Here is a 56,101-nt window from a genome sequence, read left to right on the forward strand (position 1 = left end):
GTCCTTGAGCCAGGTGATGCGGCCCATGAAGGTCAGGTCTTCACTGGGCTTGAGCACCAGCTCGTGCGAGCCCTTGAGGTAGGTGGTGAAGGGCTGGCCCTTCTTGTAGTTGAGGTCGCCCTGGTCGCCCAGGCCCGACACGGCGCTCAGGCCGCCGCCCGGCGAGCCGGTGTTGCCCGCCGCGATCAGGCCGGGGCTGGGGTCTTTGGCACGGATGCCCGTGCCCACCGACACGGTCGAGTCGAAGCTGCCGCGCAGGCCGTCTTCGGTCTCGAAGGTGAAGGCCTGGGCCGCGCCATGGGCCAGCAGAACGGCAGAAAAAATGAGGGAAAAGCGATGTCCGGACATGGTGTCACCTTGTCTTCAGAAGGGGGGCGGGTGAAGGCCCTGGGCCGGTGCCATGCACCCGGCCCAGGACATCAGGGGCGGGCTCAGCGTTCGCTGATGGCGCGCAGGTTGTCTGAGGTGTAGAAGCCGGCCTTGAGCTTGGCGTTGTTGCCGGCCTCGGTCAGCCAATGCACGTCGGTGCCGGTGCCCACGGCGTGTTCGTCAAACACATAGCGCCCCTCCAGCACGTTTTGCTGCACAAAGGCCGACACATCGCACGAGCCGGTCTCGTACACCGGAATCACAAAGCCTTCGCGCACTTTCCAGAGCTTGCCCTGGGCGTCGTAGTCGTCGGCCACCAACGGAGCCCAGCTGTCTTCGTCGAGGTAGAAGGTGCGCTTGGGGGCCAGATGCCGGGTACCTGGTTTGACCGTGGCCTCGACCACCCACACGCGGTGCATCTCGTAGCGGCGGTGGCCGGGCTCGATGAAATCACGCTGGGCCACGTCTTCGAACTTGGCCTTGAAGTCATAGGCCCCGAACACGTTGTAGGGCACCAGCATCTCTTTCTTGCCCACCAGCTTCCATTCAAAGCGGTCCATCAGGCCGTTGAACACATAGGGCTCGTCGAGGGTGTACTGGTTCTCGAAGCCGATCTGCGGGGCATCGTAGGCATAGGTGGGCATGCGGCGCACGCGGCGCTGGCCCGGAAAGTAGTAGAAGGTTTCGGTGGCGGCTTCGCTGTAGTTGGTGATGGCCAGGGCCTGGCCGGCCAGGGCGGCGGGGCTGTTGTAGCCAAAGTAGGTGTAGTACTCGACCTGTGGCATCTTGCTGAAGGGAGCAGACCCCTTGGCGCCCCAGGGCACAAACACCACCTGCTCGGAGCCGGCCTTGATCCACTCGTCACCGCCCTTGCGCGGCGAGGCGGCGGTGATCACCTTCTTGTAGTCCAGTGCCAGGCCGCGGTAACGCATCTTGGCGTTCCACATGGCCTCGGCGCCATTGCGTGGCATGGGGAAGGGGTAGCCCGGCAGCATGGCCTCCTGCAGCGTCCAGCCATTGTCCTTGAGCTTGCCGGCCTCGACGTTCTTGCGGGTGTTGTCGGCCACAAAGTCAGGCACGCCGCAGCTGCGATGGCTGGGGTACACATCCATGCGGTAGCCCTTGGTCTGCTTGATCAGCTCGACCTGGCCCGGCGAGAGCTTGTCGGCGTACTTGTCGACGTTGGAGGCGTCGATGGAGTACAGCGCTTTCTCGCCCTTGTGCTTCCAGAACTCGCCGCGCAGCTTGCCCCAGGCCCAGCCGGCCTCGGGCGGCTCGGCACCGGTGTAGGCCGGAATGCTGCCGTCCTTGTTGGCGGCCTGCTCGCCGCCAGCGGGCGTCAGGTCTTTGCCCAGGCGGGCAGCATCGCGTGATTGCGCCAGGCTGCTGCCCATGGCGGCCAGGGCCGCCAAGGCCAGCAGCAAATGGCGCCCGGTGTTTGTTGCATTCCCCATATTGACGACTCCTGATTAGCGGTCGGATAAGCACCACAGGTGGTGGATGGGCTGGAGTGTGTGGCGGCGTGCAAGATCACCGTTATCGGTTTTGCGCAAGTCTCATCTAGGGTAATTACCAAGCAAACATTTGGTGCGGCGTCACCAGGCTGGTGCGCTCTGGTTTCTACCGATGGCCGGCACGGCTGATGCTTAGGACACTCGGTCCCCACCCCACACGGGCGCACAGACGCCCCGCACCGAGCCATGAGCCCCTTGACCGGCCAACAGATGCCCCAATCCAGTGCCATGCCGCCGCCTTCTTGGCACGCCTGCGTGCGCTCCAGCGACGTCGACGTGCATGCCAGTGCCCAACCGCAATGGAGCCTGAACTACGACCAGCTCTCGGCCGGCCGCTTTGACGGGCAGATTGAGCTGGTGCAGTTGCCCGGGCTGCGCATCATCCGCGAAGGGGCCAACTGCAAGGTGCGCCAGCGCGGCCAGATCGGCCGCGGGCACTACGGCCTGGCCATGGCACTGGAGCAGGACAGCGAGGCCATCTTCAACGGCCAGCGCCTGAGCACCGAATCGATCATGATCGGCCGGGGCGAAGAGCTGGACCTGCTGACCCCCGCCCATTGCGAACTGATCGGTGTGGTGGTGGAGCAAGAACTGCTGGCCGCCCTGTGGCAAAGCATGTACCAGAAGCCCCTTTCGGCCTGGATCGAAGAACAGATCGTGGTGCAGGCCAGCACCGCCTCGGCCCGCCACCTCAACAAGATGCACCGCCGCATCCTGGACCTGCTGAGCAGCTCGCCCGAGCTGCTCAACGACCCGGTGGCCCTGCTCCAGTTGCGCGACGCCATCCTGATCGAATGGATTGAGGCCATCCCCTCGCAGGTGGACACTAGCGAGCTGCGCCGTGTGGAGGCGCGCAAAAAAGTGGTGGACCGCGCCTGCGAATGCATGCTGGCCCATTCAGACCAGCCACTGTCCACGCTGGACGTGTGCAGCCGCATCGGCACCAGCCCGCGCAAGCTGGACTACTGCTTCAACGACGTGCTGGGCATCAGCCCCAAACGCTACCTGCGCCTGGTGCGCCTGAACGGCGTGCGCCGCGACCTGAAAAACCGCGCCCACGAGGCCCGCATCAAGGTGCAGGACATCGCAGCCCGCTGGGGCTTCTGGCACCTGAGCGAGTTCTCGCGCGACTACTCGGCCCAGTTTGGCGAGTTGCCCTCGCAGACGCTGCGCAACGCGCAGGTCTGAAGGGCCGGCTGGCTGGCTCAGCGCATCCAGGCCTGGATGCGCCGGGTCAGGGCCTCGGTGCTGATGCCATAGCGCTCGTGCAGGGTGGGCAGCGCGCCCGCATCCAGGTAGGCATCGGGCAGGCCTGCCAGCCGGAAGCGTGCAGGCTGGGCCCCGTTCTGCAACAGGCACGAGGCCACGGCCTCTCCCAGCCCGCCGATGACCGAATGGTTCTCGGCCACCACCACCAGGCGCTGCTTGCGGCCCACTTCGGCCAGGATCGTGGCCTCGTCCAGGGGTTTGATGGTGGGGCAGTGCAGCACGGCGGCGCCGACGCCATCGGCCTTCAAGGCCTTGACCACCTCCAGTGCCCGCATGGTCATGAAGCCGCTGGAGATGATCAGCACGTCGTCGCCATCGACCAGGCTCTTGGCCTTGCCCAGCTCGAAGCGGTAGCCCTCAATCTCGTCGAGCACCAGCGGCACATTGCCGCGCAATAGGCGCATGTACACCGGGCCCGGGTGGTCGGCGATCTGCGGCACGGCCTGTTCGATGTCCAGGGCGTCGCAAGGGTCGACGATGGTCAGGCCGGGTATACCGCGCATCATGGCCAGGTCTTCGGTGGCCTGGTGGCTGGGGCCGTAGCCCGTGGTCAGGCCCGGTAGGGCACAGCACATCTTGACGTTGAGGTTCTCTTCCGCAATGACCTGGTGAATGAAGTCGTAGGCGCGGCGGGTACCGAACACCGCATAGGTGGTGGCAAACGGGATCAGGCCCTCCTTGGCCATGCCCCCGGCCGAGCCCATGAGCAATTGCTCGGCCATGCCCATCTGGTAGAAGCGGTCGGGGTAGGCCTGGGCAAACAGGTGCAGATCGGTGTACTTGGCCAGGTCGGCCGTCATGCCCACGATCTCGGGCCGGTTGGCGGCCAGCTCGACCAGGGCCTTGCCGAAGGGCGCAGCCTTGACACGCTGGCCCTCGGCCGCGATGGAGGCAATCATGGCCGAGGTGGTCAGACGGGGTTTCTTGTCGGTGGCGGTGTTCATGCTTGGGCTCCTGAGGTCTGGCTCTGGTCGAGCACCGCGAGGGCCTGCTGCCACTCGGGGGGATCGACCCGGATGAAATGGTTCTTGTCGCGCGTCTCCAGGAAGGGCACGCCCTTGCCCATCAGGGTGTCAAACAGGATCACCCGGGGTTTGGCCTCCTGAAGGGTGCGGGCGGTGTCGAAGGCCGCCAGCACCGCGGGCAGATCGTTGCCGTTCACCCGCTGGACATGCCATCCGAAGGCAGCCCATTTGTCGGCCAGGGGCTCAAAGCCCAGCACTTTGCTCGACGGGCCGTCGGCCTGCTGGTTGTTGATGTCGATCAGGCAGATCAGGTTGCCCAGACCGTGGTGGGCAGCAGACATGGCGGCCTCCCAGGTCGAACCTTCGTCCAGTTCTCCGTCGGACATCGAGTTGTAGACAAAGGCCTTGTTCTGCTTTTGGCGCAGCGCCAACGCCATGCCCACACCAATGATCAGCCCCTGCCCCAGGGATCCGCCCGAAATCTCCATGCCGGGGGTGTAAGTGGCCATGCCCGACATGGGCAGGCGGCTGTCATCACTGCCGTAGGTCTCCAGCTCGGACTCCGGAATGATCCCGGCTTCGATCAGGGCGGCGTAGTGCGCGATGGCATAGTGCCCATGAGACAGCAGGAAGCGGTCTCGCCCCTCCCACACCGGGTCGGTGGCTTGGTAGCTCATGGCATGGCCGTAGGCCACCGCCAGCACATCGGCCCAGCCCAGGGCCTGGCCGATGTAGCCCTGCCCCTGCACCTCGCCCATGCGCAGCGCGTAGCGGCGGATGCGGTAGGCGCACGCCTTCAACTTGGATACGGTATCCGTCATAACAATCCTCGGTAACAAAATAGGGGGTTGGCTCAACTCACAGCAGCCCAATGGAGAACCAGGGCACGAGCGCCACCAGGATCAGGCCCGCCAACAGGGCGCCCAGGTAGGGCCAGATTCGCCGCACGGCCGCATCCGGATGCACCCGGCCGATGGTGCAGGCCGCGTAATAGCCGAGGCCAAAGGGCGGTGCGAACAGACCGATGCCCATGGCCAAGATGATCACCATGGCGTAATGCACTTCATGCACGCCCATGGCCTTGGCCACCGGGAACAGCAAAGGGGCAAACAAGACCATGGCAGGAATGCCTTCCAGCACACTCCCGAGCACGACAAACGCGGCGATGGACACCATCAGAAAGCCATACTTGCCACCGGGCACGCTCGTCATCAAGTGGGCCAGGCTGTGCGAGAAGCCCGATTGGGTCAGTGCCCACGACATGCCGGTGGCGGTTCCGATGATGAAAAGGATGGCGCCAGACAAGGCCGCCGTGTCCACCAGCATCGGATACAGACGCCGCCAGTCGAAGCGGCGATAGACGAGCAAGCCCGCCGCCACCGCATAGGCGATCCCGATGGTCGACACCTCGGTGGCCGTGGCCACGCCTTCGACCACCGCTGTGCGAATCAGCACAGGCAGCGCCAGGGCCGGTGCCGCGATCAGCAGTGTCTTGCCCACCACGGCCAGCGGCGCCCTTTGCAACCCGTGGCTGATTTCAGCACTGCGGAATCGCGACAACAGGGCCAGGATCAGCGCCAGAACCACCCCCGGCAGGATGCCCCCGGTGAACAAGGCACTGATCGAGATCCCGGCGACCGAACCAATGGTGATCAAGACCAACGATGGCGGAATCGTCTCGGCCATGGCGCCCGATGCCGCCAGCAGGGCGATCAGTTCGCCTTCGGGGTTGCCCCGTTTTTTCATCTCGGGCAACAGAACTGGCGCAACGGCGGCCATGTCGGCCGTCTTGGCCCCCGAGATGCCGGACACCAACAGCATGGCCCCCAGCAGCACGTAGTTCAGCCCACCACGGACATGCCCCAACAAAGAGGCCAGGAAGTCGACCATGGCCTTCGCCATGCCCGTCATCTCCACCAGGTGGCCGAGCAGGATGAAGAGCGGCACCGCCAGGAGGATGAGCGAACTCATGCCTTCGTCGATGCGTCCACTGACCACAGACAGGGGGGTGGAGGTGGTCGTCAGCAGAAAGGACACCGTCGCCATGCCGAAGCAGAATGCGATGGGCACGCCCAGCAAGACCCCGGCCCCCAGCAAGCCCGCAAAGAAGATCAGCAGGTTCCAATTGCCGATGGCCTGCAGCCAGTCGGCCCCGGCATACAGGACGCCTGCCAGGATCGCGATCGAGAAAGCGACCTTGACGATCTCAAACCAGCCATGGCGCGCCACCTTGAACAGGCAGAGCAACAGCATCATGGTGCTGCCCACCGGAACCGCCGCCGCCCGCAGCGTGTTGGGCCAAGAAAGCGCCGGGGTCTGCACGACCCACTCATCCAGCGCGTATTCGGTCATCGGCCAGATCAGCATGCCGAGCCAGAGGATAGGCACCACCGTCGCCAACACCTCCGCCCATGACTGGGCCTTGGCACTCCAGCGCGATACCAGCGCGGTGGTCCGCATGTGCATGCCGCGGCGCAGGGCCACGGCCGCCCCGAGGTTCGCCAGCCACAGAAACAGGATCGAAGCCAACTCATCGGCCCAGGGGAGTGGGCTGTTCAGCAGAAAGCGCATCACGACGCCTGCCAGCAGAACCGCCACCTCGCCCACCACCAGCACAGCGGCCGGCACTTCAACCAGATGACCCAGCCACGCCTCGGCACGGACCGCCAGCCCGTTTGGGGCGGGCTGATCGTTCAAGGGTTCGCTCAGCATGGCGCTCATCCCAAACCACCCACGCTGTCGGAAAGCAGCTTCCAGGCGTCCTCGCCGAACTTGGCGCGCAGGTCCTTGTAGAAGCCATTTTTGGCCAGCGCGTCCTTGAACACCTTCTTGTCCGGCTCGGTCATCTGGATGCCTTTGGACGCCAGATCCGTGCGCAAGGAAGAGTTCAGGGCGGCAATGTCGGCACGCTCATCGGTGGCGGCTTTGTCCAGTTCGCGGTAGACGATCTCCTGGATGTCCTTGGGCAGGCGGTCCATGGCCTTGCGGTTGCCCAGAATCCAGTAGGCGTCCCAGACATGGTTGCTCAGGCTGCAGAACTTCTGCACCTCGTACAGGCGTGCTGTGCTGATGATGGCCAGGGGGTTCTCCTGGCCCTCCACCAATTTGGTCTGCAGCGCCGAATACAGCTCATTGAAGTTGATCGGCGTCGGGCTGGCCCCCAGGGCGGTGAAAAGGCTGGACAGCATCGGGGCCGCCGGCACGCGCATCTTCAAACCCTTGAGGTCGTCCGGTGTCTTCACGGGCTTGGTCGAGGTCGTGATGTTGCGGAATCCGTTGTCCCAGGGCTTGGACAGGGTCAACAGACCCACTTTTTCAATCTGAGCCCGCACGTACTTGCCCAACGGGCCGTCCATCGCTTTCCACACCTCGGTGTAATCGTGGAACGCAAAGCCGGTGTTCACGATGCCGGCGGCGGGCACCAGGGTCGACAGCACCACGCTGGCCTGGTTGAAGAACTCCACCCCGCCCGAGCGCACCTGGGACAGCAAGTCGGTGTCCGAACCAAGCTGGTTGGCCGGGAACAACTTGATGTCCAGACGGCCATTGGTGGCGTTGCGGATGCGATCGATGGCCTCTTGCGCCCGCTTGTTCACCGGGTGAGAGGGATCCTGGCCGGTGGCGAACTTGAAATTGAACTCGGCGGCAGAGGCCGGTCGCATGGCAATCGAGAACAGGGGCAGCGCTGCCGATGCACTCAGCAGGCTGCGACGCGAGATCGTCGTCTTGGAATCGTTCATGGTTGTCTCCTTGTTGATCTTGAAACAGCTGACGGTCAATGGATCAGCATGCCGCCATTGACGTCCAGGGTGATGCCGGTGCAGTAACTCGACAGCGGGCTGGCCAGGTAGACGCAGGCCCCGGCGATGTCGTCGGCCCGGCCCAGGCGGGCCAGTGGGATGGTCTCGGCAATCTCGGCCTTTTTCTCGTCGGTCAGCTTGCCCTTGATGATGTCGGTGCCGATCAGGCCGGGGGTGATGCAATTGACACGGATGTTCTGGGGCCCGAACTCGCGGGCCATGGCCTTGGCCAGGCCCAACACCCCGGCCTTGGCGGCCGAGTAGTGCGGCCCGCCCAGGATGCCGCCGCCGCGCTGGGCCGACACCGAGGAGATGCAGATGATCGAGCCGCCGCCCTGTTGCTGCATGGTCGGCAGCACGGCCTGCGACATGTACAGCGTGCCGCGCAGGCTGACATCGAGGATGCGGTCGTAATCGCTGCCGGTGATTTCGAGGGTCTTGACCGGCTGGGTGATGCCCGCGTTGTTGACCAGGGTGTCGATGCGGCCAAAGGCCTGCAGGGCGGCTTGCACAGCGGCTTCACACGAGACCTTGTCGGTCACATCGGCCACCAGGCCCAGGTGCCCCGCACCCAATTGGGCGGCGGCACCTGCAGGGTCGGCACGTTCGAGATCGCAGATCACGACGCGGGCGCCCTGGGCCGCCATGAGGCGGGCGGTGGCAAAGCCCAGTCCGTTGAGGCCGGCGCCGCCGGTGATGAGGGCCACTTGGTCTTTGAGCAACATGTTCGGTGTCTCCAGTGAGTTGATGCAGGCCAGGGGGACGGCCACTTCGGCCGGCTCCACCCCGTCGAGGCCGATTCTCAAAGTGGTCCAAGTTGAAGACAAGCGATTTAATATCAGCGTAAGATGACAATCGTTCATTCAAAGTCAGGGTTCTCCCGATGGCCGCACTGCCCCCGATCGCCAACCTGCAAGCCTTTGAAGCCGTGGCCCGGCGCCGCAGCTTTGCGCTGGCCGCCTCTGAGCTGCACCTCACGGCCTCGGCGATCAGCCACCAGATCTCGCGCCTGGAGGCGCACCTGGGCATCCGGCTGTTCGAGCGAAGTGCCCACACCGTGCGGCTAAGCCCGGCCGGCGAGCACTACCTGATGCACATCAGGGCAGCCCTCAATGCCATCTCGTCGGCCACCGACGACCTGCGCCAGGGCATACGCAACAGCCTCTATGTGCACTCGGCCCCCAGCATTGCCAGCCTGTGGCTGATGCCCCGGCTGCATCGCTTTGCCAAGGCCTACCCTGACATCTCGCTCAACCTGTCGGCCGCTCACACGCCCAGCGATTTCGCGCTGGGCCAGGCCGACATCGACCTTCGCTACGGCGTGCCGCAATGGGGCGACCTGGTGGTCGAGCCGCTGTTCGAGGAGCCCATCGTGCCGCTGGCCAGCCCGGCGTTCATCCGCCAGCACAAGCTGCGCGAGATCGCGCAGTTGCTGGAGCTGCCCCTGATCCAGAGCAATGTGAGCGTGGTGCAGTGGTCAGACTGGCTGAACCGCTTCGGCGGCCTGCGGGCACCTGACCGCTTTCCAGTGCGCTTCGACCGCGCCCAGATGTCACTGGACGCGGCCACCCAGGGCCTGGGTGTGGCGCTCGAAAGCGCGGTGATCGCCGCGGGCCATCTGGCCGAGGGCAAACTCAAGGCGGTGTTCGGGCTCGATCAGGCCGTTCCGGTGAAGGCCCACTTTGCGGTCTACCCCGAGCGCCACGCCAAGCGCCCCGCGGTGGAGGCTTTTCTCGCCTGGCTGCACCACGAGGCCTCGGTGCGCTGAAGGCGCATCGGCAGGACCGCTCAGGCCCCAACGCCACTCTGGTTGCCGCTCTGGTGGCCGCTGGCGCGCACCAGGGTGATCGCCTGCTCGGGGCAGGCACTGACACAAGATCCACAGGCCCGGCAGGCCTCGGCATGCGGCGTGAAAGCCGTCTGGCGGCCGTGGGCCCAAAGCTTGAACCGGACCAGCACGGGCATGGCCGCAAAGGCCTCGTCGGGCATGCGGTCGATCTTGAAGACAGCGACCGGGCAGACGACCGCGCAGTCGCCCTGCCCTTCACATCGGCGCGCATCGACGACGGGCCTGAACAAGCCGGGTTCCGCCTTGCACTTCGGGGGCTTGGCCGCCTGGGCCTCGAGCAGGCGGGCATGACGCTGCTGACGGCGGCGGCTGCCGGTCGTGACTCGGGATGGATCGATAGAAGGTTTGGGGTGAGAGACGGAGTTCATGGATTCACTCATTCTTCTGGCAAGGGCGCCAGGGCACCAAAGCCGCCGGACTCGAATCGGGCCATGGCGTCACTGATCTGCTGGCGGCTGTTCATGATGAAAGGACCGTTGATCACCAGGGTTTCACGCAGGCTGTCGCCCACCATGCAAAGGACATGGGCCGGGGTGAGCGCATCGAGCCGGACACTGCCCTCGCCCCGGAACTCCGCCGCCTGCCCCCCGGAGAGCACAACCCCCATGTCGCCCCCTGGCCCAGAAACCCGGACCTGGCCCGACACCACGTAAAGCAGCGCGCAGCGGCCAGGGCTGCAAGGCAGATCAAGGCCGTCGCGCAAGAGCACATCCAGCAGGGTGATGTCTTCGGCCGGGGCGAGGGTCGAGGAGATCACACCAAAACGCCCGGCCAACACCCGCACACGGTCGCCACCGGCACCGCACCACTGCGGTACCGCGGGCGCGTCCAGCCACAGGGTCTGCGGCGGCAGCAACTTGTGCGGCCCGCTCAGGTTGATGAAGATCTGGGCGCCATGCAGTTCATGGCCTGGGTTGGAAGCCATCTCCTGATGCAGGACACCCTGCCCCGCCTGCGTCCAGACCACCCCACCCGGCCCGACCTGCACGTCGTTGCCCAACGAGTCGCGCACGCGCAAGCCGCTGCCTGAATCTTCAAACACACAGGTGACCGCCGAGAAACCAGCGTGCGGGTGGGGCGGAAACGGTCGCCCCCAAACGCGAAAGTCGTCCAGCAGGAGGAAAGGCGACTCGCCGTCGCCCCGGCCGTGCAGGTCAAAGCTGTTGGCCGAGAAATGGGCATGGGCGCGGAGCTGCCCATGGATTGGTGCGGTGATCTGGAATGGCATGGTGGAACCGGTCTGGAGACGGGGCGTGGACCATCGGAAGCCAGCCTCAGGCGGCGGCCAGCTCGGCGATGCGGGCTTGTGCCAAAGCCAGGGCCTGCTCACGCACGGCCGGGCCCATGGCCAGGCCTTCGGCACGCACCACCGCCACCTCCTGGATGCCCAAAAAGCCGAAGAAGGCGCGCAGATGGGCCTCCTGGTGGTCCATGGCGGCCAGCGGGGTGCCCTCGCTGAACATGCCGCCACGCGACGAAGCCACGATCACCTTCTTGCCACCGCACAAGCCCTTCGGGCCTTGCTCGCCGTAACTGAAGGTCTTGCCTGCCACGGCCAGGCGATCGAGCCAGGCCTTGAGCTGGGTGGGCACGCCGAAGTTGTACATGGGCGCGCCCACCACCACCACGTCGGCCGCCAGAAAATCAGCCAAGGCCTGTTGGCCCGCGGCGATGTCGGCCGCCTGTTCGGCAGGCGCCGGCGCGCCCTGCTGGACCGCCAGATGGGCCTGCGTGAGGTGGCCCAAGGGGGTCAGCGCCAGGTCGAGGTGTCGGACCTGAAGGCCGGGGTGACGCCCGACCCAGGTGGCCACCACCCGGGCCGAAAGATCGCGGCTGACGGAATCCCCGTGCAGGATGCTGGAGTCGATGTGCAACAGTTTCATGGCGTTTTCCAGTTGTAGGAGGCTCACCGTTGAGCCCAGGCCTGGAAGTTAGCGATCGCCGTAAAATCTGAAAAGCCTATATTTTTAGATCAATACCATCGATTGGACAGATAGATGCTGGATGCCGTCACCCTGGATCAATTGCGTACCTTCATCGCTGCCGCCGATTGCGGCAGCTTTTCTGCAGCGGGGCGGCAACTGGGCCGGGCCCAGTCCGTCGTGAGCCAGACCTTGGCCAACCTGGAGAACCAGCTGGGCGTGCAGTTGTTCGACCGGTCCACACGGCGCCCCCAACTCACCACCATCGGCCGCGAGTTGCTGACCGACGCGAGACAGGTGGCCGACAACATGGACCGCTTCAAGGCCCGGGCCAAGGGCATGGGCGCCGGGCTTGAGCCCGAGCTGAAGGTGGTCGCCCACGTGTTTCTGCCCACCAGCGTCCTGACCACCGCCGTGGCCGGCTTCCACAAGCAGTTTCCGCGCACGCCACTGCGCATTTCGGTGGAGGGCATGGGCGCCGTGATGGAGCCGGTGCTGGAGGGCAGTTGCTCGTTCGGCGTGCGGGCCCCCTTGCTGACCGACCACCCCGAACTGAGCAGCGAGCACCTGATGAGCGTGCCCTACCTGATGGTGGCCGCACCCGAACATCCGCTGGCCCAGGCCGGCCGGGCGCTGTCGAGCCGCGAACTGCGCCAGCATGTGCAGCTGGTGCTGAGCGACCGCTCTCAACTGACCCAGAGCATGGACATGGGCGTGCTCTCGCCCAAGACCTGGCGCCTGTCCGATCTGGGCGCCAAGCACGCCTTTCTGAAGGCCGGCCTGGGTTGGGGTGGCATGCCCTTGCATGTGGTGCAGGCTGACATCGAGCAAGGCCGGCTGGTGTCGCTGGAGTTCGAGGAAAGCCGGGCCAACGTGAGCATGTCCCTGACCGCCATCCACCGTACCGACCTGCCACCGGGCCCGGCGGGGCGCTGGCTGCTTGACGAGCTCAAGCGAGCGGCGGCCGAGCAGGGCGTGCAGGGCGTGCAGGGCATGCAGTTGGCACACGCGCAGGGCTCAGGCCCTCAGGCCGCCGCGGCGGGCGCCGGCGGGTAGGTCAGCTCGGGGCCGGAGCGCTCCAGCATGGCGTGCTGCAACATGGCGGCCAGCACGTCGGGCGACACCTCCGGAATCTGGAACCCCGGCGGCAGCTGCATGGCAATGCGGCCCGACTGGATGCCCTCATGCCAGCCGCTGTGCTGGATCACGGCAGACAACGTCAGCATGCCCACATAGATGCCCTGCGAGGCCAACTCGCCATGCAGCGAGTACAGGTAGTTGCGAGCCCCCGCCAGCGCCGGCCCAGGGCCACTCATGAACGGCAGCCCCACCGCCGCCGAGCCCCCCAGCCCCACCAGGATGGCACCCTGCGGCAGTGCCCGCATGGTCGGCAGCACCGCACCCACAGCGGCCACCAGGCCGTACAGAAACAGCTCGACCTTGTCTTTGACATCGTCCACGCTGAGCAAGGAGGCCGGGACAAAGGCCTCAGGCGCATTGGGTCCGTAATACAGCACATCAATCCGGCCAAAACGGGACAGGATGTCTGCCACCACCGCACTCACCTGGGCCGGCTCGCGCAGATCGGCCTGAAAGCCCTGTGCTGTCACCCCTTCTGCGCCCAGTTGCCGGCTTTGAGCCTGCAGGACCTCGACACGCCGGCCGACCAGGGCCACGGCGTAGCCGTCTTTTCCGTACCGTCGGGCCAGAGCCAGCCCCAGTCCGGGGCCGGCGCCAAGAATGGCAATGCATTTCGTCGTCATGATGGGATCGATTCCTGAAGTTGATGGAGATCGCCAACACAGACGCCCGGTGGTTGGCAGAACAAAACGCACAGGGTCGGATGGCGACAGGGGCCCGATTCGAACACCCACGCCCCCTCATGGAAAGCCGATATTTCTGGATGGATTCCATCGGATAAAGCGATGGCAGGAAGGCTCCGGCGGCGAGGCTGGCCCCAACGGCGTTCACTGAAAATGATCTGATTTCAATAAAAATGGATAAGCATGATCGTCCATCGACAGCAGCTTGCCGAAGACATGGCCGAGCAACTGTTGCGCCCCAAGGGCTGAATGAAGAAGGCCTTCTCAGCGGCCACGCTGGACGAGCACGGCAATCTACGGCGTGAGCGACCCCTTTCTGGCCGAGGCCTGCACCAGTCGCGCCAGCATGCGGCGCACGCTTGATGAGCCACGCGGGCTGGCCTGACCCCCGAGGCACGTTCCCACCGCGACCCAAGCCCGAGCCAGGGCAGTATGGCCCCCCCTCAACCCATGCCTTGGCTCAGTTGCCTGGCAGCAGCCAGGACGTCTTTGACGTAGCGCTCGTCATACCGGTGATTAGGCATCGTCAGGGTGACGGCGGCCACCACCGCGCCTTGGGCGTTGTTCACGGGGGCGGAGATGCCGGCCACCTCCTTCAGACGATCGCCCACCGAGGCGAAATACCCCTGCTCGCGGATGCGCGCATAGAGCACCCGTTCTTCCTGACTGAGCACTTGCTGCTCATGACCGAGGCCGAACGCCGACAGCACGCGCCCACCAGTTCCCGAACTCAAGGGCAGCACGTCGCCGGCCCGGATGTGGTCCCGGATCGGATGCGGTGAATCGACTCGATACAGGCACAGACGAGTCTGGTTGGGCGGGTGCCCTTGCCGAACGTGATAGGCCGCGCTTTCGCCGGTCTTGAGGACCAGGTCTTCGAGCACCGGGATCACCAAGCGATCCAGGGAGAAGGTGTCTGCATAGATGGTGTACAAGCGCGCCACCTCCAGGCCCAGCGCATAGCGCCCGTCGGGCAGGCGCTCGATCAGGCGCCCGTGCTCGAGCGAGGCGAGCAACCTCAGCACGGTGCTCTTGTAGAGCCGGGTGCGCTCTGCCAGCTCCGCCAGCGACAAGGCGGCATCTCCGTGACGGAACGCGGCCAGCAGCGTGATGGCACGGTCAACCGCAGCAGCCCCGCCGGGCGCGCTGGACTCATCGGCCAGGGATTGAGTTTGGGCTTTTCTGGGCATGGGCTGACCTTTTCCGGGGACGAATGCGCGCCTTGACGCCATGGGCGTTCTTGCTCTAAATTCTATTAAACAGATTTGTGTTCTATCTTACAGAATTTTCAGGAGACGTCAAGAGAATGCCCAGTTCCCATCCACATCGATCGGCCACCTCGGTGCTGATCAGCGAAGTCGGGCCCCGCGACGGCCTGCAATCCGTGAAGGCGACCATGCCGACCGAGCACAAGAAGGCCTGGATCGACGCCCTGGTGACCGCCGGCGTGCAAGAGATCGAGGTCGCCTCGTTCGTGCCGGCACGCCTGCTGCCGCAGATGGCCGACGCGGCCGAGGTGGTGCGGCATGCGCTGACCCATGCCGGTGTCTGCGTGATGGCCCTGGTGCCCAACCAGAGGGGTGCAGAAGCGGCCCTGCGCGCCGGCGTGCACAAGCTGACGATGCCGGTCTCGGCCAGCGAGGCGCACTCGCTGGCCAATGTGCGCAAGACGCGAGAGCAGATGGTGGAAGAGGTGCGTGCGATCGCCCGGATGCGCGATGAGCTGGCGCCCCACGTCAAGCTGGAGGCCGGGATCTCGACGGCCTTCGGCTGCACGCTCCAGGGCCAGGTGCCAGAAGACGATGTGATCTGGCTGGCCGAGCAGTGCGTGCAGGCCGGTGCCGATGAATCGGGCTTGTCGGACACCACCGGCATGGCCAACCCCGCCCAGGTCAAGCGGCTGTTCACCCGCCTGCGTGCCGCCCTGGGCGAGCGCGCCGGGGCGGCCCACATGCACAACACCCGGGGGCTGGGCCTGGCGAACTGCCTGGCGGCCTACGACGCCGGGGTGCGGACCTTTGACGCTTCGCTTGGCGGCCTGGGCGGCTGCCCTTACGCACCGGGGGCCAGTGGCAATGTGGTGACAGAAGACCTGGTGTTCATGTTCGAGGCCATGGGCATCGCCACCGGCATCGATCTGCCACGCCTGTTCGAGGCCCGCCAGCCCTTGAGTGCCGGTCTGCCCGGCGAACCCTTGTACGGCATGACCCCCGAAGCGGGGCTGCCCAAAGGCTGGGCCGTTGCCTGCCCCACCCAAGCCAAGGAGCCGGCATGAGCGCCACAGACCCATCGTCCGATCAGACCGCAGCCCAGCCCCTGCCCTACGCCGGCGTGCGGGTGGTCGAGTTCACCCACATGGTCATGGGCCCCTCCTGCGGCATGGTGCTGGCCGACCTCGGCGCCGAGGTGATCAAGGTCGAACCCATCGCCGGTGACAGCAGCCGCAACCTGCTGGGCTCCGGCGCAGGCTTCTTCCCGATGTTCAACCGCAACAAGAAAAGCATCGCGCTGGATCTCAAATCGCCGCAAGGCATGGAGGTCGCGCTCAAGCTGATCGCGACTGCCGACGTCGTGAGCGAGAACTTCCGCCCCGGCACGATGGACCGGCTCGGCCTGGGTTACGAAACCTTGTCCCGGCTGGATCCGCGTCTCATCTACGTCAGCCACAAAGGCTTTTTGCCCGGCCCCTATGAGAAGCGCACCGCGCTGGATGAGGTGGTGCAGATGATGGGAGGCCTGGCTTACATGACCGGGCGTGAGGGCGATCCCTTGCGGGCGGGCACCAGCGTGAACGACATCATGGGTGGGATGTTCGGGGCCATGGGGACCATGGCCGCGCTCGCCCAGCGCGAAAAGACCGGCCGCGGCCAGCTCGTCCAATCAGCGCTGTTCGAGAACAATGTGTTTCTGGTGGCGCAGCACATGATGCAGTTTGCCGTCACGGGCAAGCCCCCCGCGCCCATGCCCAACCGCATCTCGGCCTGGGCCATCTATGACGTGTTCACGGTCAAGAACGGTGAGCAGATCTTCCTGGCGGTGGTCAGCGACAGTGCCTGGGCCGCTTTCTGCGAGGCGTTCGATCTGGGCCCACTGAAGGCCGATCTCCGCCTGCGAAGCAACAACGACCGCGTGCTAGCCCGCGACTGGCTGCTGCCCGTGTTGCGCGCCCACCTCGAGAACCGCACGGCCCAGGACATTGCCCGGATCTTCGAAGAACGCGGGCTGCCCTTTGCCCCGATCGCCAAGCCCCAAGACCTGCTGGACGACCCCCATCTGAACAGAACGGGCACGCTAGCGCCCATCACGCTGCCCGATGGTCGCGCTTGCAAGACCGTGCTGCTGCCCCTGATGCTGGGCGACAGCCGGCCGGGCATCCGCATGAACCCGCCCCGGCTGGGCGAACACAGCGTGGCCCTGCTCGAGGAGCTGGGCTACACCGCACGTGAGATTGAAACCATGCAGGCCCAAGGCCTGGTTCAGGGAGAGGCCCATGTCTGAGTTGCAACGCCGAGACCTCATCAAGCTGGCGCTGGCCGCCACACTGCCGGTGTTGACGGACCGCGTGCAGGCCCAACCCGCCTGGCCGACCAAGCCTGTGCGCCTGGTCGTTCCGTACGCGGCGGGCGGCGGCACGGATGCCGTGGCCCGGCTGATCGCCGAACGCATCACCCAGGACACGAAGTGGCCGATCATCGTGGACAACAAGCCCGGCGGTGCGGGCAACATAGGCCTCGACATCGTGGCCAAATCGCCTGCAGATGGCTACACCCTGGGACTGGCGCAGACGTCCAATCTGGCCATCAATCCGGTGGCCATGGAGCGCATCCCGTTCAATGAAAAGAAGGACTTCATCGCCATCGCCGCAGTGGCCGAAGTGCCGACCATCCTGGTCGTGCGCCAAGAAGCGCCGTGGGGCACCCTGGCCGATCTCATCAGGGCGGGCCGCAACGCCAAGACGCCACTCAAGCAGGCGCTCGCCGGCACCGGCACCGTGGGGCACCTGGCCGGTGTGATGCTGGCCCGCCAGGCCGGACTCAACAATGTGCTGGACATCCCCTACAAGGGGGCGGCTCCCGCCATCACCGATCTGCTGGGCGGGCAGACCGACTGCATGTTCGCCACCCCTCAGGCCGTCATCGGCATGATCAAGGCCGGGCGGCTGCGGGCCTTGGCGGTGACCTCGCTCAACCGCCTGTCCATCCTGCCCGGCACACCCACGGTGGCCGAGTCAGGCTATGCGGGCTTCCAGGCCACCGACTGGAAGATGCTGGTGGCCCCGGCCAAGACCCCAAAGGACCTGGTGCAGGCGCTGAACGCCGCCACCGAGCGGGCCTTGGCACAGCCCGCCACGCGTGAACGCCTGGCCGCCGAGGGCAGCCTGCCGTTGGGCGGTTCACTGGAAGCAACTGCCCGCTTTCTGCAGACCGAACAGGCCCGATGGCAAGAGCTGATCAAGGCCAGCGCCATCAAGTTCGACTGAGCAAATCCCAACCTACATCATTCGAGAGACAAGACATGCACATCCAGCAAACGCTGCTGCCTTTCACGCTGGCAGCCAGCCTTGGCATGCCCCTGTGGGCACAGCCCGCCTGGCCCGACAAACCGGTGCGCATCGTGGTGCCCTATGCGGCCGGCGGCACCACCGACTTCGCAGCCCGTCAGGTGGCCCAGAAGCTGACCGAACAGACCGGTCAGTCGTTTTTCGTCGAAAACAAAACGGGCGCCTCCGGCACCATCGGCAGCAACTTCGTGGCCAAGGCAGCCCCCGACGGCAACACCCTGCTGACCAACGACACCACCTACGCGATGCTGCCCGCAATCTTCAAGAAGCTGCCTTGGGAACATGCTTCGGATCTGATCCCGGTGACCACACTGGCCATCACCCCGGTCGTGCTGGTGGTGCCTGCGCAGTCTCCGTTCAAGACCGTGGCCGATCTGATCGCCTATGCCAAATCGCATCCAGCTCAACTCAATTTCGGATCGGGTGGCGCGGGCAGCTCCACCCACCTGGCAGGCGAGGTGTTCAAGAAGGAGGCCCAGGTCTTCATGACCCACATTCCCTACAAAGGTGCAGGCGACGCCATGCTGGCCCTCATGGGCCAGCAGGTCGATGTCCTGATCACGGCCAGCCCCACGGCGATTCCCGTCGTGAAAGGCGGCAAGGTGCGCGCCCTGGCAACCACCGGTGACAAGCGCCTGGCTGGCCTGCCGGCCGTGCCCACCTTCAAAGAGGCCGGGCTGCCAGGCTTCACCGTGGTCAACTGGTTTGGCCTGGCGGCGCCCAAGGGCACGCCAGCCAGCGTCGTGCAAAAGCTGCAGCAAGAAGTCGCGAAAGCGATGACCGACCCGGCCCTGCAAGAGCGCTTCGCTCAGCAGGGAGCCCAGCCTGGCGGCCTGCCCAGCGCCGATTTCGCTGCGTTGGTCAAGAAAGAGATCGCGGCCTGGTCGGCCATCGCCCAGTCCGCCGGTGTCAAACCGGAGTGAGCCCGGCCATGTGGAACCTGAGCTTCACCCCGCCCACCGTCATCCCCACTGCGGTGCTGACCCGCCTGCCCGATGTCTTCAGGCAGGCCCGGCGCACTGACTGGGTGGATGCCAACAAACCCGGCCATGTCATGGACAGCTTTCTGGAAGGCCCTGTGTTTGATGCGCAGGGCAACCTCTACGTGACCGACATCCCCTATGGCCGCATCTTCCGGATCGCACCTGATCTGAGCTGGCATCTGGTGCTCGAATACGACGGGTGGCCCAACGGGATGGCCATCCACCCCGATGGCAGCCTGTGGATCGCCGACTACAGGAGCGGCATTCTTCGCCTGGATCCGGGCACGGGCCAGTTGTGCACCGTGCTGGGTCACCGCAACAGCGAGTCCTTCAAGGGCGTGAATGACCTGGTGTTTGATCGCGACGGCCACCTGTACTTCACCGATCAGGGCCAGACCGGCCTGCACGACCCGACGGGCCGGGTGTACCGACTGCGATCCAACGGCCAGCTGGACCTGTTGCTGGCCAACGCCCCCAGCCCCAACGGTCTGGCCGTCAATGATGACGCCAGCGTGCTGTTCGTGGCCGTCACAAGGGGCAATCAGATCTGGAGGGCACCGCTGTTGCCCGACGGAAGCCTCTCGAAAATGGGCGCCTTCCAGACCTTCTTCGGCACCAGTGGGCCCGATGGCCTGGCCTGGCTGGAGCGCGATCGGCTGCTGGTCGCCCACGCCAGCCTGGGCGGGGTGTTCGTGCTCAACGGCCGCGGTGAAGTGACCGAGTTCCTGCGCAGCGCAGCAGGGGCCACCGTGACCAATGTGGCCGTCAGACCGGGCACCCAGGAGGTGGTCATGACCGAGTCATCCACCGGGAGCATTCTGCATGCCCGCCTAGACGCGGGCGATAGAGCCCAGGCCAGGGACTGAAAATCAGCGCAGCCCGCTGATCTGGCGCCATCGTGCCACCAGCGGGTGGTGGACCTGGCGGCGGCTGCCGGCCAGTAAGCCCTTCAAGGCAAGCTCATGGCCTGGGCCAGGTGCGAGTAGACCAAGCCCACCCGCCGCAGGTGGCGGGCTTCGGGATGGGTCAGCAGCCAGAGTTCGGTCTCGCCTTCGTCCAGCGGCTCTGTCAGGCGCACGACATCCTTGCGGTCTTGCGCGAGGAACAGCGGCACGATGCCCACCCCCAGGCCGAGCGCGATCAACTCCAGCACCGACAGGATGCTGTCGACCCGATAGCGTGGGGCCACCTTGGGAAAATGGCGCTTGCGCCAGAGCACCGAAGGATGCTCGGGCAAAGCGTCGTCCGGGGCGATCCAATCGGCCTGGCCAGCCTCGACCTCAGCGAGGCTGTGCACTGAGCCTCGGCGTGGGGCATACAAAGCGACGCGGATGGTCCCGACCTTTTTGCCGACCAGGTGCTGCGGTGGGTGTCGGGTAGCGCGCACGGCGATGTCGGCGTCGCGTCGCGTCAGGCTGGCCAGTTCGTTGCCGGTGTGCAGCTCGAAGTTCAGCTGCGGGTGCGCCCGGCGCAGGCCTTGCAAGGCGGGGGCGACCACGCCGTGCAGCAGGGTGTCGGTGGTCGTGATGCGTACCGAGCCTGCAATGCTTGAAGGTGCCGAGTCAACGGATGAGCGAGCTGCCGCCAGTGCCGATTCGATCTGCTCGGCATGGACCATGAGCTCGGTCGCGAACTCGTTGGCCAGGTAGCCCGTTCGACTGCGCTCGAACAGCGAACGCCCCAGCCCGCGTTCGATGCGCTGCAACGAACGGAACACCGTCGAAGCATCGACCCCCAGCCTTTCGCCCGCGGTAGCCAGCGTCCCGGCGCGGGCCAGCGCCAGCAGGACCTCCAGATCGGAGGGTGAAATTTTGTATTGCGTTGTTGCAATCATGGTGTGCGACAGAGTCTATTTTCATTTCTCATTTGCAACAACACACTGAAGACCTCATTAACGCCTCCGGAGTCAGTCATGGATTCATGTGTCACGTCGACCGCCCCTTCCAGCGGCACCCCTTTGACACTGGTCAGCCACGCGCTGTGCCCCTATGTGCAGCGCGCCGCCATCGTGCTGGCCGAAAAAGGCCTAGCCTTTGAACGACTCAACATAGACCTGGCCGCCAAGCCAGACTGGTTCCTGAAGATCTCGCCACTGGGCAAGACACCGGTGTTGCTCGTCGGGGACAAGGCCATCTTCGAGTCGGCTGTGATCTGCGAGTACCTCGACGAGACCACGCCTGCGCGCTTGCATCCGGCCGATGCGCTGCAGCGCGCCCGGCACCGCTCGTGGATCGAGTTCGGATCTGCTTTGCTCAACCTGATCGGCGCCTTCTACAGTGCGGCCGAAGAAACGGCCTTGAACGCGCGGGCCGCAGAGATCCACACCCGTTTCGCGCAGATCGAGTCGGCCTTGGGCGATGGACCTTTTTTTGCAGGCACCCACTTCAGCCTGGTGGATGCCGTGTTCGGGCCGGTGTTCCGGTATTTCGACGTCTTTGACGGGATAGCCGACTTCGGCTTCTGGGCCGGCTTGCCGAGGCTTCAACGCTGGCGCCAGGCGCTGGCTGCCAGGCCGTCTGTGCTAGGCGCCGTGCGCGCCGACTATCCCGAACGCTTGCGCCAATTTTTGCTGGCCCGGGGATCATCGCTCTCGCAGAGGATGGTGCCAAGCCATAGGGCGGGTTGAGGGACAACCGCCGGCTTTGGAATCGGGGGAGTGATCGCCAGCAGCAAAGCCGCCACCAAGCACGAAAAATAAGACCTGTGCGATCAGCTTGAGGCCGGCGGTGCCACCGCCTCGGCCATGGCCTTGGCCAGGGCGTGGTTGCCCTGCGCCTGCAGGCCGCGGATGGCGCCTTCGCGGTCTGGGGCCTGATGGTGCTGGTTCAGCTTGCGCTTGCCCTCCAGGCGGGTGATGCGGACCTCGATCCCCACGATGTGGCGCAACTGTTCGGCCAGGTAGTCAGGCGGCGCGTCCCCCATCTTCCAGGGGCTGGGCTGGTCGGCCTCGTGCTCGCGCGTCAGCTTGGCCACCACGCCACGGACAAAGCGCTCGTCGTCGCGGACATGCAGCGTGCCGTGGGCATGCACCACCTCGTAGTTCCAGGTGGGCACACGACGATGGGTCTCGTGCTTGCCGGGGTACCAGTTGGGCGAGATGTAGCCCTGCGCCCCGCGAAACACCACCAGCACCGGGTCGCCATCGGCCACCTCCTGCCAAAGCGAGTTGGCCCGCGCCACGTGGGCGATCAACGTGCCCTGCGGGCCCTGATCGGGCTCCAGCAACAAGGGCAGGTGATGGGCCTCCAGCCCGTTGGCGGTGTGGGTCACCAACATGCCCAGGGCGTTGTGGCGGACGATGCGGTGAAGTTCCTCGATGCGAGGCTCGGCGAATTGCTTGGGCAGGTACATGTGACAACCTTGGTCGGAACAGACGCCGGAAAAGCCCGGCGAGCCCCGCCACTTTGCGGCATCATTGGCCTGAAATAAATATCCAGTTTGCAACAAAATGACCAGTCCAGTTTCGCCATGCCCCTGATGCCCAAGGGCCGCCCCAGCCGCAGCCGCGCGCTGTATGACGAGATCCGGGCCCGCATCGCAGATGGCACCTATGCCCCTGGCCTGGCCTTGCCCTCCACCCGAGCACTGGCGGCAGAACGGGGGCTGTCACGGGCCACGGTCACCCTGGTCTACGAGCAACTGGCCGCCGACGGGTTCATCGAGACACGCACCGGCGCCAGCAGCCGCGTGGCCGCAGGCCCTGCCGCCACTGCCCCTACCGTAGACCAGCCTGACACGCGGCCCAGGTTGGCCCCCGCCGGGCACCAAGCCGGGCATCACGCCGGTCGGCTTTCAGCCATCGGGCAACGCATGGCTGCTTTGGGTCCGAACGATGCGCGCCCCACCGCCCCCGGCGAGATCGACTTCATCTACGGGCCACTGTCGGGCGCCGACTTTCCGACCCTGGCCTGGGGCAAGGCCATGCGCCAAGTGGAGCGCCAGCGGGCCAGCCGGCTCGCGTACGACGACCCGCGAGGCCACCTTCCGCTGCGCCAGGCGTTGCACGCCCACCTGAGCCAGACCCGTGGCCTGGTGTGCACGCTGGACCAGATCATGATCGTCAACGGATCGCAGCAGGCGCTGGACCTGTGCGCCCGCCTGCTGCTGGACCCAGGCGACAGCGTAGTGGTCGAGAACCCCGGCTACCAGGCCGCCCAGCAGGCCTTCATGGCCTGTGGGGCCCGACTGGTGGGTGTGGAGGTGGATGGGCAGGGCCTGAAGACCGGGCAGCTTGCAGCGCTGGGCGCGGTGCAGATGGCCTATGTCACGCCCACCCACCAGTTTCCGCTGGGGTCTTTTCTGCCCCTGGCCCGCCGAAGGCAATTGCTGGCCTGGGCCAACGAAACCGGCGCCTGGGTGATCGAGGACGATTACGACAGCGAATACCGCTACACGGTGGGCCCCGAAGAAACGCTGCAATCGCTGGACCGCCACGCCCGCGTGATCCACGTGGGCACCTTCTCCAAAACCTTGTCGCCCCAACTGCGCCTGGGCTACATGGTGCTGCCCCCCAGTCTGGTGGCCCCCTTTGCCACCGCCAAGCGCCTGGCCGACCGCCAGACCGCATCGGGGGTACAGCGTGCCTTGGCCCGGCTGCTGGAAGACGGCAGCTATGCGCGCCACGTGAGGCGCATCCGTCGCCACCAGGCGGCCCGCCAGCGCGCGCTGACCCAGGCACTGACGCAGCAACTGGGTGACCACATCGAGATTCAGGGCGCCGCCAGCGGCCTGCATGTGGTGGTGTGGTGCCGCTCGCTGCCACCCAGCGCCGAAACAGCCCTGGTGCAAGCCGCCCGCGATCTGGGCGTGCGCGTCTACCCCATCAGCCCGCTGTACCACCCCCACCCCGCCGGGCCTGGCCAGCAGCGCTGCGCGGGCCTGATCATGGGCTACGCCCTCCTTGACGAGGCGGCGATCATGGAAGGTGTGAAGCGCCTGGGCACAGCCTTGCGCCAGGTGCTGGCGGGCACGCTGCCAGGCCAAGGCCCGCACCCTTCTTCACAACCCACTGGCGAATGATTCAGACAGGCAAGCCCCAGGCTCCCAGTTCATGCCCCTTGCCAGGGATCTGCTTCAGGATCGCCAAATTCGGATTTGAGAAAGGCCAGAAAGGCCTGAACCTTGCGCGGCACATGCTTGCGGCCGGTGAAGGCCAACCACACCTGCCACGATTCACCCACCCAGCCGGGCAACACGCGCACCAGCGCCCCGCTCTGCAGGTACGGTTGGGCATGGGCAGAGAGCATGCCGATGATGCCCATGCCCTGCAATGCGGCCATGTACAGGGCCTCGGGGCTGTGCGAGTGAAAACGGGCCGGCCCGGGCCGCACATCCACACCGGGCTGCGCCCCGGGGCCCGTCGGGTGAAACCGCAACACCTCGGGCAGGCCCTTGCCCTTGGGGAACAGACAGGCGTGCTGCGCCAGCTCTGAGGGATGCGCCGGGGCCGGGTAGGCCTCCAGATACCGGGGCGATGCACAGAGCAAGGCATGGGTGGTGCCCAGCTTGACGGCGGTGTAGTCGCCATCGGCCAGGCCCTGACGGCTGAACAGCACAGTCACATCCGACTTGAGATCGGGCGCCTCCAGGTGTCGGTCGCTGGTGTTGACCTCGATCTCCAGCCGAGGGTACACGCGCTGTAGCCGCGGCACCCGGGGGATCAACTGGGCCGCCGCAAAATCAAGCGACGATTGCACCTTCAACAGCCCGCCCGGTGTGCGCCCGCTGGTACTGGCCTCATCGTTGGCGGCATCCAGCCCCTCGATCAAGGGCCGGATGCGCGCCACATACACCTCGCCCGCCTCGGTCAGCGACAGCGTGCGGGTGGTGCGTTGCAACAGCCGGATGTTGAGCGCCGCCTCCAAATCCTGGATCAGCCGCGTGACCTTGGCCCGCGAGGTGTTGAGGGCCTGCGCAGCAGGCGCAAACCCGCCCTGGTCCACCACACTGAGCAGGGCACGCATTGAATCGAGTTGGTTCATGACTGAGTAAGACAGGCCGCAGAGCCCGCAAGGTCCAGCGGGCGACTTTAGTCGCAATGGTGGGTGGCTGCTTGTACAGGGGTGTCAAGGCCTGTGGAGCAGTAACGGTGGGGGCATGGGATGGCAATCAAAAATGCTATCAACCGCTCAAGCCGAAAAACTCGGTACTTCAAAACACCTTTCATAGAGCCACGACATTGGAGGCAGCACTTGGGGAACTGCGCCGAGTTTTGAGAGCGAAGAAAGTGCGCTGAAGGAAGGCACCGTGTTTTGCATGTTTGTAGACGATCAGGGCTGCTGCGCCATGCCTCTGGGATTTGAAGCGCCTTTGAGATCCTGAAAAGGTGGCGGGATTGCCGCGCCCGATGTACCGATGGGGCGGATTGTGAGGAGGGCAGCTTTGCAGCGATGGCCGTCAACTGCTAGGCCAGCGCTGTTGGTCTGCTCTTCTGCCATAAGCGGTCCTGCCGCTGGTGTGGATTGATCGCACTTCAACCCGGCCGTTTGTCTGTAAGCGTGTGCGAAAGGTGGCCAGTACTCGCAGCCTTGTCGGCTCAGCAACGGTTCATTCACCTGAAGGAGGTAAACCTCGGCGAACCAGACGATGCACGAAGCGATGGCAGTTAGCACAAAGGCATTGCAGGTCCTCTAGCCGGGTCATGTGACCCGTAGGCATGAGGCCCACCTCAACTCGCGCGTGGTGTACCTCAATGCAAGCATCACCGTGTTCGGAGCCGAAGAGTTTGACAGGATCTGTTCGACACCTCTCGCAGAACAAGCGGCCGTGCTTCCTGATGAAGTCTGCTTTTTTAGCCCGAGCCGCCGCAGGCTTGCGCTCGCGGCTGATATGTTGCTTCAGGGTCTTTGCTCCTTCAGGATACACATCGGGAGGGGTGTCGTCTTGATCGAGGTTGAGCTCAGCCACCCCTGGGTGGTTCTCGTCCTTCCGGACAATGCAATACCCTGCCTCCCGAATAAGCCGAAAGCAAACAGAGTCTTCTCCGCCGGAAAAGTGCTTGGGCAGAATTTCGCGCCCGAGTGCGCGAGCAAGAGCGTGGCCGAACACAGCCTTTGGAGGAAGGCGTATGCCCTCATCGGTGATGAGGTCGTAGTCGGTGGACTCCCCGAATCCATGTGCAGTGCCATCCAAGAGGGCCGCAACACTTGCGTAAATCAGATCCGGGGTAGCCTCCCTCAGCAATTCGGCAGGAAGGCGCTCCTTGCTGCGCCGGTCACCAGAGATACCGGGATCGACGCAGTCAACGTCGAGAGCCTGCTCAAGAACTTTCGCGGACGCCGGAGTTAAACGGCGCACTGCTCGCATCGCATTGCGCTCGACCTGCCCTGAGACTCGTCGATCCAGCGCCACTCGGTTCGCGCCATCTTCGAATCGCAAGTTACTCACTAACTCAAGCGATAGCTCTCGAAAAGCGAATGTAGTAGACGTGTCAACTTCGGGCCAGAGGTACTCCCGCGCCTCCCAACTAATGCCAAGTGGCTGCCCCTCTGATGCCTTGGTGACCCTGCTCACCGTGAAGGCGCCGAGCAGACGAAGTACGCCGCCAGCGATGTTTGTCACATACACACGATCGCCGGGACTGACCTTGCCGATGAAGTCTGAGCCGCCGGCGCCCCGGAGTTGATCACCCAGAGATAAGTCTTGCCAACCCTTGGCGCCCCAATAAATAGTGAATGAGTTTGCCATTCGCTTCCTCTTTGAGCGGTATCCTAGCCTGCGGCAGACAGTGGTTCGGTAGAGAACGACAGGCGGGCTAGGAGTATCAAGGTTAGGGCTGATCGGTTACTTCAGCCGCAACGCCTGCTTCCAGTCCGGCGCCTGCCACTCCCAGACGTGAACCTCCTCGAACATCTTGGGCAAGAGCAGGCGACCGATCTCGATGCTCGCCGACAGCGGGGTTGCCGGATGTATGTGCACGACTCGGACGCCGGCAGCAAAAAGATGCTGTAGGAACGCGTTGAAGCTCGTGCGGAACTGCTGAATGTGCGCGTCCTTACGGATGATGCCGCGGCCCGGAGCCACAGCTTCGAACTCGACGAGTACGCGTCCAACGGGATGCTGAGCCCTGCCAGAAATGCTGACCACCACAGACACCTCGCGAGGTAGTGTCGCGGGTACGCTGTAGGCGTACTGCGGCTCGGGGCAGGCATCGCGAGTATCCCAAAGCCACTTCTCGCCAGGGAGGTCGAGGATGGTTGCTGGCGTCTTGTCTCCGACGAGCGAGCCGAGCTTCATTAGCATTGGAATGGGGGCAAAGCCCGCAATTGTTAGGTGCGCAGCGCCACCTCTGGCCGTAAGTTCTGGAAGGACGAGCCTCTCGTATTGCTGGGTGAGTGCGCGTTGTGCGTTCGTCCAGAAGTCGGGGTCGTTGTCCTGGAGATGGAAATTGCTCCGGTCGATGTGGATGGCGGACGGCGTGGGGAACTGATGGAAGTTGCTGTTGGTCAGCATCGCATAGTGGATATCGCGAACCTCGACGACAGGCACGTGAGCACCAATGGGAAACGAAATGACGAGCGGCATGCTTTCGACCACTCCCGTGGCCGAGTAAATGCGCTCGATTCGCGCCTCATGCTCGCGCTTCATCGCGCGTAGCTGCTCTGTCGTGAACTCGTTGCTTCGGCCATCGCGGTCGATACGAGCGTGGCAGTCGAAGCACGCGAGCATGAGGTTGCTCGGGTCTGCTGCAAGCCTCTCTGACTCGCCTGGAATGCCACGAGCCCCAGCGGGGCTGTCGGCAATGATGTGGGCGTACTCGCTGACCTTGCATCTGGCCTGAGTAAGGAAATCCCGGTCCACCGGCTTGCAGCAGCCGCGGAACTCGCATCGGCCGCCTGCGGCAACCCACAGGTCACGCCGAACCGAAGTCGGGACGTAGGCGCGCTCGGCTGTCCTAGCCAGGACCTTCGATTTAGCGCCACTGCTACTAGGTGATTTCCTTGCGTTCATTCTTGTTCTCCAGCTTCAACTCCCGCAGCGCGCCGCGACGACTAAGCGTCCAGACGCGAATGCAGTGCGTGCCGACGATTGGGAAGAAAAGGCGTTCCCCCTCGTAGGTGTCGCCGGCGACGGCCTGCCGCCAGTCGCTCTGGTCAACACCAGACGGCGTGGGGTCACGCTCGGGATGCGTATGCCAAAGGCCAAGGTACGCGGAGGTGCTATGTTCCTGCAGCCACCGCTGGCGAGCCACCTGTTCGTGCTTGCTAGAGCGGAAAAAATTAAACCGGCTACGGCGGTCAGCGTCTTGGGGCATTGTGACTTCGTCGACAACTATGTCGTGCGAGTCGAGTAGATGCCGTCCCATCATTACGCCACCGGCCTCCCTATCCCACGACCGGTGTTGTGCGAACGACTGCATCTGCTCGAGTGCGTGCGCGACGATGATGAGGCGCTGCCTGGGCGTCACGCGGTAGACCAGGTTCACGGCGACGACTCCTCCGGCTTGCGACATTGACGGCATGGGCGGCCAAACACGATGCGGGTAGCTTCCTCGAATGACGTCATCTGTGCAGTTTGGAACCACGGCGTAGCCCGCAAACCGTGCTTAGAGGCGGCCGTTCCCTCACCAACCCAAAAGTGGTAAGAGGGCCTACGCTCCTCGTCTCTAGCCGTCACCGAGGTCATTGCCAAAAGCAGATGCTCGGCTGCCAAGAGGCCGGTCTTTCGCGCCTGGATGGGCCCGAACGGCACGAACGACCCGGCGCACCCCGTTAAATTGCGAGTAACGGGCTGGTTCGGCTCGAGGAACGACGTACGAGACGCCTGCGAAGGCAGACCCTCATCATCTCGATAGACGCAGTCGAGGCAGCCTTCACCCGTGGTCCACATCTGTACAGAGTGACCTCCGAGGTCCATCGCCTCTAGCCACGTGAAGACCACCGGGATGTCGTGCGGCCGGCCTTTGAGTACTCGCGAAAACGAACGCTCCACCGAAGGTGCGCCGAACGCGAATACGATTCCGTCGTAGTGGTGGAGGTCAGCAGTCTTCCACCACTCTTGCGCGGTCGAGGTAACCGGGGTGATGCTTAGGCTGGGGTACCGCCGCTCCAACGCAAGCTTGAGCCCAAAGGGCTTCGGGGTATCGATGTAGAGTGGCTCAAGCAGGTGGCGAAAGACGTTGTCTGCCGAGTACTCGTCGTAGTCGACTACTGTGAGCTTTCCAACGCCTGCCGCTGCCAATGTATCGGCGACAACGCAGCCGACGGCACCTGCTCCGAGCACGGCCACGTGCTTTCCGAACAGTTCCAGCGAGGCACCGCCGCGCTCGCGCATGTAATGGGGCGCATGCCGGCGCATGGTCAGCGGCGTGACGGACGCACTCTTTTCGATCGAGCCGCCGCGCGCACTAAATACCGCAGCGACAAGCGACATTCCACCGGCCTTGCGGGGAACCGAGACTAGCAGCGCCAGCTGCTTGGGCGAATTCTTCGACGGGCCGAGAAGCTTGTCCCACAGCTTTAACTGCTCGTGCGTCAGCTGTTGGTGCACAGCTTCGACGAAGGCCGGCGTCAGCTTGTCGGGCTTCGCAGGTGGCAGCTCCAGCGCATCCAGGTGCACGTACAGCGCCCGTTGCCCGGCAAGCTTCTCCTGCCGGACGTCCCAGGGCTGGTCGGCGTCAGGTTCGACGAAGTACCAATTCGGCGCCTTCAGCCTGGAGTTAACGAACCCCTTGAGCATCCGCGACTTCCCGTCGACCTCGAAGTAGGCACGAGAGCGCAGCGAACCAGGCAGGTGCAGCCAGTACCCCTCGAGTTCATTGAAGAACTCTACGTAACCTGTGGCTGCATCGACCGCAGACTCCTCGAGCAAGTCGAAGGCCTTCAGGGCGGCGTGTGCCACGATTTCCGCGGGGCGGCTCGGGTCCAGAGACAGACCCTGGCCATCGTCGATGCACACGGTTCCCGAATAGCTGACGTGCGCGAGCGGCGTGGTGGGCGGCTGCGTCGCGACCCACGGGAGACGCAGACGCGCCTCGTCGCAGTCGATGAAGACGGGCCACTTGCGCGTCGCTCCCGTCAGCTCGACAGCCAAGATGGTCGGCCGCGATTCCTGCATCCGCTCGACCGCAATGCCGCGAAGAGAGCATACGGACTTCACCGCGTCGAACGCGACATCTACCTTCACGGGACCGCCAACCTTGGGGGAGAACTTGTCCGTCAAGCGGAGTTGCCGGTGCTGATGACGGCTGGCGCCACCATCTTGGCCGTCTCAGCCTTTTCAGGCACCTTGAAGTCATCACCGAACTGCTTCTTCAACACCTTGCATGCGTCCTCAGGTAGGTCTTTGTCGTAAGCCTCTTGGAGGGCGTCACGCAGTGACTCGAGCCGTTCCTTGAAGTCCTTCATTTGTGCAGCGGTGCGCATGGCCATCAGGTCTGTATAAGGCTGGACAGGCAGTGAGACTGTCAGACGCTCGTGCCATCCGCCCTCCTCGCGGTATTCGCTGTTAAAGTTGGCCAGCATCGTCTGGACCCAGTCCAGAATCGCCAGCAGGTCCACAGGTTTCCCAGACGTGCTGAAGTTCGGCTTGAACCACTTCAGCGCCGCCACTGTCAGCGCGATGCTGAGCGGCGCGCCGGGCCCGGAGAATTGCCAATTGCGCCAGCGCTTTAAGTAGCGAATGCAACGGCGGTACTGCGCCAACTCTTCTGAGTCATCGAACGCGCTGCATACCAGCTTGGTCAGGCCCTTCGGGTCAGACGCTTCCCAGATGCGGTACTCCTCGGCGGAGTTCTCCTTGCCCTTGGCCAGGTAGAGGGTCCCGTGGGCGTCCTGGCTGTAAATGGCGAGGTCGACGTGATAGGCCGTCTCGCCACCGCTGATGTAGTTGACGGTCACGCACGGTCGGCGAATCGCGACCGTGCGGAAGTTCGTGTCTACTGCGTCGCGCACCTTTTTCTTTAGCACCACCGGGTCGGGGTACTTTTCCTGGTTGCAGTCGAAGACGAGGCCGACGTCGATGTCGAAGTTGCCGTTCAAGGGCACCACGCCTGTGTGCATGGAGTAGCTGCCCTGGTTGAAGTTGGTGAAGGCGGGCACGTCGTTGCCGAGGTTGGTCCTCAACGCCTTGATAATGGTTTCGCGCTTCTCTCGAAGCGTGGCCTTCTCGTCGTCGTCATCGAAGCAAATGGCCTTGTGGAAGTCCTCAAACTGCTTTTGTACTGCAGGCATCTTCTTGTTCCTGTCGTCAAAGAGCCAGGCCACGAATACAGCGAAGAGTCCGAGACCTAGTAGGGGGTGCATGGGCGTGTAATCAGTTCACCGTTATATGCATTCTAGCCTGGCTGAGCACTATATATGCGGTATTCGTCAGGTCGAGACACTACCTATAGCGTGAGACGGCGCAGCGTGGGTGCACAGAAAAGACGCTCGATACTCAGTCCTCTGGCAAGAGTTCACAGGCAACAGCCAGTCCCGCATCGCCATCTCCGAGTCCAACGGCTCCTACACGTATTGGGCATGCGGACCAACCATGCCGTCGGCGTAGAACGATTTGCACACAGAGGGAGGGCTTCATAACACGTCGTGAAGGTCCATACCCTGAGCCTTCGTGCCAACACTCGGTCAGGGTGGCTCAACAGTCCGCTATCGACTAGACCGGTCATTCGACGAAAGCGCCCTGAGCGACTGTAACCAGCCTAAAGCAGCCCCCACCCCCCTCACACCGCCCTCACCCCCGCCGCCACCCGACTCCCCCCATCCACCACCAACGCAATCCCGGTCACAAACGACGCATCGGGCCCGCACAAAAACAGACAGGCACCAGCCATCTCGTCCGCGCTGGCCATGCGGCCCAGGCCGATTCGGGCGACGGTGCGCTCGCGGGCTTCGGCTTCGGTGATGCCGAGTTCGGCGGCCATCTCGGCCATTTCGGCGGCGGCCATGGGGGTGTCGACCCAGCCGGGGCACAGGGCGTTCACGCGGATGCCCTGGGGGGCGTGGCTTTGGGCGGCCGAGCGGGTGAGGGCCACCACGGCGGCCTTGCTGGCGGCGTAGCTGGCCGAGTCGGCCCCGGCGTTGAAGGCGGCCACCGAGGCGATGTTGACGATGCTGCCTGCGCCTTGCGCCTGCATGGCGGGCAGCACGGCGCGCATCACGCGCAGGGTGCCCTTGAGGTTGATGTCGTGCTGCCGGTCCCACACGGCGTCGACGATGGTGGCGGCACTGTCTTTGGCGATGACGCCGGCGGCGTTGACCAGGATGTCGATGCGGCCATGGCGGCGCAGCACCTCGGCCACGGTGGCCTGCACCTGCTCGTCTTGGGTGACGTTGCAGGGCAGGCTGTGCGGGCCTTCGGGGCGGGGCCAGCCGCAGGCGACCACGGTGGCGCCCTCGCGGGCCAGGCGGCGGGCCACGGCGGCGCCGATGCCGGTGGCAGCGCCTACCACCAGGGCGATTTTTTGGTTCAACAGCAGCATGGTTTCAGGCCTTTTCGGTACAACGTTGCAGTTCACGCTCCAGCACCTCTTCGACCGGCACGGGGCTGAACAGGGGCAGCTTTTTGACGTAGCGCGTCCAGATGGCGGCATACAGCGCGGTCAAGCCCAGCATCACGCCAAAGGGTACGTAGATGTCGTGCGGGTTCATGTTGGGCGGGGTGATGAACCAGATGGCGACGGCGATGCCGGCCGAGGCCAGCACCTGGGGCAGCGGAAACCAGGGCGAGCGGTAGGCGCGCATCAGGTCGGGGCGGCGCAGGCGCAGCACGATGACCGAGGCATTGACCAGCAGGTAGGCAAAGCCCCAAGAGCACACGGCGGCCAGCACCAGCGGCATGATGCGATCCAGGTCGCCCTGGATCAGCAAGGTGTGGGCGATGGGGATGGCCACCGACACCACGATGCCAAACACCGGGCTGCCGTGGCGGGGGTGCAGGCGCCCGAAGATGGCGGGCAAGGCGCCCTCGCGGGCCATGCCGCACAGGATGCGCGGCAAGCCTGCCATCAGGGTGTTGATGGTGGCAGCCCCGGCCAGCAGAAAGGCGATGCCCAACCAGAAGCGGCCGGCCGGGCCCATCAGGGTCTGTGCGAACACGGGGATGGCATCGGGGGTTTCGAGCAGGTGCACGCTGCCCTGGGCGTCCAGCGCCACGTTTTGCACCTGGCGCGCCATGGCGGCGCCCCAGATGACCATGCACAGCCACACCAGCACCAGGCCCAGCATCATGGCGCGCGGGATCAGGCGGTGCGCGCGCTTGAGTTCGGGCGCCAGCGGGGTGACAAATTCGCCGCCGAGGAACATGAACATGGCCATGCCCACCAGCGACATGACCGAGTACGCATCGGTGCCCACCTGCGACTGGCCAAAAAAGCCATCGAGTTGCACCACGGGCGCCTGGATCAGGCCGCACAAGCCGAAGCACACCAGGGTGACCCACATGCAGACGGTGAGCACGATCTCGACCTTGGCAAAGGCGGTGATGCCAAAGTAGTTGAGCCCGCCGAACAGCAGCACCATCACCACGCCCACGGCCCAAGTGGCGTGGTGGTCGACCAGCAGGCCGTGCAGGGCCGGAAAGTTGACGGTGGCCATCACGCCGCTGAGGATGGTCTCGGCCGTGCCGGCAAACACATGCACCAGCATGTAGGCCGCCAGCGTGCCGGTGATGGCCCAGAAGCGGCCCAGGCCACAGGCGATGTAGTCGTACACCGAGCCGGCTGTGGGCAGCATGGCGGCGGCCTCGGCAAAGGTGGTGGCCTGCAGCTGCATGAGCACAAAGGCGATGCCCATGGCCAGCAGAAAGCTCACACCGCCGATCGAGAAGCCGGCCGTGGCCGTGAGGATGACCGGGCTGGCCATGACCAGGCCCACCGCCGTGGCCAGCGCGGTGGGGAAGCCCACCACGCCGTGGTCAAGGTGGGCTTGCAGTCGTTGATGAAGAGAGTTCATGTCAGGGCCTTGCTGCAGGGCTGCATTGCTGTGTTTGGGGCTCAGGCGGGGGCGGTTTCACTGAAAAACGGGCTCTCGGGCAGGGTCGAGCCGCCATCCACCACCAGGGTCTGGCCGGTGATGTAGCGGGCCGCCGGGCTGGCGAGGTAGCACATGGCGTAGGCAATGTCTTCGGGCCGGCCCAGCTCGCCAGCCGGGATGTGGGCCGCGATGCGCCGCGCGCGCTCGGGGTTGGAGAGCAGGCTGCCGCCCTGCTTGGCAATGTAGCCGGGCTCGACGCCATTGACGGTGATGCGCTCGGGCGCCAGCTCCAGGGCCGCAGCACGGATGAAGCCGTTGACCCCGGCCTTGCTGGCGGCATAGTGGGCCGCACCCGGCATGGCCACACGCGGCCCGGTGACCGATGAGGTGACCAGGATGCGTCCCCCGCCCTGCCTGCGCAGGTGCGGCAGCGCCGCCTGGGTGAGCCAGAAGCAGGCCTGCAGGTTGACGGCCAGGGTGTGGGCCAGGTCGGCCTCGCTGAGCTGCTCCAGTGAGGCCCAGGGGTTGATGGCCGCGTTGTGCACCACGATGTCGAGTGCGCCAAAGCGGGCCACGGCCTCGGCCACGGCGCGGCGGGCCTCGGCGGGCTGGCCGATGTCGCAGCCCATGGCCTGGGCCTGGCCGCCCTGGGCCACGATGCCGGCGGCCACTGCCGCACCGGCCTCGGCGCTGCGGTTGGCGATCAGCACGCGGGCCCCGGCGCGGGCCATGACCTGGGCGATGGCCGCGCCGATGCCGCGCCCGCCGCCCGTGACCAGGGCCACGCGGCCTTCAAGACCAAACTCGGGCAAGCTCATGCGCACACCTCTTGCACAAACTCGGCAAACACGGCGTTGTGGCGGTCCACGTCGTCGCTGCGGGTGCCGGGGCAGCACAGCATCATGTTGTGGAAAGGGGTGATCAGCACGCCGCGGTTCATCAGGTACAGGTGCAGCAAGGCCTCCAGATCGGGGTTGCGGTGGCGCTTCACGTCGCTGGCGTTGCGCGGGGCATCGGGGGCGAACAGGGTCTCGACCCGGGCGCCCACGCAGGTGGCATGCCAGAGCAGGCCGTGGGCCGCGATGGTGGCGTTCACGCCCTGCTGCAGGCGCTGGGCCAGGCCCAGCATGCGCTCGAAGGCCTCGGGGGTGAGCACCTCGGACAACACCGCCCGCATCACCGCCACGGTGAGGGCATTGCCGGCCAGCGTGCCGCCAAAGCCGGCGTGGGCGCTTTGGCGCGCCGTGGGCGGCAGCTTGGGCAGCACCTGCCACACCCGCTCGGCCGTGGCCTGGCTCAGGCCGAAGGCCGCGGCCGGGATGCCGCCGGCAATCGCCTTGCCGACCACGAACATGTCGGGCTCCAGCCCGTGCAGGGCGGTGTAGCCGCCGGGGCCGCTGCTCAAGGTGTGGGTTTCGTCGATCAGCAGCAGGGTGCCGGTCTCGCGGGTGAGGCGGCGCAGGGCCTCGTGGTAGCCGGGGTCGGGCGCGATCATGCCGTAGTTGGTCATGGCCGGCTCGGCCAGCACGCAGGCCACATCGCCCTGGCGCAGCGCGGCCTCCAGGGCCGGGATGTCGTTGAACTCGATCACGCAGCTCAGCGCATCGTGCGGAAAGAAGTTGTGGTGGATGTTGTTGCGCATGTGCACCTCGCCCTCGCGCAGCTCCACATGGGCCTCTTCAACGCTGCCGTGGTAGGCGCCCGAAAACACCAGCACCCGGGGCCGCTCGGTCACCATGCGGGCCAGGCGGATGCAGGCGCGGTTGGCGTCGCTGGCCGAGGTGGTCAGGTTCCAGTACGGCAGGCCGAAGCGGCGCGCCAGCTCCTGGCCCACCCAATCGGCATCGCCGCCGGGCAGCATCAGCGAGGTGCCGATGCGGGCCTGGCGCGTCATGGCCTCGACGATGGCGGGGTGGCCGTGGCCGCACATGCCGCCGGTATCGCCCAGGCAGAAGTCGACATAAGGGTTGCCATCGACATCGCTGAAGCGCACGCCGTAGTCGTGCGGGCGGTCAGCCACGTAAATGGGCCAGCCGCCGATCCAGCGGCGCATCCAGTGCGAGGGGGCCCCATACAGCCAGCTTTGCTGGCCCTGCTGGTAAAGCGCCCGGCTGGCGGCCCGGGTGCGGGCATAAAGGGCCTGTTCTTGCTGCATCAGGTCGGCCACGCGGGCCATGCTGACGCCATTGAGGGTGTCGGTCATAAGAGGGAGGGGCTTCAGGAGAGTGAGGGGGTGGCCAGGCCGAGCAGGTTGAGGGCGGCGGCAAACGAGGCGCGGGGCTGCATGACGTCGAAGTGCACGGTCTGCCAGCCGGCCCGCTGGGCGCCGGCGATGTTGCGGGCCTGGTCGTCGACGAACACGCAGCGTTCGGGCGGCAGGCCCAGGGCCTCGGTGACCAGGGCGTAGGCACGCGGGTCGGGCTTGAGGATCTGGGTGTAGGTGGCGTCCACCACCACCTCAAAGCAGTCCATCAGCGGCAGGCGCTGCCGAAAATCGGCGCCATAGAACAAGTCGAGCTCGTTGGACAGCACGGCCAGCCGGCAGCCTGCGGCCTGGGCGGCCTGGATGGCGGCCACGGCCTCGGGGCGGATCACGGCCTGCACATCGGCCCCGCGGGCGCGCTGCACAAAGGTTTCCATGCGGTCCCAGTGCTCGCCCAGCAGGGCGCCCACCTCGCGGGTGCGCTGCATCCAGTAGTCGCGCTCGGTGATGCGGTCGGCCTGCATGTCTTGCCACAGCGGATCGCTGGCGGGGTCGAAGGGGCCGCGCCAGCGCAGGGTGCCGGGGGGCAGGCCCAGCGCCTGTTCCGACAGGGCATGGGTTTCGAACAGGGTGCGGCTGATGACACCGCCAAAATCAAGGACCAGGGCTTGAGAAGTCATGAAGAGCTGGGGCCAAAGAGGTGGCAAAAAGCAGGGTCTGAATGGGGCTGGAAGTGACTGGTAGAGGCTGACAAGAGGCTGGGCCTCAGGCCGTCGCCACAGGCACTGCCAGGGGGTTGGGGATCAGGCCCTGGGCCAGCCAGGTGTCGAACACCTGCAGGGCGGCATCGGCAAAGGCCGCGTCGTTGATGTGCGCGGGCAAGGCCTGCAGGCGGGTGCCTGGGGCCACGCTGGCCTGCAGCTCGTCGACCAGGGCGGCCAGGCCTTCGGGGTCGTGCAGGGGTTCGCCGGGGCGGTCCCAGCCTTCGATGCCCTGGGTGGGCAGCAGCAGCACGGTGGGGCCTTGGGCCTCAGCCAGGCGGGTGGTGATCTCGCGGGCCACGCGCCGGCGCATCTCGGGGCTGATGCTGATCGAGGACAACAGGCGGTTGTGGGCATGTTCGGCACGGCCGGCATAGCCTTCGGGCCGGGGGGCCCAGGCGGCATAGTCGACCATGTCGGTGGCGCCGGGGGCCACGATCTGCGGCACGCCTGCCCGGCCGGCACCGCGCAGGCGGTCGGCCCCGGCGGTGACGCACGAACCGGCCATGTGGTTGACCAGCTCTTGCAACGAGAAATCCATCACCGCCACAAAGCGGCCGCTGGCGGCCAGCGCCTCGAAGGCGCGCCCGCCCATGCCGGTGGTGTGGAACACGGCCAGCTCGAAGCCGCGCCGCTCCAGCTCGGGCTTGAGGCGCTTCATGTAGACCAGGGCGCTGGAGCCCAGCGAGGTCATGCCCACCATGGGGCGCTGGCGGTCGGGCGCCACCACGCTGTGGCAGGCCCCCATGACCGCGCCCGCCGCCTGCGACAGGGCCGACTTGCACAGGCTGTTGAGGCCGTACAGGCCACCGGCCCACAGCACCATGATGAGGTCGGGCGGGATGCGCTCGGCCGGCAGCAGGTGCGAGTAGGCGATGGTGGACAGCAGCACCTTCGGAAAACCCAGCGGCAAGGCGTTCATCACGTCCAGAGCCAGGTCGGTGCCCATGGTGCCGCCCAGGGCCAGCACGCCGCTGATGCGCCCCTCGGCCAGCAGACGCTGGCCGATGACAGTGGCACCACGCGCCATCAGCACCATCGAGGTGTTCTCGTCACCGCTGGCGATGACCTGGTCCAACGTGACGCCGGCGGCCTCGGCCACCTGGTGGTTGCTGATGTCGGGCACAAAGCCGCCGCGGCCCAGCACGCCCACGTCCAGCACCAGGGTGCGGCCGCCGGCCTGGGTGATGCAGTCGCGCAGGTAGGCCATCTCGTCACTCTTGGTGTCGACGGTGCCGATGAGCAGGATGCAGGGGGAGGCCTTCATGGTGCGGTCTTCCGGGGTGGCTGAGTGGCGGGGTAGCAGGTCGTCAAGCGGGGGTCAGAGGGTTTTCTGGACGGCATCGAAAGCGGCCTCCAGGGTGTCGACCAGAAAGTCGATCTCTTCGCGGGTGATGATCAGCGGGGGCGACAGGATCATGTTGGGGCCGGAGATGCGCACCATGGCGCCGCGCTGGTAGGCCTCGCGGGCCACGCGCTGCGGGATGTCGCTGCTGCGGGTGAGCGGCGTGCGGGCCGCCTTGTCGGACACCATCTCGATGCCCACCATCAGGCCCACGCCGCGCACGTCGCCCACAAAGCTGTAGCGATCCACAAACGTGGCCATGCGCTGCTGGAAATGCGCGCCCACACGGGCCGCGTTGCCGGGCACGTCTTCGGCCTCCAGCACATCGAGCGTGGCCAGGGCGGCGGCGGCGGCCACCGGATGGCCGCTGTAGGTGTAGCCGTGGGCCACGGTGCCGAGGCCGCCGCTGTCGGCCATGAAGGCATCGGACACCTTTTTGCCCAGGGCTGTGGCGCCCAGCGGCACATAACCCGACGAGATGCCCTTGGCCAGGCACCAGATATCGGCCTGCACGCCCCACAGCCGGGTGCCGAACCAGGCCCCGCTGCGGCCGAAGCCGGTGACCACCTCGTCGGCGATCAGCAGGATGTTGTGGCGGTCGCACACCTCGCGCACCAAGGGCCAGTAGTTGGCCGGCGGCACGATCACGCCGGCCGAGCCCTGCACTGGCTCGGCGATGAAGGCGGCAATGGTGTCGGCGCCCTGGAAGATGATCTCGCGCTCCAGCTGGGCGGCGCAGATGCGGCCCAGCTCTTCGGGGTCTTGCGTGAAGGCGTTGTGGTACAGCCAGGGCGAGTCGACATGGAAGCAGCCGGGCATCAGTGGCTCGTAGGCGCGACGGATGTTGCCCAGGCCGTTGACGCTCATGCCGCCAAAGTGCACGCCGTGGTAGCCCTGCTTCAAGCTGATGAACTTGGTGCGCTCAGGCTGGCCTTTGACCTTCCAGTACTGGCGGGCGATCTTGAGCGCGCCCTCGACCGCATCCGAGCCGCTGTTGCCGAACATCACGGCGCCCACGTTGTCGGGCTCCATCAGGCGCACCAGGCGGGCCGACAGCTCGATGGCGCGCGGGTGGGTGGTGCCGCGGAAGGTGTTGTAGAAGGGCAGCTCATCGAGCTGGGCCACGATGGCATCGCGCACCTGGCGGTTGCTGTGGCCCAGGTTCGAGCTCCACAGGCCGGCCACGCCGTCGATCATCTTGTGGCCGTCCACGTCCCAGATCCAGCAGCCCTCGCCGCGCGCGATGATGTCGGGCTGGGTCTGCTGCATGGCGCGCGGGTGGGCCATGGGGTGGAACAGGAACTTGGCGTTGTCTTGCTTCAGTTGGGCAATGGTGTCGGACATCTGGTTTCCTTGAATGCGATGGAAGATTGGCCGGGGTGGGCCAGGGTGGCCGGCTCAGGCCGGCACGCCCACGGTGATGGTCTTGATCTCGGTGTAGTGCAGCAGGCCCTCGGGGCCCATCTCTTGGCCGATGCCGCTTTCCTTCCAGCCGCCAAAGGGCATCTCGGGTTGCGACACGCCGAAGTGGTTGATGCCCACCATGCCGGCCTCGATCTCCTGGCCCAGGCGATGCGCGGTGTGCAGGTCGCGGGTGAAGGCATAGGCCCCCAGGCCGTAGGGCAGCGCATTGGCGCGGGCAATGGCCTCGTCCAACTCGTCATAGGGCTGCAGCACCGCGATGGGGCCAAAGGGCTCTTGCTGCTGCACCAGGGCGGTGTCGGGGGCGTTGGCCAGCACGGTGGGCTCAAAAAAGAAACCCGGCCCGGCCACGCGGTGGCCGCCGCACAGCAGCTCGCTGCCCTGGTCGAGCGCGTCGCTGACAAAGCGCTCCATGTCGTCCAGGCGGCGGGCGTGGCTCAACGGGCCCATCTGGGTGGCCGGGTCCAGCCCGGGGCCCAGGCGCAGGGCCTTGGCGGCAGCACTGAAGCGCTCAGCCCAGTCGGCATACAGGCTGCGGTGCACGTAAAAGCGGATCGGCGAGGCGCACACCTGGCCGGCATTGCGGAACTTGGCGGCCAGCGAGTTTTTCAGCGCAAACGGCAGATCGGCATCGGGGCAGACGATGACCGGGGCATGCCCGCCCAGCTCGCCCGTGAAGCGCTTGACCCGCTCGGCACACTGGCGGCCCAACAACTTGCCCACCGCCACCGAGCCGGTGAGCGAGGCCTTCCTGATGGCGGGGTGGGCGATCAGCAGTTCAGACACCTGGGCCGGGTCGCCGCAGACCATGTTGATGGCCTCGGGTGGCACGCCGGCATCGAGAAAGGCCTGCACGATCAGCATGCAGGTGGCGGGGGTTTCTTCGGCCGGCTTGATGACCACGCTGCAGCCGGCGGCCAGCGCGCTGCCCAGCTTGCGCGAAGGCAGGTTGGCCGGAAAGTTCCAGGGCGTGAAGGCGGCCACCGGGCCGATGGGCTGGCGGATCACCGACTGGCTCAGGATGCCGGGCACGCGGGGCGGCACGATGCGGCCATACAGGCGCTTGGCCTCTTCGGCCTGGAAGTCGAGGATGTCGGCACACAGGCCCACCTCGCGCAGCGACTCGCTCAGGGGCTTGCCCTGCTCCAGCGTCAGCACCTCGGCGATGGCGCGGGTGCGTTCTCGCAGCAACTCGGCGGTGCGGCGCACGATGGCGTAGCGCTCTTGCGCCAGCGTGTTGCGCCACTGCTTGAAGCCGCGTTCGGCGGCCTCGGCGGCCGCGTTCAGCTCGGCCGGGCCGGCCAGGGGCAGCAGGCCCAGCACCTCGCCGGTGGCAGGGTTGAGCACGGGGCGTTCACCGCCCGAGGCCCGGTGCAGCCATTGCCCGGCCACATGCAGAGCGAGTTGGGGATAAGAGGGGGTCATGAGAGTCCTGACAAGTTCACACAGGGGGTCTGGCCTGCCAGGGCAGGCAGGCCGTTCGATCCGTTGAAGGCAGTGTGCGGCGCAGGCCCCAAGAGGCGTTATCGGTTTCGCGCAAGAGAAACCTAGGGTTAGTACCAGGGGACTGGAGCAGACTGAGCCAGCACCACCAACGGGCAGGCTGGCGCGCTGCAGCCGGGGCCGGCAGGCCCTGCCCAAGGCCGAACACCGGGCCGAGGCGCAGAACATTCAAGGCGCGCTCAACAACCCCACCCGGCACTGGGCCGGGGGCCTGGCGGGCTTGCTCAGGCGGCAAAAGAGCAAGCTCAGCCAATCGACTGGCATGGGGGTTGTGAGGCCTGCTTTGTGCCGGTGCTTTGTGCCGGCCCAGAAGGCCGGCTGGCGAGTTTTGTGAACTTACCCAACATCTTTACAAAGACCCGGTAAATCTTGGGTAAATAGCAGGGCTTTCAGGGCCTACACACTCAGCTTCACCCGTGGCTGACCGATGTTCAATGCACTACCTTCCATCCAACCCCCAGGATTGTCATGAGCATCTCATCCACTTCCTCCAGCTACATCTCGCCGCTGTCGTCCATCCAGAGCACCAGCACGAGCACCGCGGTCAACAGCAGCGCCGACCCCGATGGCGACGGCGACGGAGGCCAACCGCACCGGGCCCACCGCGGCGGCGGCCACATGCAGCAAGCCATGGCGCAGGCCTTGCAAAGCCTGGGCCTGTCGCTGCCGCAAAATGGCAGCAGCGCCAGCACAACAGGCTCATCAACAGGCACCGACAGCGACGGTGATTCGGACGGCTCGACCAGCGCCACCTCCAACGTGCGCCAGGACATGCGCCAATTCATGCACGCCCTGTTTCAGGCCGTCAAAGCCGATAGCAGCAACGGCAGCAGCACGTCTTCAAGCGCCACCAGCAACGCCACCAGTGGCACCCAGGGCGATGGGCAAAGCAACTTCGCGTCGGGGCTGTCCAGTTTGATCAGCCAGGTGGCCAACGGCAATGCCCCATCGACCTTGCAGGATGCGTTTACCAAGCTGGCTTCTGACCTGCAATCCAGTGGTGGCAGTACTTCGTCAAGCAGCACTTCGAGCACCACCGGCTCCAGCGGCACGACCAGTCAGGCAAGCTTGCAGGCCTTCTTGAACAAGCTGCAGGAGAACCTGGGATACGGCTCGACCTCGGCCTCTTCCGCCGTCGGCTCGCTTCTCTCGACCCAGGCCTGAGAACAAGCCACCTTCGACCGTGGGTGGGGGCTGCTGTGGCCCCCGCTCTGGGTCGACCGACCCACGGCCCTGTCGGGTTGATTCAGGCCGTTGGCACCCATTCAGCAAAAAGCCAGCCGCTGCAGCTTGAGAGCGGGCCGGTCGATGCTGGCTGCCAGGGCTTCCATGTCGGCGGCGCCCACGCCGTGCGCCGCAAAGTGCACGGCCCAGGCGTCAACCACCCGGGCGACCTGGCACACCAGTTCGAGCGCGCGCGGCCGCTTGAGGCCGAACTCGCTCAGCTCGGTCAGGGCGTTGTCCAGGCTGGACTCGGCACCCTGGCGGCCCACACCCAAGGCTTGGTAGCCGAGGTTCTGCAGGGTGGGTAACACGTCGTAGGCAGGGCTCAGGTCGTAGTAGCCATCCAGTGCCAGGCACACGCTGTGGTTGCGCTCATGGTCGTCGGTGTTGTCCATCAGGATGTTGAAGACCATGCGCTTGAACAACTCTTCGCGCTGGTCGGCCTGGCGCTCGGGGTGGCCCAGGCGCAGCAACACGGTGGCCAGGGCGCCATAGCTTTCATGCAGGCCGGCTGCCCGCAGCAGCGTGCGGGCCGACAGGCAGTGCAGTCGGTACGGGCCGCTGCGATCAAAGCGCTCGATGGTCAGCGCATGGCGGGCCCGGCCATGGCGCGGTGGCAGCGGCAAGACGCCAGTGCGGGCCACGCGGATGCCGGCCTGTGCCGCCAAGGTCATGCTGGCGTGTTCGATCAAAGGGGTGTCGAGCGCATCGCCCAGCTCACTGAACTTGATGACGCAAGGCCCTGCATCGGTCTGCAGCAAGGCCTTGGGCTGGGCGCCCCCCAAGGTGACGCCGGGTTGCACCAGGCGCTGGATGTCGGGCGTCAACGGGGCCTGCGCCTGCACGTCTTCAACCGCGGCACTCAACTGCGCCAGGTCACGCAGTTGGGGGTAGGGGCCCAGGTGGCGGGGAATGTAGTGCTGTGCAGAGACCGACACGCCCAGGGCACCAAAGCGGTCATCGCCGGCAAACAGCAGCATCTCAAGAACGGACAAGCGCGCCGGGCGGTCCACAAAGCGGATGATGCGCTCGCCCCAGCGGTCTGGCCGGGCATCGTCGATGGCCCCGGGGGCACGGCCGCGCTCGCCTGCGCTGAAGATCTGGCCCTGGATCAGCGGCAGGTCTTCACTCAAGGCGAAATGCCACCAATCGGGTTGGTAGCTGAAGGTGGCGCAGTCGGGCAGCAGGGCCGACAAGCCCAACGGGCCCACCAGCGCGGGCTGCGCGGGGTTCACCAGAGCCCAGACATACAGCGGCTCTTGCGGCACGTAGCTGGCGGGTGTGACGCCCGGGGCCGTCATGCCGGAGGCTCCTTGGGCGAACCGGCCATCAAGGCGGCCAAGCCTGCCGCGTTGGCATTGCGGGCGGTGCGGGTGCCGGGGGCTCGGTCACGTGCAGGTGCAGGTGCAGGTGCAGGTACCGCAACAGGCTCCGCCACCCGCCAGGCCTGAATCGGGTCGCCCTGAGAAACGCTGCGCGGACGGGCCGCCTTGCGCGGGGCACTCACGCGGCTGAGCTCGCGCTCCAGGGCAGCATGGTCGTTTTGTGGGGCGATCAGATCGGCCAAACCCACGGCTTGGTTGACCAACCACAGGCACATCACATACGAGGCCATGGCCACCGAGGGGTCGCCCCGCTCGATGCGGGCCATGGTGGGCAAGGACACCCCCAGCTTGTGTGCCCACTGCGCCTGGGTCTCACCGCGCCGCTTGCGGGCGATCACGATGTTGCGGGCCAGCAGCTCGATTTGCTGCAGCACCGCCTGGGGGAAGTCAGAAGGGGGCGTGTTTTGCCTCGGCATTCATAGATGTTATCTAAATTGAGCCTAATGACAACTTTATGAAGAATTTGACGCTGTTCATTCCCCACAATTTTCAAAAAAACTTAAATACATCATAGATATTGAATTTCTTGAAAATTCAAGATATCTATGAATTTAAACCAGCATGACCAGGGCCACCCCGCAGAAAGGATCGATCGAGTGACACGGCGCTTCTGGCAGGTGCAAGGCGGGCCCCTGTGCTGCAAATTCACCGCTGGTGTCCAACACACGACGCGCGCGGACTGGATTAATGTGAACAATGCTGAGCACCCTCACCGCCCCTGGCGCAGCACAAAACCAGCACCCAAGGAGACACCATGGCCCGCACTGCCTTGATCGCGAGCATCACGCTGGCGGCACTCACCGCCTGTTCCACCGCCAGGCCCCAGCAGGCCACGGTCGACCAGCTTGTGCAGGAGGCCCAAGGCCTGGCCGGTGACGACCTGAAGTTTCTGCTGCCGGTCTGCAACCCGCAGCCGGCCGTGCGCGCGGCCCCCAGCCCGGCCATGGACGCGATGCTGGCCAAGCTCATCCAGCAAACGCCGCCGGCGCCCGGGCAGGCTTTCGACAACCTGTACTACGTGGGCTCGGCCTGGGTCAGTGCCTGGGTGTTGCAGACGAGCGAGGGCCTGATCCTGATCGACGCGCTGAACAACGCCCAAGAGGCCACCGAGCTGATCGAAGGCGGCATGCGTCGCCTGGGGCTGGACCCGGCCCAGATCCGCTACGTGCTGGTCACCCATGGTCATGGCGACCACTACGGCGGGGCGCAGATGCTGGCCGAGCGCTACCACGCCCGCGTGGTGGCCAGCGAGATCGACTGGAAGATGATGGAAACCACACTGGAGTTCGACTCGCGCCTGTGGGACCGCCCGCCCAAGCGCGACCCCCAGCGCGATATCGCGGTGCGTGATGGCGACACCCTCCAGCTGGGCGACACCACCGTGCGCTTTGTGATCACCCCCGGCCACACGCTGGGCACCATCAGCCCGGTGTTCGAGGTGCGCGACAAGGGCCAGAAGCACACGGCCATGATCTGGGGTGGCACGGCGTTCAACTTCGGTCGCGACATGGCCCGCCTCAGCAGCTACATCGACCAGACCGAGCGCATGCGGCAGCTTTCGGCCCAATGGGGCATCGACGTGCCCTTGAGCAATCACCCCGGCTACGACGGCACGGTGGCCAAGCTCAAGGCCCGGGCGGCGGCACCCGCGGGCCCCAACCCCTTTGTGAGTGGGCAGCCGGTGGTCGACCGGGCCATGCGCGTGCTCAACACCTGTGCCAAGGCGCAAAAGACCCGGTTTGAGCTGAGCGCCGACAGCGGTGCCGGCCCCACCACGGCCGCAGCCAGCTCACACTCCGAGCCTGATGAGCACCTGCTTGACGGCAGCCTGCTGGCCCTCGGCCAAGACCTTGATCAGGGTCCGGTGGCGTTCCCTCGCGTGGCTGCCACGGCTGGCTTTGCCGGTTCGCAAGCCCGCCCCCAGGAGAATTGACGTGGCCCTGATGTTCTCCCGCCGCCTGACCGCCTGCGCCGCCTTGCTGGCACTGGCCGGCACAGCCCAGGCCCAGCTTTCGGACACCGAGCAGGCCATCGTCAAGGCCGTGCAACTGCGCACGCCCGCAGCGCTGGCCTTGCTTGAAAAGTCAGTGCGCATCAACAGCGGCACGCTCAACCCCGAGGGCGTGCGTGCCGTGGGCGACCTGTTCCGGGCCGAGTTGGAGGGCCTGGGCCTGAAGACACGCTGGATCGACATGCCGCCCGCCATGAAACGTGCCGGCCACCTGACGGCCACACAAGAGGGCGGCAGCGGCAAGCGCGTGCTGTTGCTGGGCCACCTGGACACGGTGTTTGAAAAAGGCAGCTCGGTGCCGCTGTGGGAGCGCCAGGGCGACCGCGTGCGGGGCCAGGGCGTGAACGACATGAAGGGCGGCGACGTGATCATGATCGAAGCCCTGCGCGCCCTCAAGAGCGTGGGGGTGCTGGAGCAGGCCAACATCGACCTCATGTTCACCGGCGACGAAGAGCGAGCCGGCAGGCCGCTCGAGACCGCACGCGCCGACATGGTGGCGCTGGGCCGGCGCGCCGACTACGCCTTGTCTTTTGAAGGCAGCAGCAAACACCAGGGGGTGGACACGGCCAGCATCGCCCGCCGCTCCTCGGGCAGTTGGGTGCTGAAGGTGAAAGGCAAGCCGGGCCATTCGATGGGGGTGTTCTCCGATGCCTCGGGCTATGGCGCGGTGTACGAGACGGCACGCATCCTGAACACCTTCCGCGAGCAGGTGATCGAACCCAGCCTGACCTTCAACCCCGGCCTGGTGTTTGGCGGCACCCAAATCGCCTATGCCGAAGACACGGCCACCGCCAGCGCCTTCGGCAAGTCCAACATCATTGCCCGTGATACCGAGGTACTGGGCGACCTGCGCTACCTGTCGCCCGAGCAGGGCGAACGCGCCCGCCAGAAGATGCAGGCCATCGTGAACAGCGGCAACCTGCCGGGCACCTCGGCCACCATCCGCTTCACCGAAAGCTACCCGCCCATGCCCCCCACCGAGGCGGGCCACCAGTTGGCAGCGCAGTACTCGCAAGCCAGCCAGGACGCCGGCCTGGGCCGCATCGAGCTGCTGGACCCGGCCCTGCGCGGGGCCGGCGACGTGCAGTTCGTAGCCCCCTACACCGTGGGGCTGGACGGCCTGGGCGCCCAGGGCCGTGGCGCCCACACCGATGACGAAGACCTGGAGATCGCGTCAATCGAACGCGGGGCCATTCGGGCGGCGTTGCTGATTTATCGCTTGACCCGGGTGCCGACGGCACGCTGAGGCCATGTTCGTGCGCCGAGGTCGGCGCTCACCAGGCCTGCGGTGAGGGCTTCGCCTCAGAAGTCGTGGCGCAGGCTGACAATCCAGCCGGTGGTCCAGCCCGCCGCACCCAGCGTGTCCCGGGCATAGCGCAGCTTGAGTGACGCCGCCCAGGGGCCAGAAAGCTTCCAGGACAGACTCAGGGCCCCGTTGAGGCTGGAGACGCCGGCACCGGGGGGGCGATAGCGGGCATGCCGCGCACCATCGAACTCGTTCCAGTTGGCCAGGGTCAGCGACTGGCCGGCCAACTCAAACGGTGTCACCAGGGCCCAGCCCACCTGATAGCCGTTCCACCCCGAGTGGCCGGCCCTCACTTCGCTGTAGAGCGGGCCGACAAAGGGCGTGAAACGCGCCCGCCCGAAGGACAGCTTGTAGCCCAGGCCCAGCACCAGACTGGACTCGTGCCAGCGCGCATTGGAGGCGTACTTGGCCTGCGTGAAAAGGGTCAGCGCGTCGAGGTCACCCCCAGGCGCCAGCGACTGACGCCACTGGCCTTTGAGAAACACCGAGCTGGGGTTGACGGGCCGGTCGGTGTGTTCAAGATCGGCAAAGCCATACAACTCGCTGTCTGAGAAGCGGCGCCCGCCCTCGGCCTCCAGGTAGACAAAATCACTGCGTGGACGGCCCGGCACGCGCTGCCAGCTGAACTGATTGAAGCTGAGGTTGGCAAAGCCGGTGGCGGGTTCGGCCCGCGCCGGTCCTGCGGCCAACCAGATGCTCGGGCCAACGAACCCCAAAGTGCCAAGGGCCAGGAGGCGGCGAAAGGTCATCCAAGAAACAAGGGGCATGGTGGATCTCCAGCGTGAGGTAGAAGGGCGACCTTTCGGCCCGGTGTCAGTGCGCAGGACCAGGCCCTGCCGGCTTCTGGGCCGCAGGGGGCGGAGGCGGACGGAACACCGCGGCGAAAACGATGGCCAGCACCAGCGTGTAAACCGCGAATACAAGCCAGATGGCAGGCCAGTTGCGTGCCCCGTCGTAGCTAAAGCGATCGACCACCCAACCGCTGATCTGAGCTCCGGCAAAAGCCCCGATGCCGTTGACCAGGGTCATGAACAGGCCCTGGGCACCGGCACGCATCTCAGGCGGGCAGGACTGCTCAACGAACAGCGAACCCGAGATATTGAAGAAGTCAAAGGCACAGCCATAGACCAGCATGGACAGCAGCAGGAACACCATGCCCCAGGCGCTGGGGTCACCGAGGGCAAAAAAGCCGAAACGCAGGGTCCAGGCCAGCATGCTGACCAACATGACCGTCTTGATGCCGAAGCGGCGCAGAAACCACGGAATGGTCAGGATGAATAGCAGTTCGGACATCTGGGACACCGACAGCAGCATCGCCGGGTATCGCACCACCAGACTGTCACGGAAGGCAGCCTGGCTCGCGAAATCATGCAGAAAAGGGCTGCCAAAGGTATTGGTGATCTGAAGCACCGCACCCAGCAGCACCGCAAAACCAAAGAACACCGCCATGCCGGGCTGCCGCCAAAGCCAAAGCCAGCCGGGCCGATGCCCCTCGGCTCCCGCCTGTGCCTGCACAGTGGGAGAGGGGCGAGCCAAGGCAGGCAGCGTCATCGAGTACACCGCCAGCAGCAAGGAGGCACCGCCCGCCACGCGCAACTGCATGGCACTGAGCTCGAACTGCAAGAGGCTGATACACCACATGCCGGCCATGAAACCCAGCGTACCGAACACCCGTACGGGTGGAAACCAGCGCACCCGATCCAATCCGGCCTGCGTGAGGCATTGGTAGCACAGGGCATTGGACAGAGCCATGGTGGGCATGTAAGCCATCATGTTGAGCAGCATGACCAGGAACAGGGCATCGGTCCCTCGGGTATCAGCCGCCAGGAACAAGGTGCCGGCACTGAGCAGGTGACAAAGACCGTAGAGCCTGTGCACGGGCAGGAAGCGATCGGCCACCCAGCCCAGCAGGGCCGGCATGACCACGGCGGCCAACCCCTTGGCGCTGTAGATGTTGCCGACCTGCGAGCCGTTGAAGCCCAGCTCTCGAATCAGGTAGGCCCCCAGCGTCACCACCCAGCTACCCCAAATGAAATACTGCAGAAAGGCCATGATCTTGAGGCGGCTGCGGATGTCCATGAACGTCTCCAGGGGTGTAGGGCTGCGGGGTCGGGGTTGATTCGGGCACGACGGCTGAGACGAGCGCCTCGTTCAGAGCTCAGTTCGACCTTGAGCGCGGGCCTGGGCCCAGTGCCAAGGCACGGCCGTGCGCCAGCGGAGGCTGACCCAACCAGGCCGCGGCGGTCTGGCCGAGGTCGGCGAAGCTCTCGCGCAGGCCCTGCGCGCCGGCCCGCACCCGCGGGCCCCAGGCCAGCAAGGGCACCCTTTCGCGGGTGTGGTCGGAGCCCGGCCAGCTCGGGTCGCAACCATGGTCGGCGCTGATCAACAGCAGGTCGTCGACCCGCAAAGCCTGCAACAGGCCCGGCAGCAGGACGTCGAAATGCTCCAGCGCCTGGGCGTAGCCAGCGACATCGCGCCGATGGCCGAAGCGCTGGTCGAAATCGACAAAATTGCTCATCGTCAGGCTGCCCTCCGGCGCTTGCCGCACCTGATCGAGCGTGGCCTGCATCAAAGCCTCATGGCCGTAGGCGGGCACTGCCTTGCCAATGCCCCGATGCGCAAAGATGTCGGCGATCTTGCCCACCGCAATGGTCTGACCGCCGGCCTCGCTGAGACGCTCCAGCAAGGTGGCGGCGGGAGGTGGCATCGCGTAGTCGCGGCGATGGTCCGTGCGCTCGAAGCTGGCCGGATCATGACCCGTGAAGGGGCGGGCGATCACACGACCGATGCGCAGGGCATCGGCTTCACGCCGCATCGACTCGCACAGGCGGTACAGGCGATCCAGGCCGAAGGCGCTCTCATGGCAGGCGATCTGCACCACCGAGTCGGCCGAGGTATAGACGATGGGCCAGCCGCTCTCAAGGTGCTGCTGACCCAGGCGGGCAATGATCTCGGTACCGGAAGCGTGACAGTCGCCCAACCAGCCACGGATGCCCAGCGGGCGGCCAGCAGCCTGCAGCAGGGCCGGAGGAAAGCAACAGCCCCCAGGATCGGGGACAAAGTAGCCCCAGTCCTGTTCCACAGGCACCCCCATCATCTCCCAGTGCCCGGAAGGCGTGTCTTTGCCACGGCTGAGTTCATTGGCAGCAGCCCAGGCCCCGTGAGGCGGCGTGGTGTCACCGGGCAGGCCCTGGCCGCAGGCCAGCGCCAGGGCCTGCGAGAGCCCCAGGCCAACCAGTTGAGGCAGTTGCAACGGTCCACGTCGTTGCGCACCGTCACACTGGCCTGCGGCGCAAGCCTGGGCAATGTGAAGCAAGGTGTTGCTCCCCTCATCACCGAACTGCACGGCGTCAGGTGCCCCCCCGAGGCCCAAAGAATCCAGCACCAGGACAAAGACTCGGCTCATGGTGTGTATCCTTTCCTGGGCTTCAATAGGACGAGCCGGCGCACGCAGGGCCGGGGCCGGACAACAACTGGTCAAGCAGGCCGGACGCCCCCAGTCGGAGGTGACTTGCACCGACCCAGCCCGGCCCCATCAACTCAGCCGCCAGGTCCAGATAGACCTGGGCCTGGGCCTGGCTGCGCAGACCGCCTGCGGCCTTGAAGCCACAGGCCGGATTGCGCGCCGCGATCTCCACCAGCATGAGGCGAGCGGCCTCCGGGGTCGCGTTGACAGGCACCTTGCCGGTGGAAGTCTTGAGGAAATCGGCCCCGGCCTCCAGGGCGATGGCCGCAGCAGTGCGGACCAGCCCGGGCCCCATCAACTCGCCGCTTTCCAGAATGACTTTGAGCACCCGGTCTTCGCAGGCGGCCCGACAGGCCTTCACCAGGCTTTCACTGGCACGCAGGTCACCGACGATCAGGCGGCGCCAGGGCAGGACCAGATCAATCTCATCGGCTCCGGCCTCCAGGGCAACGTGCACCGCCGGTACCACCTCGGCAGGGCTACCGGTGCCATCGGGAAAGTTGGCCACGGTGGCGATGCGCACCGCAGGGCGCAGGCCCTTGTCGCTCAAGGTGCGCACCGCGATGCCGACGTGATCAGGCCCGATGCAGACCGCTGCGGGCAACCCCAAGGGGGTGTCGACGCGTTGGCACAGGGCCTGGATGCTGGCGTCGGTGTCCTCTGGGTTGAGAGAGGTCAGATCCATCAGCGAAACGATGCGGCGGCGAGCTTCTAGCTCGGGGTGCAATGGCAGGGGGGTCATGGTGGGCTGGATGAACTTCGGGGGGAGCCAGGAGAGGCCAGGGAGGGGAGCGGTAGGATTTGGTGCTCAGGCACGGGGGGGCAAATCGGCGAAAAAGCCACGAATCAGGCGCTTGAAATCGCGCGCGGCCAAAGCCGCACACTGCAGCGTCTGCTCATGCGACAACGGGGTATCCGAGAGCCCTTCGGCCAGGTTGGTGATGGCCGACACCGCCAACACCTTGAGACCACAATGCCGGGCCGCGATGACCTCGGGCACGACAGACATGCCCACCACATCGCAGCCCAGCTGCCGCATCATGCGGATCTCGGCGGGCGTCTCAAAATTGGGTCCGGTGTAGGCAGCAAACACGCCCTCGGCCAGCGGGATGTCCAGGCGCCCTGCCACCCGGTGCAGGTGTTGCCGTAGCCCCGCGTCGTAGGCATTGGCGAGGCTGAAGAAACGAGGGCCAAAGCGCTCGTCGTTCGGGCCGACCAGGGGCGACTCGGGCATGAAATTGATGTGATCGTTCAAGGCCACCAGACGGCCTGGACCGACTTCAGGGCGCAGCGAACCGGCCGCATTGGTGACAAGCAGGAACTCACAGCCCAGCAGGCGCAGCGTGCGCACGGCACTGGCCATCACCGCCATGCCACGGCCTTCGTAAAAATGACCACGCCCCTTCAGGCACAGCACGGCTTGACCATCGAGCCAACCTGCCACCAACTCGCCAGCATGGCCAACCACGGTGCTGCGCGGAAAGCCCGGCAGATCAGCGTAAGGGAAGACCTGGGCCTCTTGCAGTGCATCGGCCAGGTCGCCCAGGCCCGAGCCAAGAATCAGCCCCGCGCGCGGCTTGAACGCAGGCAAATGGTGTTGCAAGTGCTGGGCGGCAGCGTGGGCCGTGTCGAGGTTGGGCATGGAGTGGCTCCTGGGTACGGTCGAGAAGGCGCCGAGGTGTGCAACTCGCGATCCCGGCGGACTGGAGGCATCCTAGGAGGCCAGCCGCCCTGAATCCAAGACTGTTTGCCCCCGCGATTGAGAGCGGGAGGCGCTGAATCGGGCCTGGGGGGATCGCCAGTGGTACCAATGCGCCAACAGACGGTATAAGGGCCTGCCCGCGATGAGCGCTTCGGTTCAATACACCAGACCAGCGGACTACTCAGTCAGCGGGGCCCACATCGTCCAGGCTCTGGGCCCAATACTGGAGCAGGGTGTGCACGGCCGGCAGGCAAGCCTGGGCGTGGAACACCGCATAGAGATCGGCCCGCAGGTCTTCGCGCAGAGGCCTGAAACCCACGCCAGGCCAGCCGATGCGGGCATAGCGCTCGGGCAGCAAGGTGACCCCGTAGCCGGCAGCCACCAGGGCCAGCGCGGTCTGGGGCTCCTGCACCCGGTGCCCGGCACGGGGCGCAAGCCCGCGAACCGGCAGCGACCGTGCCAGATAGCTGCCCAGGCCATGCGGGCCCGACGAGACCCAGATGAAGGGTTCCTCGCTCAAGGTCTGCAAGGGCAGTGCCCCGCGACAGGCCTTGAGCAACCTGTGCCTGCCGGGCAGGGCCACGCGCAGGGCCTCGGTCTGAATCAGGCGACTCTCCAGGCTTGGTGGCAAGCCAGCGCTGGGGGCCTCACGCCAAAGGCCAAGATCGATGCGATGTTGCAGCAGGGCCTCAACCTGCTGCTGAGGGGTGAGCTCCTCGAAGCACCACCGCAGTTCGGGGCAATCCGCGCCCAAACGCCGCAATGCAGGCAACAACTCACCCCAGACGGCACTGCCAACCAGGCCGATGCGCACCTGCCCACTCAGGCCACGGCCGATCTGGCTGACCTGCTGCAGCGAGCGCTGGGTGTGCTGATGGACCTGGCGCATCTCGCGCAGCAGCACGGCGCCGGCCTCAGTGAGTTCGACCCGGCGTGTGCTGCGCTGGAACAGCTGGGTGCCCAGTTGGGCCTCCAGCTCTTTGATGTGCTGGCTCAGCGGTGGTTGCGACATGTGCAACCGCTGCGCGGCCTGGCTGAAACTCAACTCCTCAGCCACGGCCAGAAAATAGTGCAGCAGACGCGGGCTGATCCGGTCGGTGGCAACAAGGTGCGGTTCGCGTGGGTTCATGGGCAGATGGGCTGACGGGGACACATGCTTTCAAGCATCCCCCATTGGCCGCCGGTCTGATGGCCCGCTGTGCGGTACTGAGCCGCCCTGATGCGCCGCATGTCAGCACACGCCGAGGGCAGTCCATCCCCAGACCCACCCTGAGGCCCCGATGCGGCTACAGGCGGCGCTGTACTCACACGCCAGCCAGGACGCAGGCCTGGGCCGCATCGACCGACTAGACCCGGCCCTGAGCGGCCCGAGCGACGCAAGACAAGCCCACATCAAGTGGCCCAGGCAAGATCCTCATCACCCTGAGGCGCCATGGCGGCCGCGGCCGCCGCTGAATAGGGCTGAATTTCCTGCTCAAGCACCGTTGCAAGGGCTGCCTCGGCCACCTTGAGGTCGTAGGCCTGTTGCAGGTTGAGCCAGGATGGGGCATCACCACCGAAATAGCGCGCCAGACGCAGCGCACTGTCTGGGCTGACCCCGCGACGCTCCAGCACGATGTCCCTGATCCTGGAGGGAGGCACCTTCAAGGCCTTGGCCAAGGCATGCACCCTGATGCCCAGCGGCTTGAGGTATTCCTCCCTCAAGATCTCGCCCGGGTGGATGGGACGCATGCCATTTTTGACCATGGTGATTCTCCGTTTCAATGGTGGTCCACGATCTCCATATTCAAAGGTCCAAATCATCTTCGGCGGACCTGTGGCCCCCTGTTCAGGTACTGAACCGCCCGGTTGCGCCGCAGATCAGCCAGGGCACTGCGGCCCATTGCCTCAGGCGAGCGCCACCAGCCGATGCGTGCCTGCATTGAAGTGCACCACCGGGCTGGCCGGCGAGCAGGTGGCGACATCGGGCAGCCTGGGCGGCCCGGACTGAACGAAGGCGAGGCGCCTGGCTGATGCACCCCGCCGATCGGCAGCCGATGAAACGGCTGTGAAGCGACCATGCAACGCCTCTCACCCGAGGTCGCCCATGAAGCCGCACTTCACGCCGGCGGCCGGCTGGAGCTTGAAGCCGGCTTCGCCGATGCAGCGCCTGGCGCTTGATCGGGCGGAATGATCCGGCGGCTTTGTTGGCTCGGCTCAACGACAGGCCGCTTGGCGACAAAACCCACTTCCAGGCCGAAGATGCTGGCGATCTTGTTCAGCGTCTCCACAGTCGGGTTGGCACTGCCGGCCATGATCTCCTTGAGCACACGTGTGCTCACGCCCCGGTGGGCGGCAAACTCGGCTTGCGTGAGGCGGCTGACCTTTTGCATGAGCTTGACGGCTTCACCCAGCGAGAGCTGATTCTTCATCACGCCCTCGAACAGCGTGCGGCGCAGTTCGGCGTCGCGTTCGGGGTTCTGGTGCTTGATGCGCTGGTCCATGTTCTTTCAGCCCGGCAAGAGACGACCCAGGCTTTTCGCCACCCGATCGATGGCGCCACGGCAATCCTCGATCACCGCCGCCTCGACGCCGACATCGCGCATGGTCTCGGGCAGGTCCGCGACTGTGGCAGCGAAGTCATGCAGTGCGCGCGCGACGATATCGTGCTCACCTGAATCCCAGTCGATGGCGTGCAGGATCGTGGACCAATCGTCCACACGCCGGCCATTCGGATCCAGCCAGTGCACGGCGCGAGGGATCATTTCCGGGTCCTTGTACATGGGCGCAAAGTCAAAGAGAGGGGTGAGCTGCACACGGCCGTCGATGAGCCGCTGCACGGCCGTGTTGCGCGCATGGTTGTCCGTGTTGCGCAATGCCTGGTTCAGGGCATCACGCTGGAGGTACTCAATGGCTTCCGTCAGTGGTTCATGAACGTGGCGACGCAGGGCATCCAGCAACTCATTGTGCGAGGTCGCCGGTGCAAAACCTTTCAGTTGGGCCAGCGATGCCAGGCTTTCCTGGTGCAGCCGATGCAGTTGGCCATGTTCATCCACTTGCCGGTCAAAGCGGCGTACGAACAGCATCTCGTTGAGCAACTCGGGTTCGGCATGCACGCGAATGCCGCAGGCTTTGGCCACGCGCAGGTAAGCCGCCTCGTTGCGCAGAACCAGACGATCCTCATCCTTGCGCCCGCGAGGGAGCTTCAGGAGCCAGTGCTCTGCAGCCAAGTCATCGTCGAGCGCCATATCCGGGTACCAGAGACCGCCCCTGTCCCGACTCAGCAGGAATTTGGGCGCCGCCCCTTGAGCGCCTGTGGTACCGCTGGCCAACAGCGCGTGCAACGAAAGTTGCTCCAGAAATGCCTCGGAGTGGCTCACGATCTCGGTCATTTCGACGCCAACGCGCCAGTCGCGCCCACCGGTGTGGCGATCAACGTAACCTTGGTAAAAGCCCAGGGCCGAACTCAAGCGCAGGCAACCAATCGGGTTGAAGGCGCCAGCCATCAACAGCGGCAACTCCACCCCTTCGACATCGGGCAAGTGCAGTTCGCGAGCGAGCAGGTGCCGGCCACGCCCTTGCGGCACCAGATCGAAGAGAAAAGGTGGCAAGTCAAATTGCGGCGCATCGAGCGCCCCCCCTGTGGGCTGCGTGAAACTCATGTCGTTGAACTGCACCGGCAGATTCAATGACAGCGGCCAAGGGTCACTCGAAAAAATATAGGTCTGCTCATACTCCAGTCGACAACGCCCAGGGCCCAACTGCACCAGCTTGGCGGCGTCAATCCACTCGCCGTGGCGATGGATCTGGATCATGGTTTCGGCGGTCAT

Annotated in this window: 52 protein-coding genes (1 of these 52 cut by a window edge); 13 read left to right on the top strand and 39 right to left on the bottom strand. The window is 65.6% G+C overall.

The genetic code is table 11. The annotated features are described in order from the left end of the window. Both AC07VS_RS26540 and AC07VS_RS26545 read right to left on the bottom strand, forming a co-directional pair. Window positions 1-348, bottom strand: a 348-nt coding sequence (locus AC07VS_RS26540) for a DUF1302 family protein (RefSeq protein ID WP_494752456.1), incomplete at its 3' end; no start/stop codon positions are given. Window positions 349-431: 83 nt separating this feature from the next. After that, on the bottom strand, window positions 432-1,823 hold the full coding sequence (locus tag AC07VS_RS26545) for a DUF1329 domain-containing protein (RefSeq protein ID WP_494752457.1): 1,392 nt from the start codon (window positions 1,821-1,823) through the stop codon (window positions 432-434). A gap of 246 nt (window positions 1,824-2,069) precedes the next feature. Between AC07VS_RS26545 and AC07VS_RS26550 the strand changes: the two genes are divergently transcribed. Further along, window positions 2,070-3,071, top strand: a complete 1,002-nt coding sequence (locus AC07VS_RS26550; RefSeq protein ID WP_492349973.1) for a helix-turn-helix domain-containing protein — start codon at window positions 2,070-2,072, stop codon at window positions 3,069-3,071. Between the two features lie 17 nt (window positions 3,072-3,088). On the opposite strand, the gene AC07VS_RS26555 is transcribed toward AC07VS_RS26550, so the two are convergent. The 5 genes from AC07VS_RS26555 to AC07VS_RS26575 are packed head-to-tail and all read right to left on the bottom strand — an operon-like array spanning window position 3,089 to window position 8,642. Continuing rightward, window positions 3,089-4,096, bottom strand: coding sequence for a transketolase family protein (locus tag AC07VS_RS26555; RefSeq protein ID WP_492349974.1), 1,008 nt, complete (start codon window positions 4,094-4,096; stop codon window positions 3,089-3,091). Beyond that, complete coding sequence (locus AC07VS_RS26560) at window positions 4,093-4,938, bottom strand: transketolase (RefSeq protein ID WP_492349975.1); 846 nt, start codon at window positions 4,936-4,938, stop codon at window positions 4,093-4,095. The genes AC07VS_RS26555 and AC07VS_RS26560 overlap by 4 nt, the downstream gene beginning before the upstream one ends. 37 nt (window positions 4,939-4,975) lie before the next feature. Beyond that, window positions 4,976-6,838, bottom strand: a complete 1,863-nt coding sequence (locus AC07VS_RS26565; protein WP_492349976.1) for a TRAP transporter large permease — start codon at window positions 6,836-6,838, stop codon at window positions 4,976-4,978. Then, window positions 6,835-7,857 (bottom strand): TRAP transporter substrate-binding protein, encoded by a 1,023-nt coding sequence (locus tag AC07VS_RS26570; RefSeq protein WP_492349977.1) that lies wholly within the window; start codon window positions 7,855-7,857, stop codon window positions 6,835-6,837. Before AC07VS_RS26570 ends, AC07VS_RS26565 begins: the two co-directional genes overlap by 4 nt. A gap of 35 nt (window positions 7,858-7,892) precedes the next feature. Further along, window positions 7,893-8,642 (bottom strand): SDR family NAD(P)-dependent oxidoreductase, encoded by a 750-nt coding sequence (locus AC07VS_RS26575; RefSeq protein ID WP_494752458.1) that lies wholly within the window; start codon window positions 8,640-8,642, stop codon window positions 7,893-7,895. Window positions 8,643-8,800: 158 nt separating this feature from the next. Between AC07VS_RS26575 and AC07VS_RS26580 the strand changes: the two genes are divergently transcribed. Further along, on the top strand, window positions 8,801-9,685 hold the full coding sequence (locus AC07VS_RS26580) for a LysR substrate-binding domain-containing protein (protein ID WP_492349979.1): 885 nt from the start codon (window positions 8,801-8,803) through the stop codon (window positions 9,683-9,685). Between the two features lie 20 nt (window positions 9,686-9,705). On the opposite strand, the gene AC07VS_RS26585 is transcribed toward AC07VS_RS26580, so the two are convergent. The 3 genes from AC07VS_RS26585 to AC07VS_RS26595 are packed head-to-tail and all read right to left on the bottom strand — an operon-like array spanning window position 9,706 to window position 11,649. Continuing rightward, the gene (locus tag AC07VS_RS26585) at window positions 9,706-10,134 is read right to left on the bottom strand and encodes a 4Fe-4S dicluster domain-containing protein (protein WP_494752459.1); all 429 of its coding nucleotides are present in this window, start codon (window positions 10,132-10,134) and stop codon (window positions 9,706-9,708) included. Between the two features lie 8 nt (window positions 10,135-10,142). Continuing rightward, entirely contained in the window at window positions 10,143-10,994 is an 852-nt protein-coding gene (locus AC07VS_RS26590; protein WP_494752460.1) for a pirin family protein, read from the bottom strand. Between the two features lie 46 nt (window positions 10,995-11,040). Further along, window positions 11,041-11,649: an FMN-dependent NADH-azoreductase gene (locus AC07VS_RS26595; protein ID WP_494752461.1), complete on the bottom strand. Its 609-nt coding sequence runs from the start codon at window positions 11,647-11,649 to the stop codon at window positions 11,041-11,043. 114 nt (window positions 11,650-11,763) lie between these two features. Here AC07VS_RS26595 and AC07VS_RS26600 point away from each other — a divergent pair, with 114 nt between their 5' ends. Further along, on the top strand, window positions 11,764-12,744 hold the full coding sequence (locus AC07VS_RS26600; RefSeq protein WP_494752462.1) for a LysR family transcriptional regulator: 981 nt from the start codon (window positions 11,764-11,766) through the stop codon (window positions 12,742-12,744). Here the strand turns inward: AC07VS_RS26600 and AC07VS_RS26605 are convergent. Both AC07VS_RS26605 and AC07VS_RS26610 read right to left on the bottom strand, forming a co-directional pair. Continuing rightward, window positions 12,714-13,451 (bottom strand): SDR family NAD(P)-dependent oxidoreductase, encoded by a 738-nt coding sequence (locus AC07VS_RS26605; RefSeq protein ID WP_492349984.1) that lies wholly within the window; start codon window positions 13,449-13,451, stop codon window positions 12,714-12,716. The genes AC07VS_RS26600 and AC07VS_RS26605 overlap by 31 nt on opposite strands. Window positions 13,452-13,954: 503 nt before the next feature. After that, complete coding sequence (locus AC07VS_RS26610) at window positions 13,955-14,701, bottom strand: IclR family transcriptional regulator (protein WP_494752463.1); 747 nt, start codon at window positions 14,699-14,701, stop codon at window positions 13,955-13,957. Between the two features lie 116 nt (window positions 14,702-14,817). On the opposite strand from AC07VS_RS26610, the gene AC07VS_RS26615 reads away from it, so the two are divergent. The 5 genes from AC07VS_RS26615 to AC07VS_RS26635 are packed head-to-tail and all read left to right on the top strand — an operon-like array spanning window position 14,818 to window position 19,921. Then, complete coding sequence (locus AC07VS_RS26615; protein ID WP_494659098.1) at window positions 14,818-15,786, top strand: hydroxymethylglutaryl-CoA lyase; 969 nt, start codon at window positions 14,818-14,820, stop codon at window positions 15,784-15,786. Then, on the top strand, window positions 15,783-17,009 hold the full coding sequence (locus AC07VS_RS26620; RefSeq protein ID WP_494752464.1) for a CaiB/BaiF CoA transferase family protein: 1,227 nt from the start codon (window positions 15,783-15,785) through the stop codon (window positions 17,007-17,009). The genes AC07VS_RS26615 and AC07VS_RS26620 overlap by 4 nt, the downstream gene beginning before the upstream one ends. Continuing rightward, window positions 17,002-17,991 (top strand): Bug family tripartite tricarboxylate transporter substrate binding protein, encoded by a 990-nt coding sequence (locus AC07VS_RS26625; protein ID WP_494752465.1) that lies wholly within the window; start codon window positions 17,002-17,004, stop codon window positions 17,989-17,991. The genes AC07VS_RS26620 and AC07VS_RS26625 overlap by 8 nt, the downstream gene beginning before the upstream one ends. Before the next feature lie 35 nt (window positions 17,992-18,026). Beyond that, entirely contained in the window at window positions 18,027-18,995 is a 969-nt protein-coding gene (locus AC07VS_RS26630; RefSeq protein WP_494752466.1) for a Bug family tripartite tricarboxylate transporter substrate binding protein, read from the top strand. Window positions 18,996-19,003: 8 nt separating this feature from the next. Beyond that, on the top strand, window positions 19,004-19,921 hold the full coding sequence (locus AC07VS_RS26635; protein ID WP_494752467.1) for an SMP-30/gluconolactonase/LRE family protein: 918 nt from the start codon (window positions 19,004-19,006) through the stop codon (window positions 19,919-19,921). An 83-nt stretch (window positions 19,922-20,004) separates the two neighbouring features. On the opposite strand, the gene AC07VS_RS26640 is transcribed toward AC07VS_RS26635, so the two are convergent. Further along, the gene (locus AC07VS_RS26640; protein WP_492349992.1) at window positions 20,005-20,889 is read right to left on the bottom strand and encodes a LysR family transcriptional regulator; all 885 of its coding nucleotides are present in this window, start codon (window positions 20,887-20,889) and stop codon (window positions 20,005-20,007) included. 78 nt (window positions 20,890-20,967) lie between these two features. Between AC07VS_RS26640 and AC07VS_RS26645 the strand changes: the two genes are divergently transcribed. Next, window positions 20,968-21,681, top strand: a complete 714-nt coding sequence (locus AC07VS_RS26645; protein ID WP_492349993.1) for a glutathione S-transferase family protein — start codon at window positions 20,968-20,970, stop codon at window positions 21,679-21,681. 83 nt (window positions 21,682-21,764) lie between these two features. Here the strand turns inward: AC07VS_RS26645 and AC07VS_RS26650 are convergent, their stop codons facing one another. Beyond that, window positions 21,765-22,406, bottom strand: coding sequence for an FMN-binding negative transcriptional regulator (locus tag AC07VS_RS26650; protein ID WP_492349994.1), 642 nt, complete (start codon window positions 22,404-22,406; stop codon window positions 21,765-21,767). A gap of 117 nt (window positions 22,407-22,523) precedes the next feature. On the opposite strand from AC07VS_RS26650, the gene pdxR reads away from it, so the two are divergent. Continuing rightward, window positions 22,524-24,074 carry a MocR-like pyridoxine biosynthesis transcription factor PdxR gene (gene pdxR, locus AC07VS_RS26655; RefSeq protein ID WP_494752468.1) on the top strand — a complete coding sequence of 517 codons (1,551 nt, stop codon included), beginning with the start codon at window positions 22,524-22,526 and terminating at the stop codon, window positions 24,072-24,074. A 29-nt stretch (window positions 24,075-24,103) separates the two neighbouring features. Here pdxR and AC07VS_RS26660 read toward each other — a convergent pair whose 3' ends face one another. The 14 genes from AC07VS_RS26660 to AC07VS_RS26725 all read right to left on the bottom strand — a co-directional run bounded on the left by AC07VS_RS26660 (window position 24,104) and on the right by AC07VS_RS26725 (window position 41,120). Next, complete coding sequence (locus tag AC07VS_RS26660; protein ID WP_494752469.1) at window positions 24,104-25,036, bottom strand: LysR family transcriptional regulator; 933 nt, start codon at window positions 25,034-25,036, stop codon at window positions 24,104-24,106. 565 nt (window positions 25,037-25,601) lie between these two features. Beyond that, complete coding sequence (locus tag AC07VS_RS26665) at window positions 25,602-26,741, bottom strand: ScoMcrA-related endonuclease (protein WP_494752470.1); 1,140 nt, start codon at window positions 26,739-26,741, stop codon at window positions 25,602-25,604. A 96-nt stretch (window positions 26,742-26,837) separates the two neighbouring features. After that, window positions 26,838-28,004 carry an HNH endonuclease gene (locus AC07VS_RS26670; RefSeq protein ID WP_494752471.1) on the bottom strand — a complete coding sequence of 389 codons (1,167 nt, stop codon included), beginning with the start codon at window positions 28,002-28,004 and terminating at the stop codon, window positions 26,838-26,840. After that, window positions 27,982-28,479: a Mov34/MPN/PAD-1 family protein gene (locus AC07VS_RS26675; RefSeq protein ID WP_494752472.1), complete on the bottom strand. Its 498-nt coding sequence runs from the start codon at window positions 28,477-28,479 to the stop codon at window positions 27,982-27,984. The genes AC07VS_RS26670 and AC07VS_RS26675 overlap by 23 nt, the downstream gene beginning before the upstream one ends. Further along, window positions 28,476-30,215: a ThiF family adenylyltransferase gene (locus tag AC07VS_RS26680; protein ID WP_494752473.1), complete on the bottom strand. Its 1,740-nt coding sequence runs from the start codon at window positions 30,213-30,215 to the stop codon at window positions 28,476-28,478. Before AC07VS_RS26680 ends, AC07VS_RS26675 begins: the two co-directional genes overlap by 4 nt. Next, on the bottom strand, window positions 30,212-31,225 hold the full coding sequence (locus tag AC07VS_RS26685; protein ID WP_494752474.1) for a cyclic GMP-AMP synthase DncV-like nucleotidyltransferase: 1,014 nt from the start codon (window positions 31,223-31,225) through the stop codon (window positions 30,212-30,214). Before AC07VS_RS26685 ends, AC07VS_RS26680 begins: the two co-directional genes overlap by 4 nt. Before the next feature lie 488 nt (window positions 31,226-31,713). Then, window positions 31,714-32,472: an SDR family NAD(P)-dependent oxidoreductase gene (locus tag AC07VS_RS26690; protein WP_494752475.1), complete on the bottom strand. Its 759-nt coding sequence runs from the start codon at window positions 32,470-32,472 to the stop codon at window positions 31,714-31,716. A 4-nt stretch (window positions 32,473-32,476) separates the two neighbouring features. Further along, window positions 32,477-33,943, bottom strand: a complete 1,467-nt coding sequence (locus AC07VS_RS26695; protein WP_494752476.1) for an APC family permease — start codon at window positions 33,941-33,943, stop codon at window positions 32,477-32,479. 41 nt (window positions 33,944-33,984) lie between these two features. After that, the gene (locus tag AC07VS_RS26700) at window positions 33,985-34,782 is read right to left on the bottom strand and encodes an SDR family oxidoreductase (RefSeq protein WP_494752477.1); all 798 of its coding nucleotides are present in this window, start codon (window positions 34,780-34,782) and stop codon (window positions 33,985-33,987) included. After that, window positions 34,779-36,167, bottom strand: a complete 1,389-nt coding sequence (locus AC07VS_RS26705; protein ID WP_494752478.1) for a transaminase — start codon at window positions 36,165-36,167, stop codon at window positions 34,779-34,781. Before AC07VS_RS26705 ends, AC07VS_RS26700 begins: the two co-directional genes overlap by 4 nt. A gap of 14 nt (window positions 36,168-36,181) precedes the next feature. Next, window positions 36,182-36,847, bottom strand: a complete 666-nt coding sequence (locus tag AC07VS_RS26710) for an HAD-IA family hydrolase (RefSeq protein WP_494659039.1) — start codon at window positions 36,845-36,847, stop codon at window positions 36,182-36,184. A gap of 85 nt (window positions 36,848-36,932) precedes the next feature. Beyond that, window positions 36,933-38,195, bottom strand: coding sequence for a Tm-1-like ATP-binding domain-containing protein (locus AC07VS_RS26715; RefSeq protein WP_494752479.1), 1,263 nt, complete (start codon window positions 38,193-38,195; stop codon window positions 36,933-36,935). A 54-nt stretch (window positions 38,196-38,249) separates the two neighbouring features. Then, window positions 38,250-39,596, bottom strand: a complete 1,347-nt coding sequence (locus AC07VS_RS26720) for an aminotransferase class III-fold pyridoxal phosphate-dependent enzyme (RefSeq protein WP_492350042.1) — start codon at window positions 39,594-39,596, stop codon at window positions 38,250-38,252. Between the two features lie 75 nt (window positions 39,597-39,671). Then, window positions 39,672-41,120: an NAD-dependent succinate-semialdehyde dehydrogenase gene (locus AC07VS_RS26725; protein ID WP_494752480.1), complete on the bottom strand. Its 1,449-nt coding sequence runs from the start codon at window positions 41,118-41,120 to the stop codon at window positions 39,672-39,674. Between the two features lie 546 nt (window positions 41,121-41,666). Between AC07VS_RS26725 and AC07VS_RS26730 the strand changes: the two genes are divergently transcribed. After that, window positions 41,667-42,362, top strand: a complete 696-nt coding sequence (locus AC07VS_RS26730; RefSeq protein ID WP_494752481.1) for a cellulose 1,4-beta-cellobiosidase — start codon at window positions 41,667-41,669, stop codon at window positions 42,360-42,362. Between the two features lie 101 nt (window positions 42,363-42,463). Here the strand turns inward: AC07VS_RS26730 and AC07VS_RS26735 are convergent, their stop codons facing one another. Both AC07VS_RS26735 and AC07VS_RS26740 read right to left on the bottom strand, forming a co-directional pair. After that, window positions 42,464-43,723 (bottom strand): type II toxin-antitoxin system HipA family toxin, encoded by a 1,260-nt coding sequence (locus tag AC07VS_RS26735; protein WP_494752482.1) that lies wholly within the window; start codon window positions 43,721-43,723, stop codon window positions 42,464-42,466. After that, a complete protein-coding gene (locus AC07VS_RS26740) occupies window positions 43,720-44,223 on the bottom strand; it encodes a helix-turn-helix transcriptional regulator (RefSeq protein WP_494752483.1) in 504 nt (167 codons plus the stop codon). The genes AC07VS_RS26735 and AC07VS_RS26740 overlap by 4 nt, the downstream gene beginning before the upstream one ends. Window positions 44,224-44,561: 338 nt before the next feature. Here AC07VS_RS26740 and AC07VS_RS26745 point away from each other — a divergent pair, with 338 nt between their 5' ends. Together AC07VS_RS26745 and AC07VS_RS26750 are read left to right on the top strand one after the other, a co-directional pair. After that, entirely contained in the window at window positions 44,562-45,740 is a 1,179-nt protein-coding gene (locus AC07VS_RS26745) for an MBL fold metallo-hydrolase (protein WP_492350015.1), read from the top strand. A 10-nt stretch (window positions 45,741-45,750) separates the two neighbouring features. Continuing rightward, on the top strand, window positions 45,751-47,064 hold the full coding sequence (locus AC07VS_RS26750) for a M20/M25/M40 family metallo-hydrolase (RefSeq protein WP_494752492.1): 1,314 nt from the start codon (window positions 45,751-45,753) through the stop codon (window positions 47,062-47,064). Between the two features lie 56 nt (window positions 47,065-47,120). Here the strand turns inward: AC07VS_RS26750 and AC07VS_RS26755 are convergent, their stop codons facing one another. The 9 genes from AC07VS_RS26755 to AC07VS_RS26795 all read right to left on the bottom strand — a co-directional run. Further along, window positions 47,121-47,891, bottom strand: a complete 771-nt coding sequence (locus tag AC07VS_RS26755) for an outer membrane protein OmpK (protein WP_494752484.1) — start codon at window positions 47,889-47,891, stop codon at window positions 47,121-47,123. A gap of 46 nt (window positions 47,892-47,937) precedes the next feature. Continuing rightward, window positions 47,938-49,203, bottom strand: coding sequence for a nucleoside permease (locus tag AC07VS_RS26760; protein WP_494752485.1), 1,266 nt, complete (start codon window positions 49,201-49,203; stop codon window positions 47,938-47,940). Between the two features lie 79 nt (window positions 49,204-49,282). Then, window positions 49,283-50,530 carry a phosphopentomutase gene (locus AC07VS_RS26765; RefSeq protein ID WP_494752486.1) on the bottom strand — a complete coding sequence of 416 codons (1,248 nt, stop codon included), beginning with the start codon at window positions 50,528-50,530 and terminating at the stop codon, window positions 49,283-49,285. A gap of 22 nt (window positions 50,531-50,552) precedes the next feature. Continuing rightward, window positions 50,553-51,332, bottom strand: coding sequence for a deoxyribose-phosphate aldolase (deoC, locus tag AC07VS_RS26770; RefSeq protein ID WP_494659049.1), 780 nt, complete (start codon window positions 51,330-51,332; stop codon window positions 50,553-50,555). 66 nt (window positions 51,333-51,398) lie between these two features. Then, the gene (xapA, locus tag AC07VS_RS26775) at window positions 51,399-52,232 is read right to left on the bottom strand and encodes a xanthosine phosphorylase (RefSeq protein WP_494659050.1); all 834 of its coding nucleotides are present in this window, start codon (window positions 52,230-52,232) and stop codon (window positions 51,399-51,401) included. A 241-nt stretch (window positions 52,233-52,473) separates the two neighbouring features. Then, window positions 52,474-53,421 carry a LysR family transcriptional regulator gene (locus AC07VS_RS26780; protein ID WP_494659051.1) on the bottom strand — a complete coding sequence of 316 codons (948 nt, stop codon included), beginning with the start codon at window positions 53,419-53,421 and terminating at the stop codon, window positions 52,474-52,476. Window positions 53,422-53,684: 263 nt separating this feature from the next. After that, window positions 53,685-54,038 (bottom strand): HigA family addiction module antitoxin, encoded by a 354-nt coding sequence (locus AC07VS_RS26785; protein ID WP_494752487.1) that lies wholly within the window; start codon window positions 54,036-54,038, stop codon window positions 53,685-53,687. A gap of 353 nt (window positions 54,039-54,391) precedes the next feature. Beyond that, the gene (locus AC07VS_RS26790) at window positions 54,392-54,775 is read right to left on the bottom strand and encodes a helix-turn-helix domain-containing protein (RefSeq protein ID WP_494659053.1); all 384 of its coding nucleotides are present in this window, start codon (window positions 54,773-54,775) and stop codon (window positions 54,392-54,394) included. 6 nt (window positions 54,776-54,781) lie between these two features. Further along, on the bottom strand, window positions 54,782-56,101 hold the 3' portion of the coding sequence (locus AC07VS_RS26795; RefSeq protein ID WP_494752488.1) for a type II toxin-antitoxin system HipA family toxin. The gene runs 6 nt beyond the window's last position; only the last 1,320 of its 1,326 coding nucleotides appear in the window; its start codon lies off the right edge, out of view; the stop codon is at window positions 54,782-54,784.

This window comes from Curvibacter sp. GW821-FHT01G03 (assembly GCF_059422285.1).

Coding starts and splice junctions, on each gene's coding strand:
- AC07VS_RS26645 (WP_492349993.1), top strand. CDS start 20,968: ATGGATTCATGTGTCACGTCGACCGCCCCTTCCAGCGGCACCCCTTTG.
- AC07VS_RS26760 (WP_494752485.1), bottom strand. CDS start 49,203: ATGGACATCCGCAGCCGCCTCAAGATCATGGCCTTTCTGCAGTATTTC.
- AC07VS_RS26705 (WP_494752478.1), bottom strand. CDS start 36,167: ATGACCGACACCCTCAATGGCGTCAGCATGGCCCGCGTGGCCGACCTG.
- AC07VS_RS26735 (WP_494752482.1), bottom strand. CDS start 43,723: ATGACGGCCCCGGGCGTCACACCCGCCAGCTACGTGCCGCAAGAGCCG.
- AC07VS_RS26685 (WP_494752474.1), bottom strand. CDS start 31,225: ATGCCTGCAGTACAAAAGCAGTTTGAGGACTTCCACAAGGCCATTTGC.
- AC07VS_RS26570 (WP_492349977.1), bottom strand. CDS start 7,857: ATGAACGATTCCAAGACGACGATCTCGCGTCGCAGCCTGCTGAGTGCA.
- AC07VS_RS26690 (WP_494752475.1), bottom strand. CDS start 32,472: ATGCTGCTGTTGAACCAAAAAATCGCCCTGGTGGTAGGCGCTGCCACC.
- AC07VS_RS26745 (WP_492350015.1), top strand. CDS start 44,562: ATGGCCCGCACTGCCTTGATCGCGAGCATCACGCTGGCGGCACTCACC.
- AC07VS_RS26640 (WP_492349992.1), bottom strand. CDS start 20,889: ATGATTGCAACAACGCAATACAAAATTTCACCCTCCGATCTGGAGGTC.
- AC07VS_RS26670 (WP_494752471.1), bottom strand. CDS start 28,004: ATGAACGCAAGGAAATCACCTAGTAGCAGTGGCGCTAAATCGAAGGTC.
- AC07VS_RS26765 (WP_494752486.1), bottom strand. CDS start 50,530: ATGAGCCGAGTCTTTGTCCTGGTGCTGGATTCTTTGGGCCTCGGGGGG.
- AC07VS_RS26740 (WP_494752483.1), bottom strand. CDS start 44,223: ATGCCGAGGCAAAACACGCCCCCTTCTGACTTCCCCCAGGCGGTGCTG.
- AC07VS_RS26580 (WP_492349979.1), top strand. CDS start 8,801: ATGGCCGCACTGCCCCCGATCGCCAACCTGCAAGCCTTTGAAGCCGTG.
- AC07VS_RS26755 (WP_494752484.1), bottom strand. CDS start 47,891: ATGCCCCTTGTTTCTTGGATGACCTTTCGCCGCCTCCTGGCCCTTGGC.
- AC07VS_RS26560 (WP_492349975.1), bottom strand. CDS start 4,938: ATGACGGATACCGTATCCAAGTTGAAGGCGTGCGCCTACCGCATCCGC.
- AC07VS_RS26590 (WP_494752460.1), bottom strand. CDS start 10,994: ATGCCATTCCAGATCACCGCACCAATCCATGGGCAGCTCCGCGCCCAT.
- AC07VS_RS26785 (WP_494752487.1), bottom strand. CDS start 54,038: ATGGTCAAAAATGGCATGCGTCCCATCCACCCGGGCGAGATCTTGAGG.
- deoC (WP_494659049.1), bottom strand. CDS start 51,332: ATGACCCCCCTGCCATTGCACCCCGAGCTAGAAGCTCGCCGCCGCATC.
- AC07VS_RS26545 (WP_494752457.1), bottom strand. CDS start 1,823: ATGGGGAATGCAACAAACACCGGGCGCCATTTGCTGCTGGCCTTGGCG.
- AC07VS_RS26715 (WP_494752479.1), bottom strand. CDS start 38,195: ATGAAGGCCTCCCCCTGCATCCTGCTCATCGGCACCGTCGACACCAAG.
- AC07VS_RS26710 (WP_494659039.1), bottom strand. CDS start 36,847: ATGACTTCTCAAGCCCTGGTCCTTGATTTTGGCGGTGTCATCAGCCGC.
- AC07VS_RS26660 (WP_494752469.1), bottom strand. CDS start 25,036: ATGAACCAACTCGATTCAATGCGTGCCCTGCTCAGTGTGGTGGACCAG.
- AC07VS_RS26550 (WP_492349973.1), top strand. CDS start 2,070: ATGAGCCCCTTGACCGGCCAACAGATGCCCCAATCCAGTGCCATGCCG.
- AC07VS_RS26585 (WP_494752459.1), bottom strand. CDS start 10,134: ATGAACTCCGTCTCTCACCCCAAACCTTCTATCGATCCATCCCGAGTC.
- AC07VS_RS26725 (WP_494752480.1), bottom strand. CDS start 41,120: ATGACCCCCTCTTATCCCCAACTCGCTCTGCATGTGGCCGGGCAATGG.
- AC07VS_RS26565 (WP_492349976.1), bottom strand. CDS start 6,838: ATGAGCGCCATGCTGAGCGAACCCTTGAACGATCAGCCCGCCCCAAAC.
- AC07VS_RS26610 (WP_494752463.1), bottom strand. CDS start 14,701: ATGCCCAGAAAAGCCCAAACTCAATCCCTGGCCGATGAGTCCAGCGCG.
- AC07VS_RS26555 (WP_492349974.1), bottom strand. CDS start 4,096: ATGAACACCGCCACCGACAAGAAACCCCGTCTGACCACCTCGGCCATG.
- AC07VS_RS26665 (WP_494752470.1), bottom strand. CDS start 26,741: ATGGCAAACTCATTCACTATTTATTGGGGCGCCAAGGGTTGGCAAGAC.
- AC07VS_RS26625 (WP_494752465.1), top strand. CDS start 17,002: ATGTCTGAGTTGCAACGCCGAGACCTCATCAAGCTGGCGCTGGCCGCC.
- AC07VS_RS26750 (WP_494752492.1), top strand. CDS start 45,751: ATGTTCTCCCGCCGCCTGACCGCCTGCGCCGCCTTGCTGGCACTGGCC.
- AC07VS_RS26605 (WP_492349984.1), bottom strand. CDS start 13,451: ATGACGACGAAATGCATTGCCATTCTTGGCGCCGGCCCCGGACTGGGG.
- AC07VS_RS26635 (WP_494752467.1), top strand. CDS start 19,004: ATGTGGAACCTGAGCTTCACCCCGCCCACCGTCATCCCCACTGCGGTG.
- AC07VS_RS26650 (WP_492349994.1), bottom strand. CDS start 22,406: ATGTACCTGCCCAAGCAATTCGCCGAGCCTCGCATCGAGGAACTTCAC.
- AC07VS_RS26730 (WP_494752481.1), top strand. CDS start 41,667: ATGAGCATCTCATCCACTTCCTCCAGCTACATCTCGCCGCTGTCGTCC.
- AC07VS_RS26630 (WP_494752466.1), top strand. CDS start 18,027: ATGCACATCCAGCAAACGCTGCTGCCTTTCACGCTGGCAGCCAGCCTT.
- xapA (WP_494659050.1), bottom strand. CDS start 52,232: ATGCCCAACCTCGACACGGCCCACGCTGCCGCCCAGCACTTGCAACAC.
- AC07VS_RS26600 (WP_494752462.1), top strand. CDS start 11,764: ATGCTGGATGCCGTCACCCTGGATCAATTGCGTACCTTCATCGCTGCC.
- pdxR (WP_494752468.1), top strand. CDS start 22,524: ATGCCCCTGATGCCCAAGGGCCGCCCCAGCCGCAGCCGCGCGCTGTAT.
- AC07VS_RS26620 (WP_494752464.1), top strand. CDS start 15,783: ATGAGCGCCACAGACCCATCGTCCGATCAGACCGCAGCCCAGCCCCTG.
- AC07VS_RS26780 (WP_494659051.1), bottom strand. CDS start 53,421: ATGAACCCACGCGAACCGCACCTTGTTGCCACCGACCGGATCAGCCCG.
- AC07VS_RS26700 (WP_494752477.1), bottom strand. CDS start 34,782: ATGAGCTTGCCCGAGTTTGGTCTTGAAGGCCGCGTGGCCCTGGTCACG.
- AC07VS_RS26575 (WP_494752458.1), bottom strand. CDS start 8,642: ATGTTGCTCAAAGACCAAGTGGCCCTCATCACCGGCGGCGCCGGCCTC.
- AC07VS_RS26695 (WP_494752476.1), bottom strand. CDS start 33,943: ATGAACTCTCTTCATCAACGACTGCAAGCCCACCTTGACCACGGCGTG.
- AC07VS_RS26615 (WP_494659098.1), top strand. CDS start 14,818: ATGCCCAGTTCCCATCCACATCGATCGGCCACCTCGGTGCTGATCAGC.
- AC07VS_RS26595 (WP_494752461.1), bottom strand. CDS start 11,649: ATGAAACTGTTGCACATCGACTCCAGCATCCTGCACGGGGATTCCGTC.
- AC07VS_RS26790 (WP_494659053.1), bottom strand. CDS start 54,775: ATGGACCAGCGCATCAAGCACCAGAACCCCGAACGCGACGCCGAACTG.